The sequence below is a fragment of the Pseudonocardia lutea genome, assembly GCF_042658055.1.
Lineage (GTDB): Bacteria > Actinomycetota > Actinomycetes > Mycobacteriales > Pseudonocardiaceae > Pseudonocardia > Pseudonocardia lutea.
On sequence record NZ_JBHSQK010000076.1, the window covers coordinates 1 to 49058 of the forward strand.

General features: G+C 75.0%; 50 protein-coding genes. 30 read left to right on the forward strand and 20 right to left on the reverse strand.

The genetic code is table 11. The features are described from left to right. Positions 1-355: ATP-dependent helicase C-terminal domain-containing protein (locus tag ACFQH9_RS25195; protein WP_379569635.1), on the forward strand; the 355-nt coding region annotated here is incomplete at its 5' end. Positions 356-359: 4 nt separating this feature from the next. Here the strand turns inward: ACFQH9_RS25195 and ACFQH9_RS25200 are convergent. Next, a complete protein-coding gene (locus ACFQH9_RS25200; protein ID WP_345380439.1) occupies positions 360-614 on the reverse strand; it encodes a DUF3039 domain-containing protein in 255 nt (84 codons plus the stop codon). A gap of 10 nt (positions 615-624) precedes the next feature. Here ACFQH9_RS25200 and ACFQH9_RS25205 point away from each other — a divergent pair, with 10 nt between their 5' ends. Then, positions 625-1551: a pseudouridine-5'-phosphate glycosidase gene (locus tag ACFQH9_RS25205; RefSeq protein WP_379569728.1), complete on the forward strand. Its 927-nt coding sequence runs from the start codon at positions 625-627 to the stop codon at positions 1549-1551. A 29-nt stretch (positions 1552-1580) separates the two neighbouring features. Here ACFQH9_RS25205 and ACFQH9_RS25210 read toward each other — a convergent pair whose 3' ends face one another. The 3 genes from ACFQH9_RS25210 to ACFQH9_RS25220 all read right to left on the reverse strand — a co-directional run bounded on the left by ACFQH9_RS25210 (position 1581) and on the right by ACFQH9_RS25220 (position 3135). After that, on the reverse strand, positions 1581-1919 hold the full coding sequence (locus ACFQH9_RS25210; RefSeq protein ID WP_379569638.1) for a DUF3099 domain-containing protein: 339 nt from the start codon (positions 1917-1919) through the stop codon (positions 1581-1583). Between the two features lie 109 nt (positions 1920-2028). Beyond that, complete coding sequence (locus ACFQH9_RS25215; protein WP_379569640.1) at positions 2029-2460, reverse strand: ArsR/SmtB family transcription factor; 432 nt, start codon at positions 2458-2460, stop codon at positions 2029-2031. 90 nt (positions 2461-2550) lie between these two features. Next, complete coding sequence (locus ACFQH9_RS25220) at positions 2551-3135, reverse strand: HhH-GPD-type base excision DNA repair protein (RefSeq protein ID WP_379569642.1); 585 nt, start codon at positions 3133-3135, stop codon at positions 2551-2553. 53 nt (positions 3136-3188) lie between these two features. Between ACFQH9_RS25220 and ACFQH9_RS25225 the strand changes: the two genes are divergently transcribed. Both ACFQH9_RS25225 and dtd read left to right on the forward strand, forming a co-directional pair. Next, positions 3189-4745, forward strand: a complete 1557-nt coding sequence (locus ACFQH9_RS25225) for a DUF7782 domain-containing protein (RefSeq protein WP_379569644.1) — start codon at positions 3189-3191, stop codon at positions 4743-4745. Then, entirely contained in the window at positions 4742-5167 is a 426-nt protein-coding gene (gene dtd / locus ACFQH9_RS25230; protein WP_379569646.1) for a D-aminoacyl-tRNA deacylase, read from the forward strand. The genes ACFQH9_RS25225 and dtd overlap by 4 nt, the downstream gene beginning before the upstream one ends. An 8-nt stretch (positions 5168-5175) precedes the next feature. Here the strand turns inward: dtd and ACFQH9_RS25235 are convergent, their stop codons facing one another. The 3 genes from ACFQH9_RS25235 to ACFQH9_RS25245 all read right to left on the reverse strand — a co-directional run bounded on the left by ACFQH9_RS25235 (position 5176) and on the right by ACFQH9_RS25245 (position 7939). Then, positions 5176-5484, reverse strand: coding sequence for a hypothetical protein (locus ACFQH9_RS25235; RefSeq protein ID WP_379569648.1), 309 nt, complete (start codon positions 5482-5484; stop codon positions 5176-5178). A 158-nt stretch (positions 5485-5642) separates the two neighbouring features. Further along, complete coding sequence (locus ACFQH9_RS25240) at positions 5643-6077, reverse strand: helix-turn-helix domain-containing protein (protein WP_379569650.1); 435 nt, start codon at positions 6075-6077, stop codon at positions 5643-5645. Between the two features lie 56 nt (positions 6078-6133). After that, on the reverse strand, positions 6134-7939 hold the full coding sequence (locus ACFQH9_RS25245; RefSeq protein ID WP_379569652.1) for a PHA/PHB synthase family protein: 1806 nt from the start codon (positions 7937-7939) through the stop codon (positions 6134-6136). A gap of 262 nt (positions 7940-8201) precedes the next feature. On the opposite strand from ACFQH9_RS25245, the gene ACFQH9_RS25250 reads away from it, so the two are divergent. From ACFQH9_RS25250 to ACFQH9_RS25260, 3 genes are all read left to right on the forward strand, one after another. Further along, the gene (locus ACFQH9_RS25250) at positions 8202-9467 is read left to right on the forward strand and encodes a DUF3141 domain-containing protein (protein ID WP_379569654.1); all 1266 of its coding nucleotides are present in this window, start codon (positions 8202-8204) and stop codon (positions 9465-9467) included. A gap of 450 nt (positions 9468-9917) precedes the next feature. After that, positions 9918-10904 (forward strand): sigma-70 family RNA polymerase sigma factor, encoded by a 987-nt coding sequence (locus ACFQH9_RS25255; RefSeq protein ID WP_379569730.1) that lies wholly within the window; start codon positions 9918-9920, stop codon positions 10902-10904. 316 nt (positions 10905-11220) lie between these two features. After that, the gene (locus ACFQH9_RS25260; RefSeq protein WP_379569656.1) at positions 11221-11748 is read left to right on the forward strand and encodes a flavin reductase family protein; all 528 of its coding nucleotides are present in this window, start codon (positions 11221-11223) and stop codon (positions 11746-11748) included. Here the strand turns inward: ACFQH9_RS25260 and ACFQH9_RS25265 are convergent. Both ACFQH9_RS25265 and ACFQH9_RS25270 read right to left on the reverse strand, forming a co-directional pair. Continuing rightward, positions 11700-12452, reverse strand: coding sequence for an HAD family hydrolase (locus ACFQH9_RS25265; RefSeq protein ID WP_379569658.1), 753 nt, complete (start codon positions 12450-12452; stop codon positions 11700-11702). The two genes, ACFQH9_RS25260 and ACFQH9_RS25265, sit on opposite strands and share 49 nt — an antisense overlap. A gap of 64 nt (positions 12453-12516) precedes the next feature. Next, positions 12517-13824 carry a PucR family transcriptional regulator gene (locus ACFQH9_RS25270; protein ID WP_379569660.1) on the reverse strand — a complete coding sequence of 436 codons (1308 nt, stop codon included), beginning with the start codon at positions 13822-13824 and terminating at the stop codon, positions 12517-12519. Positions 13825-14052: 228 nt separating this feature from the next. On the opposite strand from ACFQH9_RS25270, the gene ACFQH9_RS25275 reads away from it, so the two are divergent. Genes ACFQH9_RS25275 through ACFQH9_RS25295 form a run of 5 tightly spaced genes read left to right on the forward strand, consistent with a single transcriptional unit; the run spans position 14053 to position 18991 of the window. After that, complete coding sequence (locus tag ACFQH9_RS25275; protein ID WP_379569662.1) at positions 14053-14874, forward strand: ABC transporter ATP-binding protein; 822 nt, start codon at positions 14053-14055, stop codon at positions 14872-14874. Then, a complete protein-coding gene (locus tag ACFQH9_RS25280; RefSeq protein ID WP_379569664.1) occupies positions 14871-15602 on the forward strand; it encodes an ABC transporter ATP-binding protein in 732 nt (243 codons plus the stop codon). The genes ACFQH9_RS25275 and ACFQH9_RS25280 overlap by 4 nt, the downstream gene beginning before the upstream one ends. A 31-nt stretch (positions 15603-15633) precedes the next feature. Then, positions 15634-16512, forward strand: a complete 879-nt coding sequence (locus ACFQH9_RS25285; RefSeq protein WP_379569666.1) for a branched-chain amino acid ABC transporter permease — start codon at positions 15634-15636, stop codon at positions 16510-16512. Next, positions 16512-17651 carry a branched-chain amino acid ABC transporter permease gene (locus tag ACFQH9_RS25290; RefSeq protein ID WP_379569668.1) on the forward strand — a complete coding sequence of 380 codons (1140 nt, stop codon included), beginning with the start codon at positions 16512-16514 and terminating at the stop codon, positions 17649-17651. Before ACFQH9_RS25285 ends, ACFQH9_RS25290 begins: the two co-directional genes overlap by 1 nt. Continuing rightward, positions 17651-18991, forward strand: coding sequence for an ABC transporter substrate-binding protein (locus tag ACFQH9_RS25295; protein WP_379569670.1), 1341 nt, complete (start codon positions 17651-17653; stop codon positions 18989-18991). The genes ACFQH9_RS25290 and ACFQH9_RS25295 overlap by 1 nt, the downstream gene beginning before the upstream one ends. A gap of 70 nt (positions 18992-19061) precedes the next feature. On the opposite strand, the gene ACFQH9_RS25300 is transcribed toward ACFQH9_RS25295, so the two are convergent. From ACFQH9_RS25300 to ACFQH9_RS25315, 4 genes are all read right to left on the reverse strand, one after another. After that, entirely contained in the window at positions 19062-19892 is an 831-nt protein-coding gene (locus tag ACFQH9_RS25300) for a DUF3152 domain-containing protein (RefSeq protein WP_379569672.1), read from the reverse strand. Between the two features lie 79 nt (positions 19893-19971). Beyond that, complete coding sequence (locus ACFQH9_RS25305) at positions 19972-20145, reverse strand: hypothetical protein (protein ID WP_379569674.1); 174 nt, start codon at positions 20143-20145, stop codon at positions 19972-19974. Positions 20146-20224: 79 nt separating this feature from the next. Next, positions 20225-21274 (reverse strand): LLM class flavin-dependent oxidoreductase, encoded by a 1050-nt coding sequence (locus ACFQH9_RS25310; protein WP_379569676.1) that lies wholly within the window; start codon positions 21272-21274, stop codon positions 20225-20227. Between the two features lie 39 nt (positions 21275-21313). Next, positions 21314-22069, reverse strand: coding sequence for a GntR family transcriptional regulator (locus tag ACFQH9_RS25315; protein WP_379569678.1), 756 nt, complete (start codon positions 22067-22069; stop codon positions 21314-21316). 183 nt (positions 22070-22252) lie between these two features. Between ACFQH9_RS25315 and ACFQH9_RS25320 the strand changes: the two genes are divergently transcribed. From ACFQH9_RS25320 to ACFQH9_RS25345, 6 genes are all read left to right on the forward strand, one after another. Beyond that, the gene (locus tag ACFQH9_RS25320; RefSeq protein WP_379569680.1) at positions 22253-23140 is read left to right on the forward strand and encodes a Cgl0159 family (beta/alpha)8-fold protein; all 888 of its coding nucleotides are present in this window, start codon (positions 22253-22255) and stop codon (positions 23138-23140) included. 47 nt (positions 23141-23187) lie between these two features. After that, on the forward strand, positions 23188-24165 hold the full coding sequence (locus ACFQH9_RS25325; protein WP_379569682.1) for a substrate-binding domain-containing protein: 978 nt from the start codon (positions 23188-23190) through the stop codon (positions 24163-24165). Between the two features lie 70 nt (positions 24166-24235). Next, the gene (locus ACFQH9_RS25330; RefSeq protein WP_379569684.1) at positions 24236-25306 is read left to right on the forward strand and encodes an ABC transporter permease; all 1071 of its coding nucleotides are present in this window, start codon (positions 24236-24238) and stop codon (positions 25304-25306) included. A 13-nt stretch (positions 25307-25319) separates the two neighbouring features. Next, complete coding sequence (locus tag ACFQH9_RS25335; RefSeq protein ID WP_379569686.1) at positions 25320-26135, forward strand: ATP-binding cassette domain-containing protein; 816 nt, start codon at positions 25320-25322, stop codon at positions 26133-26135. A 75-nt stretch (positions 26136-26210) separates the two neighbouring features. After that, positions 26211-27248 carry a Gfo/Idh/MocA family protein gene (locus ACFQH9_RS25340; RefSeq protein ID WP_379569688.1) on the forward strand — a complete coding sequence of 346 codons (1038 nt, stop codon included), beginning with the start codon at positions 26211-26213 and terminating at the stop codon, positions 27246-27248. Then, positions 27245-28252, forward strand: coding sequence for a Gfo/Idh/MocA family protein (locus ACFQH9_RS25345; protein ID WP_379569690.1), 1008 nt, complete (start codon positions 27245-27247; stop codon positions 28250-28252). The genes ACFQH9_RS25340 and ACFQH9_RS25345 overlap by 4 nt, the downstream gene beginning before the upstream one ends. 138 nt (positions 28253-28390) lie before the next feature. Here the strand turns inward: ACFQH9_RS25345 and ACFQH9_RS25350 are convergent, their stop codons facing one another. Next, on the reverse strand, positions 28391-29431 hold the full coding sequence (locus ACFQH9_RS25350) for a LacI family DNA-binding transcriptional regulator (RefSeq protein WP_379569692.1): 1041 nt from the start codon (positions 29429-29431) through the stop codon (positions 28391-28393). Positions 29432-29670: 239 nt separating this feature from the next. Here ACFQH9_RS25350 and ACFQH9_RS25355 point away from each other — a divergent pair, with 239 nt between their 5' ends. Genes ACFQH9_RS25355 through ACFQH9_RS25365 form a run of 3 tightly spaced genes read left to right on the forward strand, consistent with a single transcriptional unit; the run spans position 29671 to position 32509 of the window. Beyond that, positions 29671-30843, forward strand: coding sequence for a phytanoyl-CoA dioxygenase family protein (locus tag ACFQH9_RS25355; RefSeq protein WP_379569694.1), 1173 nt, complete (start codon positions 29671-29673; stop codon positions 30841-30843). Continuing rightward, the gene (locus ACFQH9_RS25360; RefSeq protein WP_379569696.1) at positions 30844-31617 is read left to right on the forward strand and encodes an SDR family oxidoreductase; all 774 of its coding nucleotides are present in this window, start codon (positions 30844-30846) and stop codon (positions 31615-31617) included. A gap of 22 nt (positions 31618-31639) precedes the next feature. Next, positions 31640-32509, forward strand: coding sequence for a TIM barrel protein (locus ACFQH9_RS25365; protein WP_379569698.1), 870 nt, complete (start codon positions 31640-31642; stop codon positions 32507-32509). Positions 32510-32531: 22 nt separating this feature from the next. Here the strand turns inward: ACFQH9_RS25365 and ACFQH9_RS25370 are convergent, their stop codons facing one another. Then, on the reverse strand, positions 32532-33734 hold the full coding sequence (locus ACFQH9_RS25370; RefSeq protein ID WP_379569700.1) for an MFS transporter: 1203 nt from the start codon (positions 33732-33734) through the stop codon (positions 32532-32534). 74 nt (positions 33735-33808) lie between these two features. Then, positions 33809-34351 (reverse strand): DUF6069 family protein, encoded by a 543-nt coding sequence (locus ACFQH9_RS25375; protein ID WP_379569702.1) that lies wholly within the window; start codon positions 34349-34351, stop codon positions 33809-33811. A 106-nt stretch (positions 34352-34457) separates the two neighbouring features. On the opposite strand from ACFQH9_RS25375, the gene ACFQH9_RS25380 reads away from it, so the two are divergent. Both ACFQH9_RS25380 and ACFQH9_RS25385 read left to right on the forward strand, forming a co-directional pair. Further along, positions 34458-34871, forward strand: coding sequence for a hypothetical protein (locus ACFQH9_RS25380; RefSeq protein ID WP_379569704.1), 414 nt, complete (start codon positions 34458-34460; stop codon positions 34869-34871). A gap of 151 nt (positions 34872-35022) precedes the next feature. After that, positions 35023-36084, forward strand: a complete 1062-nt coding sequence (locus ACFQH9_RS25385) for a zinc-dependent alcohol dehydrogenase family protein (protein WP_379569706.1) — start codon at positions 35023-35025, stop codon at positions 36082-36084. Between the two features lie 12 nt (positions 36085-36096). Here the strand turns inward: ACFQH9_RS25385 and ACFQH9_RS25390 are convergent, their stop codons facing one another. Next, the gene (locus tag ACFQH9_RS25390) at positions 36097-37137 is read right to left on the reverse strand and encodes an aldo/keto reductase (RefSeq protein ID WP_379569732.1); all 1041 of its coding nucleotides are present in this window, start codon (positions 37135-37137) and stop codon (positions 36097-36099) included. Between the two features lie 112 nt (positions 37138-37249). Between ACFQH9_RS25390 and ACFQH9_RS25395 the strand changes: the two genes are divergently transcribed. From ACFQH9_RS25395 to ACFQH9_RS25415, 5 genes are all read left to right on the forward strand, one after another. Next, on the forward strand, positions 37250-39076 hold the full coding sequence (locus ACFQH9_RS25395) for an NAD(P)-binding domain-containing protein (RefSeq protein ID WP_379569708.1): 1827 nt from the start codon (positions 37250-37252) through the stop codon (positions 39074-39076). A 98-nt stretch (positions 39077-39174) separates the two neighbouring features. After that, positions 39175-40383: an NAD(P)/FAD-dependent oxidoreductase gene (locus ACFQH9_RS25400; RefSeq protein ID WP_379569710.1), complete on the forward strand. Its 1209-nt coding sequence runs from the start codon at positions 39175-39177 to the stop codon at positions 40381-40383. A gap of 104 nt (positions 40384-40487) precedes the next feature. After that, entirely contained in the window at positions 40488-41528 is a 1041-nt protein-coding gene (locus tag ACFQH9_RS25405) for an acyl-CoA dehydrogenase family protein (RefSeq protein WP_379569712.1), read from the forward strand. Further along, on the forward strand, positions 41525-42811 hold the full coding sequence (locus ACFQH9_RS25410; protein WP_379569714.1) for a PIG-L family deacetylase: 1287 nt from the start codon (positions 41525-41527) through the stop codon (positions 42809-42811). Before ACFQH9_RS25405 ends, ACFQH9_RS25410 begins: the two co-directional genes overlap by 4 nt. Then, the gene (locus ACFQH9_RS25415; RefSeq protein WP_379569716.1) at positions 42808-43554 is read left to right on the forward strand and encodes a glycosyltransferase family 2 protein; all 747 of its coding nucleotides are present in this window, start codon (positions 42808-42810) and stop codon (positions 43552-43554) included. The genes ACFQH9_RS25410 and ACFQH9_RS25415 overlap by 4 nt, the downstream gene beginning before the upstream one ends. Before the next feature lie 4 nt (positions 43555-43558). Here ACFQH9_RS25415 and ACFQH9_RS25420 read toward each other — a convergent pair whose 3' ends face one another. Both ACFQH9_RS25420 and ACFQH9_RS25425 read right to left on the reverse strand, forming a co-directional pair. Further along, entirely contained in the window at positions 43559-44014 is a 456-nt protein-coding gene (locus ACFQH9_RS25420) for an STAS domain-containing protein (RefSeq protein ID WP_379569718.1), read from the reverse strand. Beyond that, positions 44011-44697 carry a DNA-formamidopyrimidine glycosylase family protein gene (locus ACFQH9_RS25425; protein WP_379569720.1) on the reverse strand — a complete coding sequence of 229 codons (687 nt, stop codon included), beginning with the start codon at positions 44695-44697 and terminating at the stop codon, positions 44011-44013. The genes ACFQH9_RS25420 and ACFQH9_RS25425 overlap by 4 nt, the downstream gene beginning before the upstream one ends. 134 nt (positions 44698-44831) lie before the next feature. On the opposite strand from ACFQH9_RS25425, the gene ACFQH9_RS25430 reads away from it, so the two are divergent. Further along, positions 44832-45449, forward strand: a complete 618-nt coding sequence (locus ACFQH9_RS25430) for a hypothetical protein (RefSeq protein WP_379569722.1) — start codon at positions 44832-44834, stop codon at positions 45447-45449. On the opposite strand, the gene zwf is transcribed toward ACFQH9_RS25430, so the two are convergent. After that, complete coding sequence (gene zwf, locus ACFQH9_RS25435; RefSeq protein ID WP_379569724.1) at positions 45446-46942, reverse strand: glucose-6-phosphate dehydrogenase; 1497 nt, start codon at positions 46940-46942, stop codon at positions 45446-45448. The genes ACFQH9_RS25430 and zwf overlap by 4 nt on opposite strands. A gap of 81 nt (positions 46943-47023) precedes the next feature. Between zwf and ACFQH9_RS25440 the strand changes: the two genes are divergently transcribed. Beyond that, entirely contained in the window at positions 47024-48292 is a 1269-nt protein-coding gene (locus tag ACFQH9_RS25440; RefSeq protein ID WP_379569726.1) for a saccharopine dehydrogenase family protein, read from the forward strand. Positions 48293-49058 lie beyond the last annotated feature (766 nt).

The window sequence follows — 49058 nt, forward strand, 5'->3', positions numbered from 1 at the left end:
CTGGCCGCGCGCGGGCCGGATCGACGAGCTCGCCCCCGAGCGAATCACGGTGCCGAGCGGCTCACGGATCGCCCTCGACTACTCCGGTGACCGCCCCGTCCTGCCCGTCCGCGTGCAGGAGGCCTTCGGGTGGACCGCCACGCCGCGGGTCGCCGGGGTCCCGGTGCTGCTGCACCTGCTCTCCCCCGCCGGCAGGCCGGCCGCCGTCACCGACGACCTGGACTCCTTCTGGGACACCGGGTACCCGCAGGTGCGCGCGGAGCTGCGCGGCCGCTACCCGAAGCACCACTGGCCGGAGGACCCGCGGTCCGCCACGCCGACGCGGCGGACCGGGCGCAACCGGCCGCAGGAGTAGGGGCTCACTCGCCCCCGTCGCCGCCGGAGGGCAGGCCCTCGTAGATCTTCTTGCAGTCGGGGCACACCGGCGAGCCCGGCTTGGGCGAGCGGGTGACCGGGAACCGCTCCCCGCAGAGCGCCTCCACCATGTTGCCCAGGACCGCGCTCTCGGCGATCTTGGACTTCTTCACGTAGTGGAACATCTTCGGCTCGTCGGAGCCGGTCGAGTCGGTCCCCTGGGGCCGGGTGTCGACGTCGGGCAGCGTCTGGGTCGGCATGTGCTCCATGATGCCCCACGTGCCCGACCTCGTGCTCTCGCCCGCCGTCCGCGCCGCACTCGGGTCCGGGGGTCCCGTCGTCGCCCTGGAGAGCACGCTGCTCGCGCACGGGCTGCCCGCGCCGCGCAACCGCGAGGTGGCCGACGAGGTGGAGGCCGAGGTGCGGGCCGCCGGCGCCGTCCCGGCGACGATCGCGGTGCTCGACGGGCGCCCGCACGTCGGGCTCGGGGCCGCCGAGCTCGACCGGGTGTGCGCCGGCGGGCTGGAGAAGCTCTCGGTGCGGGACCTGGGCGTGGCCGCCGGGCTCGGGCGCTCGGGTGCGACCACGGTGGCCGCCACCGCGCGGCTCGCCGCCCTGGCCGGGATCCAGGTCTTCGCCACCGGCGGGCTCGGGGGCGTGCACCGGGAGGCCCGCGAGACCTGGGACGTCTCCGCCGACCTGCCCGCCCTCGCCGCGACGCCCGTGCTGGTCGTGTGCGCGGGCGTGAAGTCGATCCTCGACGTGGGCGCCACGTTGGAGGTCCTGGAGACCTCGTCGGTGCCGGTGCTCGGCTACGGCACCGACCGCTTCCCCGGCTTCTACCGGCGCGACGCCGGCTTCCCCGTGCCCTGGCGGGTCGACTCGGCCGGCCAGGCCGCGGCGGCCTGGCGGGCGCACGCGGCCCTGGGACCGGGGTCCGGGATGGTGCTCGCCCGGCCGGTGCCCGAGGCCGACGAGCTCGACGCCGCGCTGCACGACCGCCTGCTCGACGAAGGGCTACGGCTCGTGGCGGAGCGCGGGATCACGGGCAAGGACGTGACGCCCGCGTTGCTCGAGCACTTCCACTCCGCCAGCGACGGCGCCAGCCTCGCCACCAACGTGGCCCTGGTCCGGGCCGACGCCCGCCTGGCCGCACGGGTGGCCGTGGAGCTCGCGGAGGAGCCGGCCGGCGGGTGAGCGACGAGCGCCCGCCGGCGGCGACGGCGTCAGTTGTTGCCGCTCTCGATGACCGGGTGTTCCTTGGACTCCAGCTCGCGGCGCTCGCCCTTGTACCGGTCGAACTTCTCCGTCTTCAGTGGCAGGCGGTCGTTGGCGATCAGCACCGCGATCCACGGGAGCGGGATCGAGATGACCAGGAGCGTGACCGCGAGCCACGGGATCTGGTAGAAGACGGCGGCGAGGACCATGCAGGGGATGCGCATCCCCATCATGATCTTGTAGCGTCGCTTCCGGGTGGCGAGCTCCTCCTCGTAGGAGCGCTGCGCGTCCGTGATGAGGACGGGATCGGAGCCCCGCCCCGTCGAGCGACTGGGTTCGGTCGTCACCGGACCACCTCCTTCCCCATCGTGTCACTCGCCTCGACGGTACGCGCGTCGACCCGAGAACGGATTGCGTCCTGCAACACCGCAAGGAGGAAGCGGCCGACGGCCGTGCTCAGCCCGCCCGCCCGGGCTCCGGGCCGCCCTCGGGCTCGTCGTGCACCCCGTGCGCGTGCAGCCGCACCGGCCCGACGGCCTCCTCGGAGACGACCTCGAGCAGCCGCGTGGCCAGGCCGCCGGCGATGCGGTAGCGCACCAGCCTGCCCTCGCGGTGCGCGGTGACCATCCCGTGCGCCCGCAGCAGCCGCAGGGCGTGCGAGACGGCGCTGTCGCTCATCCCGACGGCGACCGCGAGATCGGACACGCACAGGTCGCCGGCGTGCTGCAGCGCCAGCAGGATCGACAGCCGGTTCACCTCGCCGAGCGCGTCGAGGACGGTGGCCGCGTGCTGGACCTGCTCGGTGTCGGCGAGCACGGCGGTCGCGTCGCACACCTGATCCGGGTCGATGACCCGCATCTCGCGGCGGTCGGTCGGGACCTTGTGCACGTCGTCGATGCTACTGCGGGGCGATCACGGCGCGGGCACGTCCCGGGACGCGTCACGCCCGGACGGTGCGCGCTGCTGCCCCGCAGCGGCCTACTTCGCGGCCTGCTTCGCGGCCTTCTTCGCCGCCTTGGCCGCCTGCTTGAACTCGCGGACCCGCTCCAGCGAGCCGGGATCGCGGACGTCGGCCACGGACCGGAACGAGCCCTCCTCGCCGTAGCTCCCGGCGGCCTCGCGCCAGCCCTCGGGCGTGACCCCGCGCTGCTTGCCGAGCAGCGCGACGAAGATCTGCGCCTTCTGGGTGCCGAACCCCGGCAGCGCGGAGAGCCGGCGGAACAGCTCCTTCCCGTCCGTCGCGTCCGCCCAGACGCCGGTGACGTCGCCGTCGTAGCGCTCGACTATCGCCTGGTGCAGCGCCTGCACCCGGCCCGCCATCGACCGGGGGTACCGGTGCAGGGCCGGTTTCTCCGCGAACACCTCGACCAGCTTCTCCGGGTCGTGACCGGCGATCTGCCGGGCGTCCAGGGTGTCCGTGCCGAGGCGCCGGGCCAGCTCGGCGGGCGCGGCGAACGCGCGCTCCATCGGGATCTGCTGGTCGAGCAGCATCCCGGTGAGCAGGGCGAGCGGGTCGCGGTCGAGCAACGCGTCGGCGGCGGCGTCCTGGGAGAGGCTCAGCACGCGCCCACGGTACCGGGTGACCTGCGCGAACCGGCATCGGTGAGGATGGCCCGGTGAACGCCGCCGCCCCCTCCCCCGCGCCCTCTCCCGCGCCCTCTCCCGCACTGTCCGACGCTCTCTGCGCCCGGCTCCGGGACGGGCTGCTCGAGCAGGGCTTCACCACGACCGGCGTGCGCGACCTGCTCGGGGCGGGTGCCCACGCGGCCCTGACCCGCGGCGAGCCGGAGGCGGCGGCCCGCGCCACCCGGGACGCGGGCGGCCTCGGCGCGCTCGTGCGCCTGTTCCTGCTGGGCGGCACCGAACCGGCGCCGCCGCTGCCGGAGATCGACGCGCTCGTCGAGGGCGGGCTGCTCGCCCGCACCCCCGGCGGTGTGCGCGCGGCGATGGACCTGCGCCCCTACGGCGAGGAGGACGACCCCGACGATCCGGCCGGCGAGGCGCTCTGGTACGTGCTCTCCGACCTCGACACCCCGGCCGCCCGCCAGGACCGCGACCACGTCACCGGCGTCGGCGGGGCCTCGCTCACGCTGGCGTCGTCCCTGGTCCGCACGCCGGTGCGGGACACCCTGGACCTCGGGACGGGGTGCGGCGTGCAGGCCCTGCACGCCAGCCGGTTCTCGGGGCGGGTCAGCGCCACCGACGTGGCGCCGCGGGCCCTGGCGACCGCGCGGGCCACGCTCGCGCTGTCCGGGGTGCGCAACGTCGACCTCCTCGAGGGTCCGTGGCTGGAGCCCGTCGCCGACCGGCGGTTCGACGCGATCGTGTCCAACCCGCCGTTCGTGCCCGGCCCCGCGCGCGTCGAGTACGTCTACCGGGACTCCGGCCAGGCCGGGGACGCGGCGCTGGCCGGGCTGCTGCGCGACCTGCCCGCCCGGCTGCGGCCCGGCGGCCGGGCCCAGCTGCTCGGGTCCTGGCTGCACGTGCGCGGCGAGGACTGGCCGGACCGGGTGCGGTCGTGGGTCCCCGAGGGCTGCGACGCATGGATCGTGCAGCGCGAGGTGACCGACCCGGCCCTGCACGTGGGCACCTGGCAGCGCGACGCCGGGCTGGACCTGTCCGCCCCCGCCACCCGCGCGCAGGCGGCCGCCTGGCTGGACTGGCTGGAGGCGGAGTGCGTCGAGGCCGTCGGGTTCGGGTTCCTGCTGCTGCGCACGGTGCCCGACGGGCGGGCCCCCGAGGTCGTCGTCGAGGACCTGCCCGGCGAGCTCGCCGACCCGCTCAACACCGAGATGGCGGGCTGGCTGGAGCGCGTGGACTGGCTGCGGGACCACGCGAGCGACGAGGCGCTGCTCGGCGCCCGGCTCGCGCTCTCGCCGAGCGCGACCCTCGAGCGCTACGCCGTGGCCGGCGACGAGGGCTGGTCCGACGCGGGCGCGGCGGTCGTGCTCGCCGACGGGCCGCAGTGGCGGCACGAGGTCGACGAGCCCGCCGCCGCGCAGCTCGCGGGGTGCTCGGGCGCGCTGCCCCTGGCGGAGCTGTTCGCGCTGCTGTCCTTCGCCCACGACCGGCCGGTCGACGCCCTGGTGCGGGCCGCTCTGCCGGCCGTGCGGGAGTTCGTGCGACACGGCGTGCTGCTGCCCGCCACCGAGCCGGCCGGGACCGCGGCGTGAGGGCCGTGGCCTCCCGGGTCCGCGGCGCCTCGGTCGCCGTCGACGGCCGGACCGTCGGCGCGATCGAGGGCGAGGGCCTGCTCGTGCTGCTGGGTGTGACCCACGCCGACGGCGCCGAGGACGTCGAGCGGATGGCCCGCAAGCTCTGGGAGCTGCGGCTGCTCGACGGCGAGCGGTCGTGCGCCGACGCGGGCGCCCCGCTGCTGGTGGTCAGCCAGTTCACGCTCTACGGCGACACCCGCAAGGGCCGCAGGCCCTCGTGGTCCGCCGCGGCCCGGCCGGAGGTGGCCGAGCCCGTGATCGACGCCGTGGTGGCCGCCCTGCGCGCGCGGGGCGCGCACGTCGAGACGGGGGTGTTCGGCGCCGCGATGGCCGTCGCGTCGGTGAACGACGGCCCCTTCACGGTGCTGGTCGAGACCTGACCCGCGGGTCAGACGCCCGGCGTGGCCTTGCGGGCCGCGGTGGTGCGGGCCTTCGCCGAGACCTTGTCGGCCTGCTCGCCCACGGTCTCGACGACCTGCACGCCCGCCTCGAGCACGCTCTTGGCGAAGTCGCGCTGGCTGGCGAGGACCTTCTCGGCGGCGCCGTAGGAGCTGTCGAGCAGGCTCTGCGCGTCCGCCGCGGAGGGGCGGAACGAGGTGAGCGAGCCGACCGCGTCGGTCCAGGCGTCGAACGCGGAGCTGACGGCCTCCTGGCCACGCTTCGCGAAGTCGGTGAGCTTCTCGCTGGTGCCGGCCATTCCGGCCTCCTTCCTCGGCCCCGGTCGGGGCCGGAGTGTCGGTGGCGCACGCCGGTTCGGCGGCGCGCTACCTAAACTACGCACCCCCGTTAAGTATGTCAATCAGCGCTGGTGGTGGGCCCGGTCACGGCCCCGCTTGCGGCCCCACCGCCCCGCCGTCAGGACTCCAGGAAGCTCCGGTAGACCCCGAGCAGCGCCGTCTTCTGCTCCTCGCTCAGGCGCGTCTCGGCGCGCACGGCCTCCTCGACCGAGCACGGCCCGGTCGCGGGTTCCTCCGCGGCCGGGTCGGTGCGGCCGTTCGTCCCGGCGGCGGCCCCCGCGCTCCACCCCGCCTGCTGCAGCAGCTGCTCGGCGTTGAGGTGCAGCGCGTCGGCGATGGAGTGCAGGACCTTGAGCGAGGGCTGGTGCAGCCCGCGCTCCACCTGGCTGAGGTACGCGTTGGAGACGCGGGTCATGGAGGCCATCTCGCGCAGCGAGAGCTTGGCCATCTGGCGCTGGGCACGGATGAACCCGCCCAGCGCGTTGACCTGGTCGGACCAGCCCCCGTTCCGCGCCCGGTCCTCCGCCGGACCGGCACCGCCACCCGTCGTCATGCCCCCAGTCTTCCCGATCCGGGGCCGCGGTGTCGCGGCCCCGGGCGGTCGGGGGTTCAGCTCCGCAGCACGTAGGTGCCCGGGGCGTCGCCGAGCGGCGGGTGGGCGTCCGACCCCAGCGGCGGCGGCGCGACCTTGTCGCCGCCGTGCTCCTCGGCCCAGTTCGCCCAGTCCTCCCACCAGCTCGCCCGCTGCTCGGTGGCGTCGTCGCGCCAGTCCTGGGCGCTCTCCGGCAGCTCGGACGTCTCGGTGAACCAGTGCCGCGACTTCGGCGAGGGCGGGTTGACCACGCCGGCGATGTGGCCGGAGTTCGACAGCACGAACCGCACGGTGCCGCCGAGCCGGCGCGCACCCAGGTACACCGACTCCCACGGCGCGATGTGGTCCCGCTCCGCGGTGATGACGTAGGCGTCCTGGCGGACGTTCTGCAGGTCCAGCCGCTCCCCGGCGAGCTCGAGCTTGCCCTCGGCCAGCTCGTTGCGGATGTAGCAGGTGCGCAGGTACTCGGCCTGCATCTCGGCGGGCATCCGGGTGGAGTCGGCGTTCCAGGTGAGCATGTCGAACGGCTCGGGGTCGCGGCCCTGCAGCCAGTTGGCCTCGACGTAGCGCCACAGCAGGTCGGTGGCGCGGAGCAGGTCGAAGGTCATCTTCATGCTCGACGCCGGCAGGTACCCGTCCTTGCGCATGGTGCGCTCGAGCCGGGCCACGGTCGCCTCGTCGGTGAACACGCCGAGGATCCCCGGCCCGGTGAAGTCCAGCAGGGTGTTCATCAGGGTGAGGCTGTTGACCCGGTCGTCGCCGCGGGCCGCGAGCCAGGCCAGCATCGAGGCCGCGATCGTCCCGCCGAGGCACAGCCCGGCCACGTTGACCTTGGGCGCGCCGGTGATCTCCTGGACGACGTCGAGCGCGGTCAGCGGGCCCTCGAGCAGGTAGTCGCTCACCGTGAGGTCCCGCAGCGTCGAGTCCGGGTCCCGGTAGCTGATCATGAACACGGTGTGCCCGTGCTGCACCGCCCACTCCACGAGGCTGCGCCCCGGGGCGAGGTCCATGATGTAGAACTTGTTGATCCACGGCGGGCTCATGAGCAGCGGGATCTCGTGGACCTGCGGGGTCTGCGGGGCGTACTGGATCAGCTCGATCAGGCGGTTGCGGTAGACCACCTTGCCGGGGGTGGTGGCGAGGTGCTCGCCCACCACGAACTCGCCAGGCGTGTTCTGCCGGGGCAGGCCGCGGTTCTGCACGAGGTCGCGCAGGGCGTTGCGGGCCCCGCGGACCAGGCTGCGCCCGCCGGTCTCGAAGGCCTTCTGCACCATGCCCGGGCTGCCGGCCGGCCAGTTCGGCGGCGCCGCGGCCTCGATGAGCTGGGCGACCAGGAAGTCGATCTTCCGGCGGGTGACCGGCTCGAGCTCGAGGCCCGCGGCCAGCTCGCGCAGCCGGTTCGCGAACAGGGTGTACTCCTGCCGGCAGAGCCAGTACCAGGCGTTCTCCTCCCAGACCGGGTCCTTGTAGCGCGGGTCGCGCTCGGCGACCGCGGCCGGCCCCTCGGTCGTCGCCCCGAACGCCCGCAGTGCGGAGACGGCACCCGCGCGCGACGCGTCGAGGCCCCAACCCAGACCGACCTTCGCGGCCGTGCCCGGATGGGTCACCACCGCCTTGGCGGCGCCGGCGAGCGCGGGCACGAAGCCGATCGGGTCCACGCGCGCGGCGACGGTCCGCGGGTCGAGCCTCTCCTTCACCGCGTCGGCGACCGACCCGACCACCCGGCGCGCACGCTCCTCGGCGCGGGCCCGGTCGGAGGGCGCGTCCTCGCCGGCCGCCCCCGCGGTCGGCGGGACTGCTGCGAGTGTGTTCCTGGACGTCATCGGCCGTGGCCTCCCCCATGTGCGACGTGTGCCCGCCCCGGGCCGATCGGGCTCTCCGGCGGGCGGTCGCACCATGGTGGGGGGTACTCGACGGTAAGTGCGGACGGAGGATCCACGTCACTCCGTAAGCCCCGTCACCTGCGCTTGGCATAGCAAGCACTACCGCCGGGTAGGTCTCCTGTTGCTCGGGATACCCACCAAGAATTACCGTCGAGTAGCACACGACACAACGGTCGAGCATCACCGGCGATGGGAGACGACCATGACCACCGCGCTGTCCGGCGACACCGGCGAGAGCACGCTCGAGCGGAACGCCACGGAGGAGCTCGCGGGCACCCCGGTCGGCGGCCCCGCCGCCGACCACCCCTACCGCTTCCTCCTGCGCTACGGCACCGCGACGACCGGGCGCACCCTCGCCGAGGCCGGCCGGGCCGCCGGCGCCGCCTGGTGGTCGCTCGCCCGCCGCCCGTGGGCCGCGCCCACGCGCACGGCGTCGTGGGTGACCACCGTGCTCGACCGGGCCGAGCCGCGCTGGCACCTCCCGCACCGGATCACCCTCGAGACGGACTTCGCGGTGCTGCGCGACTTCACCGCGGACGAGCACCGCGCCGATCCGGTCGTCCCCACGCTGGTGCTGCCGCCGCAGGCCGGGCACAGCTCGACCGTCGTCGACTTCGCCCCGGGACAGAGCCAGCTGACCGCGCTGCGCGGGTCCGGCCTGACCCGGCTGTACTCGCTGGACTGGCGCCCGGCGACGTCCGCGACCAAGCGGGTCACCATCACCGACTACCTCGACGTGATCGACCGTTCGATCCGCCGGATGGGCGGGCGGGCCAACCTCGTCGGCGACTGCCAGGGCGGCTGGCTCGCGACCATCTACGCGACGCTGCACCCCGAGCGGGTGCACACGCTGACGCTCGCCGGCGCCCCGATCGACTTCCACGCGGGCGAGTCGGTCATCACGGCGTCCACACAGGCGCTCGCCGGCCGGTTCGGCCTCGCGCCCTACCGTGCCCTGGTCGCGGCCAACGGCGGGAACATGGCCGGCGCCGCGGTGCTGGCCAACTTCGTGATGATCCAGCCGCAGGCGGAGGTCGGCCGCCAGCTGCGGCTGCTGGCCGACGTCGACGACCCGGCGCACGTCGAGCGGTACCGGGTGTTCGAGGACTGGTTCAAGCACACCCAGGACATCCCGGGGGCGTTCTACCTCTGGCTGGTGGAGCACCTGTTCTGGCGCAACCGGTTGGTGCGCGGCGAGCTCGAGGTCGACGGCCGCCCGGCCCGGCTGGACGCGATCTCCTGCCCGCTGTTCCTGCTCGCGGGTGCCACGGATCACATCACGCCGCCGGCGCAGCTGTTCGCGATCGCCGACCACGTCTCCACGCCCGCGGAGCTGATCACGAAGCGGGTGGCCGCCGGGGGCCACCTGGGCCTGTTCACCGGGCGAAACGCCCTGCACCGCGACTGGCCGGCGCTCATGGCGGAGGTCCGGGCGCACTCCACGAGCGGCATCACCGGCGTCGCCTGACGGGCGGACACGTTCCCGGCTCCCGTCACCCGCACGGCGGATGCGCGGAGCCGGGAACGTTTATCCGCACCTGTGCGTTCAACCCTGTAGAACCCCGGCGGAGGGCCTGCCCCACTGGCGAACCGCCCGGGTCGCGTTAGGGGAGGAACGTCCATGACAGTGGCACCGACGGTGGATCCCGCACTGGAGCCTGCACACGCCGGATCCGCACGCCGGAGCACCGGTAGCGACACCGCGCCCGCGCCCACCCGGCGCCGCACGCCGGCTCGCGTTCCCGGACAGCGTACCTCGTCCTCGCGCTCCGGCGCCGCGAAGAAGTCGGCCCGCGGGCGGAGCACGTCCGCGACGGGCACGCCCGCGACCGCGGCGGCCCCCGAGGCGCCGGAGGAGATCACCGACGAGACGGTGACCGAGGCGACCGACGAGGCGACCGACGAGGCGACCGACGAGGTGACCGAGGAGTCGCAGGAGACCGGCCGGCCGGAGCTGACCGCCGAGGATCTCGACGCGCAGAGCCCGGCGGCCGACCTGGTCCGGGTGTACCTGAACGGGATCGGCAAGACCGCTCTGCTCACCGCGGCGGAGGAGGTCGACCTCGCCAAGCGGATCGAGGCCGGCGTCTTCGCGTCGCACGTGCTCGACACCGCACGCGCCGAGGGCCGCGAGCTCGACCCGGCCCACGCCCGGGACCTGCGGGCCGTGGTGCGCGACGGCGAGCGGGCCCGCAACCATCTGCTCGAGGCCAACCTGCGCCTGGTCGTCTCGCTGGCCAAGCGCTACACGGGCCGCGGCATGCCGCTGCTCGACCTCATCCAGGAGGGCAACCTGGGCCTGATCCGCGCGGTGGAGAAGTTCGACTACGCGAAGGGCTTCAAGTTCTCGACCTACGCCACGTGGTGGATCCGGCAGGCGATCACCCGCGGCATGGCCGACCAGGCCCGCACCATCCGGCTGCCCGTGCACCTGGTGGAGCAGGTCAACAAGCTGGCCCGGATCAAGCGGGACATGCACCAGCGCCTGGGCCGCGAGGCCACCCACGAGGAGCTGGCCGCGGAGTCCGGCCTGCCCGAGGACAAGATCGCGGACCTGCTCGACCACGCGCGGGACCCGGTGAGCCTCGACATGCCGGTCGGCAGCGACGAGGAGGCCCCGCTCGGGGACTTCATCGAGGACGACATGGCGGCCGACGCCGAGAACACCGTGATCTCGCACCTGCTGCACGACGACCTGCGCCGCGTGCTCGGCACGCTCGAGGAGCGCGAGCAGGCGGTCATCCGGATGCGCTACGGCCTCGACGACGGCCAGCCGCGCACGCTCGACCAGATCGGCCGCCGCTTCGGGCTCTCCCGTGAGCGGGTGCGCCAGATCGAGCGCGAGGTCATGGCGAAGCTGCGGGTCGGCGAGCGGGCGGACCGCCTGCGCGCCTACGCCAGCTGAGCAGCTGCCGCCGGCCGGCACCGACCGGCGCCGGTCGACAGCGATCGACATCACCGCGGCCCCGCACCCACCCGGGTGCGGGGCCGCGGCGTTCTCGTGTGCGACGCGGGGCCGACGCCGCCCCACCGGGCTCCCCACGAGACGGGGGCGCCGTCGGCCGGCGATCATTCTCGGGCCGGCCCCCCGCGGCGCCGTGCCGACAGGCGGGCCCGATCGGTGGATCTCCCGGCCCGGCGGTCCGGCTGTGTCCGGCGTGTGGCCCAGCGCCCTCCCGCGAGGCATGGAGATCCGGGCGTCCGCTGCCTAGGCTCGGGACATGCCGAGTACGACGGAGACTCCCCAGCCGGTGACCCCCGAGGCCATGCGGGACGTCCTGGGTCACTTCGTGTCGGGCGTCGTCGTGATCACCGCGCAGGGACCGGACGGGCCGCTGGGCTTCACCTGCCAGTCGTTCGCCTCGCTGTCCCTGGACCCGCCGCTGATCTCCTTCTCCCCCGCGCGCACCTCCTCCACGTGGCCCCGGATCCGGGAGGTGGGCTCCTTCTGCGTGAACGTGCTCGCCGAGGACCACCAGGAGTACAGCAACGGGTTCGCCCGCTCCGGCACGGACAAGTTCGCCGGCGTGACCTGGCAGCCCGCCCCCTCCGGTTCCCCCGTGCTCGAGGGCGTGAGCGCGTGGATCGACTGCACGTTGTGGAACGAGTACGACGGCGGCGACCACACCATCGTCCTCGGCCAGGTCGCCGACCTCGGCGCCGACCCGACCCGGCTGCCCCTGCTGTTCTACCGGGGCAACTACGGGCTGACCCCGCCGGTGGTCAACGGGTCCGAGGAGACCAGCTGACCGTCGGCCGGCTCCCCCGGCCGCGCGACCACCGGCGGCTGGGGCAGGCCCAGCCGCGCCGGGACCTCCACGACCGACTCCAGCACGTCGTGGGCCCCGGCCGCACGGAGCCGGGCGGGCGTGTGCGCCCCGCTCTGCACCCCCAGCGCCAGCCCGGCACCCGAGCGCGCCGCCGCGGCCATCCCGGCGGTCGAGTCCGCCACGACCACACACTCCGCGGGTTCGGCGTCGGCCGCCCTCGCCGCGGCCAGGACCAGGTCGGGCTCCGGCCAGCCGCGCCCGCCGACGTCGGCCGGCGCGAGCAGCAGGTCGGCCACCAGGCCCGCGCGGGCGACCAGCACGTCCCGCGTCCCGGCGCCGACCCCGCCCGCCAGCGCGACCGTGGTCCCGGCCTCGCGCAGCGCGGCGATGGCCGCTGCCGCCCCCGGCACCTCCCGCACCCGGCCCTGTTCCGCCGCGGCACGCAGGTGGGCCTCGTAGGCGTCGGCCGCGAGCCGTGCCCGGCGCAGGTCGCCGTCGAGCAGGTCCGCGAAGACCCGGAGCACCGGCCGGTCCGTGGTGGCCCGGGCCTGCCGGTGCAGCGCCGGGAACCGCGGGCCGGCCACCGGCACGCCGACCGCCGTCAGGCCGCGGCGCACCGCGTCGAGGACCAGGCCGCCGTCGGCGATCGTGGTGCCGACGAGGTCGAGGACGGCCAGGCGCATCGGTGCACTCCATCGCGCCCGGATGAGCGGCGGGCGGCCGGCGGGCGGCGCCCGGGTGAACGGCTCACCGCCTGCGGGTGTCCCCGTCCTGGTCGGGCCCGCCCGTCGCGCCCGGCCCGCCGTCGGTGTCCGACCCGCTCCCGGCGGTGCGCGCCGCCATCACGCCCAGGCTGAGCAGCAGCCGGTCGCGCGGCTCGGAGATCCGCCGCCCCGTCACCGCCTCGATCCGGCGCATCCGGTAGATCACGGTGTTGCGGTGGCAGAACAGCGCCTGCGCCGCGTGCGTGGGCGAGCCGCCGTGCTCCAGCAGCGCCTCGAGCGTCTCGAGCAGCACGGCGCGGTCCGCCTCGGGCAGGGCCGGGAGCCCGCCGAGCCCGGCGTCGAGGACCCGCGGCAGCAGCTCGGGGCTGTCCGCGAGCAGGGCCTCGGGCAGCCGGTCGTCGAGCACCGCGAGCCCCGGGGCGGTCAGCGTGCGCAGCGCCGTGCGGGCCATCCGGTACGCGGCGTCGGCCGCTCCGAGGTCCGCGACCGCCGCCGACAGCCCCACCCGGCCCACCACCTGCGGCTCCAGGATCCGGGGCACCTCCTCCGCCCGGCGCGGTGAGGGCGCGAGGAGCCCGACCAGCTCGTCCTCGCGCAGCATCCAGAACGAGGCGATCCGGTGCGCCGCCAGCGTCTCGTGCGGGTCCCGCAACGGGTCCCGGCCGGCGCGCTCGATCCCGCCGACCACGCACAGCACGGGGCCGCCGGACGGCAGGCCGAGGACCGCCGCCGCGTCCCGCGCGAAGCCGGGATCGCGGCCCCGCCCGGCCAGCAGCGCGTCGAGCGTGGCGCGCCGGCGACCGAGGTCCTGGCCCCGCATCCGCTGCTCCTCGTGCCGGTAGGCGTCGACGAGGGCGGCGGAACTGCCGTCGTTGGTGCGCAGGACGTACCCGGCCGCGTCGAGCAGCCCGGCGTCGTAGGCGCCGCCGAACCGTGTCCGGGAGGCGGTGCGCAGCGCCTCCCACAGGATTCGGCAGCCGAGCCGGTAGGCGTGCAGCACGGCCTCGAGCGGGACGCCCTGCCGGGCCCGCCGACGCCCGGTCTCGCGCGTGGTGTCCCCCGGGTCGACCCCGTCGGGCACCACGTCGGCCAGCACCTCGATGCCGCGCAGCAGGTTCACCCGGCAGGCCTGGCGCAGCTCGTCGACCAGGTCCAGCTCGAGGTAGGAGCGTTCGCGCCGCAGCACGCTCAGGGCGAGCCGGTCGGCCAGGGCGTCGAGCTCGTCGAAGAGCGCGGCGCCCAGCACCCGCAATGCCTCGTCGGCGGCCGCGTCCAGCTCGCGGTCCGGCCTGCGGCCCGGGGCGCGCCGCTCCTCGTCGACGGGACGCACCCGGCCACTGTGCAGCAGGTCACAACGGATCGTCCACCCATTCGGGCGTTCCGCCCAGGATCCGGACCGGATTCCTGGGCGCCGCGCCCATGGCCTTCGCTGGACGCTGCGCCCAATCTGTTCCCCGTCCGGGTGATCTCGCTCACCACCGGGGACCGATCCCCGCCGCCGCCGCACGCCGTCCACGCACCCCGCCGACACCGCCGTCGCAGCCCGGGAGGCCGCCCCGTGACCGCACCGCCCGCCGATCCCGCCCCGGCTCCCGGCTCCCCCGCCACCGGCGGTGACGTCCTCTTCGCCGTCGACGAGGTCGCGGTGCGGTTCGGTGGCCTGGTCGCCCTCGACCGGGTCTCGCTCGCCGTGCCGCCGCGCGGCGTGCACGGCGTGATCGGCCCGAACGGCGCGGGCAAGACCACGCTGTTCAACGTCTGCTGCGGCTTCGTCCGCCCCGACTCCGGGAGCCTGCGCTGGCACGGCACGCCCGAGCGCCGGCTGCGCCCGCACCAGCTGGCGCGCATGGGGATCGCCCGGACGCTGCAGGGCGTCGGGCTCTTCCGCGGGCTCACCGTCGCCGAGAACGTCATGGTCGGGGCCGACCGGCACCGCCGCGCCGGGTTCCTGTCCGGGCTGCTGGCCCTGCGCCGCTCCGACCGGGACGAGCGGGCGCTGCGCGAGCGCGCCCTCGCCGCGCTCGACGAGCTGGGCGCGGCGCACCACGCCGACCAGCTGCCCGGGAGCCTGCCGTACCCGGTGCAGAAGCGGGTCGCGCTGGCCCGGGCGCTGGTCGCCGAGCCCGAGCTGCTGCTGCTCGACGAGCCGGCGAGCGGCCTGGGCGGCGACGAGATGGACGAGCTGGGCGCGCTGCTGCGCGGCCTGGCGGACCGGATGGCCGTCGTGCTGGTCGAGCACCACATGGACCTGGTGATGAGCGTGTGCGACCGGATCACCGTGCTGGACTTCGGGAAGGTGGTCGCGGAGGGCCCGCCCGACGCCGTGCGGCGGGACCCGGCGGTCGTGGCGGCCTACCTGGGCGAGGAGGCCCACCGGTGAGCGCGCCCGCCACCACCGCGGCCCTGCGGGTGAGCGGACTGACCGCGGGCTACGGCCCGGTCACGGCGCTCGACGGCGTCGACGTCACGGCCGAACCGGGGCGGATCACCGCCGTGCTCGGCGCCAACGGTGCGGGCAAGACCACGCTGCTGCGCACCGTCTCCGGCCTGGTCCCCGCGCGGTCCGGGAGCGTGCACGCCGGCGAGGTGGACCTGACCGGCGCCCCGCCGGAGCGCATCGCCCGGGCCGGGATCGCGCACGTCCCCGAGGGCCGCGGGGTGATCACCGAGCTGACCGTGGACGAGAACCTGCGGCTCGGCGCGCTGCTCGGGAAGGCCCGCGGGCGCACCGACACCGCGATCGACGACGTGTACGCGATGTTCCCTCCGCTGGCCGAGCGCCGCCGCCGGGACGCGCACACCCTGTCCGGCGGCGAGCGCCAGATGCTGGTGATCGGCCGGGCCCTGGCCTGCGGCCCGGACGTCCTGCTGCTCGACGAGCCCTCGCTGGGCCTGGCCCCGCGCGTGGTCTCCCAGATCTTCGAGCTGCTCCGCGAGCGGGTCGAGGGGTCCCGCCTCGCGGTCCTGCTCGTCGAGCAGAACGCCCGCAGCGCCCTGTCCGTGGCCGACGTCGGCGTGGTGCTGAACCTCGGCCGCGTCGTCGCGAGCGCCCCGGCCCGCGAGCTCGCCGCCGACGACGCCCTCCGGCACGCCTACCTGGGCTTCTGAGCCCGCGATCGCCGACGACGGGAGGAGACCCGTGCTGCAGTTCGTGAACACCCTGCTCACCGGCCTCGGCCAGGGCGCGGTGTACGCCGCGTTCGCGCTGGCCCTGGTGCTGATCTGGCGGGCCACCCGGGTGGTGAACTTCGCCCAGGGCGCGATGGCCGCCTTCACCACCTACCTGGCCCTGCTGGTCGTCGAGGCGACCGGGAGCTGGTGGGTCGGGCTGCTGACCGCGCTGGCCTCCGGTGTGGTGCTCGGCGCGGGCGTCGAGCGGGTGGTGGTGCGCCGGGTCGGGCCGCACAACGAGCTGGGCGCGGTGATCGTGACCCTCGGCCTGTTCGTGGCCCTGCAGGCGCTCGCGTCGATCCTCTTCGGCGCCCAGTTCCGCTCCTTCCCGGCGCCGGCCGGGCTCGAGGGCTTCCCGATCGGGGACGTGACGATCGCGCTCACCCCCAGCATGCTCATCACGATCGGCGCGGTGGCCGTGGTGCTGCTGGGCCTGGTCGCCCTGTTCCGCTTCACCGACGTCGGGCTGCGGATGCGTGCCTCGGCGTTCGACGGCGAGGTGGCCCGGCTGCTCGGCGTGCCGGTCGGCCGGATGCTCACCCTCGGCTGGGCGCTGGCGGCGCTGGTCGGCTCGCTGGCGGGCGTGCTGATCGCGAGCGGCAGCCTCGTCTGGCCCGCCTACATGGACACCGTGATCGTCAACGGGTTCGTGGCCGCGGTGCTCGGCGGGCTCGACTCCCCGGGCGGCGCCGTGGTCGGCGGGCTGGCCATGGGCGTGATCCTGGCGCTCGTCACCGGCTACGTCGGCAGCGACCTGGTGCCGCTGGCCGCGCTGGCCGTGCTGGTGGCGGTGCTGCTCGTCCGGCCGCAGGGCCTGTTCGCCCGCACCGCGGCGCGGAGGGTCTGATGGCCGCGCCGGTGCGCCCCACCGAGCAGGCGGGCACCGCGTCCCGCTCCGGCCGGGACCCGGGGCGCTGGGCGGGCCTCGCGGCGCGGTTCCGGCCGCGGGCCACGTTCGCCCGGCACGCCGTGCTCGCGCTGCTGGCCCTGGTGGTCGTGGTGCTGGTGCTGGAGCTGACCGGACCGTTCCGGAACTCCCAGTTCGCGACCATGTCGTACTACGCGATCGCCGCCGCGGGCCTGACCGTGCTGACCGGGCTCAACGGGCAGATCTCGCTGGGGCACGGCGCGCTCATGGCCGTCGGCGCCTACACGGCGGGGCTGCTGCTGCCCGCCGGGATCCCGCTGCTGGTGGTGCTGGTGATCGCGGCCGGGATCACCGCGGTGGTCGGCGTGGTCGTCGGTGCGGCGGCCGCCCGGCTCAAGGGTCCCTACCTGGCCGGCGCCACCTTGGCCTTCGCGGTGGCGCTGCCCGGCCTCGCCATCCACTTCCACGACGCCCTCGGCGGCGAGCAGGGCCTGCCCATCCCCTCGCCGCGGCCGCCGGACTGGTTCGCCGACGCCGTGTACTTCCTGTCCGCCAACGAGACCAGCAGCGCGAAGTACCTCGCCTACGTGGGCTGGGTGATCGCGATCGTGGCGTTCCTGCTGCTGGCCAACCTGGCGGCGTGCCGGGTCGGCCGGATCTGGCGGGCCGTGCGCGACGACGAGGTGGCCGCCGAGCTGGCCGGCATCCGGCTGAGCCGGGTGCGGGTGCTGGCGTTCACGGTCAGCGCGGCGTGCGCCGGGCTCGCCGGCGGCGTGCTCGGCGTCGTGGTCCGCCTCGCGGCCCCGACCGGCTTCACCATCGTGCTGTCGATCTCGCTGCTCACGGCGGTGGTCGTCGGCGGGCTCGGCAGCCTGCTCGGCGCCGTGCTGGGCAGCGCGCTGCTGGTGTTCCTGCCGCCCGCGGTGACCAACCTGGGCACCTCGGCCGGGCTCACGGACGTGCAGGCCGCGCAGCTCGCGCCCTTCGTCTACGGCGCGGTGCTCATCCTCGTCATCCTGCTCGCGCCCGGAGGCGTGGTGGGGACCGTGCGGGCCCGGTGGCGCGCACGCACGACCGCTCCGGCCGGTGCGCCGGAGGAGAGGACAAGGAGGTCCTGATGCGCAGGTCAAGGCGGGTACGGGCGCTGGCGGCCCTCGCCCTCGGCGCCGTCCTGGCGCTCGCGGGGTGCGGGGCGGGCGGCCGGCCCGACTCCGGCTCGGGCGGCTCCACGGAGGGCGGGGGATCGACCGTCGGCATCACCGCCGACACGGTCAAGGTGGGCTCGCACTTCCCGCTCACCGGGGTCGCGGCGCCGGGCTACAGCGAGATCCCCACCGGGACCAAGGCCTACTTCGACTGGGTCAACGCGAACGGCGGCGTCAACGGCCGGAAGATCGACTACGTCTTCCGGGACGACGCCTACAACCCCACCCAGACCAGCCAGGTCGTCAACGAGCTGGTGCTGCAGGACCAGGTCTTCGCCGTCCTCGGCGGGCTGGGCACGCCGACGCACGGCGCGGTGCTGGACTTCCTCAACGCCGAGGGCGTGCCGGACCTCTTCGTGTCCTCGGGCTCGCTGCTGTGGGACCAGCCGCAGAAGTACCCGATGACCTTCGGCTGGCAGCCGGACTACGAGGTCGAGGCGAAGATCCTCGCCGACCACGTCGCGAAGACCTTCCCGCAGGCCCGGGTCGGCCTGTTCCTGCAGAACGACGACGTCGGCCAGGACGCCGAGCGGGGCATCCGCCGGTACCTGGACCGCCAGATCGTGTCGGTGCAGCGCTACACCCCGGGCAACACCGACATCGGCCCGCAGATGTCGGCGCTGCAGGCCGCGAACGCCGACCTCGTGATCGGGTTCAACGTGCCCTCCTACACCGCGTTGACCCAGCTGCAGGGGCAGAAGCTGAACTACAAGCCGCAGTGGGTCTACAGCAACATCGGCGCCGACCCGGTGCTGGTCGGCTCGCTGCTGGGCCGGTTCTCCCAGGGCCAGGTCACCGACAGCTCGCTGCTGAACGGGATCATCACCGACGAGTACCTGCCCCGGGCGGACAACGCGGCCGACCCGTGGACCGCCCAGTTCGACGCGATCTGGAAGGCGCACGGGGACGGCGGTCCGCTGACCAACTTCCGGATCTTCGGGATGTCCCAGGGCTACGCGTTCGTCCAGGCGCTGCTGGCGGCCGGGCCGAACCCGACCCGGCAGGGGCTGGTCGAGGCGATCGAGAAGGGCGGCACGCAGTTCCAGGGCCCGTGGGCCGCGCCCTACCGGTTCACGCCGGACAAGCACAGCGGCATGTCCGGGGTGAAGGTCGTGCAGGTGACCGGGCAGAGCACCAAGGCGCTCACGCCGGTCCGCACGACCACCAACGGCGACGCGCCCATCACGGACGCGACGAACGGCGAGACCCCGGTGCCGCCGAACGGGATCCCGACCGCGCCCGGAGGGACGTGACGGCCGGGGCGGCCGTGCGCTGACGGCGGGGGTGCGGCGCGGGCCGGCCGGGGTCGCCCCGGCCGGCCCGTCACGGATGGGGCCAGCTGTTCTGCGTGCAGCCCTGCAGGCCGAGGGTCTGCTGCTGCATGACCGGAGCGGGCAGGCCGGGGCCCGGGCAGGTCTCGTGCGCGTGCCCCAGCGCGTGCCCGACCTCGTGGTTGACCAGGTACTGCCGGTAGCCCGTCGGGTTGCCGGCGTACTCCGGGGTCGCCTCGACCCAGCGCCGGAAGTTCAGCACCACCATCTCCTGGTTGCGGCAGGACACCTCGCCGGCGGTGTCCAGCGGCGCGCACAGCCGGTTCGTGGTGCCCGGGGTGGCGAGCACCAGGTGGATCGCGGACTCGCCGTCCGTGCGGGCGAAGGACAGCGCGCCCCCGGCCCCCCAGCCCCGCGGGTCGTTCAGGGTGGTCATCACGAAGCTCGCGAACTCCTCGGCGTCGACCGGCAGGCCGGCCTCGACCGCCACGCTCAGCGTGCGGGCCGGGCCCGGCCCCGGCGCGGGCGTCGAGCCGGGCACCACGGCCAGGTTCCCGGCGCCGTCGGGGGGCACCTCCCGCCGGGTCAGGCCGGCCAGGACGTCCTCCGCCGCGAGGGCCGGGGTGGTCGGGACGGTGCTCGGGGCGGGAGCCGACGAGGGGTCCGGCAGCGGGGTGCTCCGGGCTGCCAGGGCGGCCGGCGGCGCCGCCGTCGCCGGTGCCGGTGGCGCCGCGGTGCGGTCCGCGGGATCGGGGGCCAGCTGGTCCACGCCCGGCCGGGCACAGGCGACGAGCAGACAGAGCGGGAGGCACAGGCCGGCGACCACCCGTCCGATCCGCACGCGGCGGCGGGCCGGGGCCGGCGCCACCTGGAGTGAGGGCACGGCGGGGAGCCTGCCACCCGGCGGACGGCGCCGCACCCAGCGTCGGGCGGTCACCGGGATCGGCGCCGCTCAGACCCCGTCAGGCGGCGTCGCGGACGCCCTCGTACTCGGACATGATCCGCAGCGCCTCGTCCGGGTAGTCGGCCGCCAGCCGCTCCACCAGGTCCTCGCGGCCCTCCTCGACGGCGGAGTTCACCGCCGACACGTACTCGTCGTGCAGCAGCCGCAGCTGCGCGCGCACCTGCTCGCTCATCGTCTCTCCTCGCACTTCTTGAACGTTCCAGTACTCACAACGGGCCGCGCGGCGCGGGTGTTTCAGGATCCGCTGCAGCTCACATCGTCAGTTCTGACGATGCGGCGGCGGTCGCGGGCGCCCACCCGATCGCTGGCGCGACGTGCCGCGTGATCGTCTCGAGGATCCGCGCGTTGTACTCCACGCCCAGCTGGTTCGGCACCGTGAACAGCACCGTGTCTGCCTCGCGGACGGCCTCGTCGGCCGCGAGCTCGGCGGCGATCGCGTCGGGTTCGCCGACGTAGGTCCGCCCGAAGCGGGCGCGCACGCCCTCGAGCAGGCCGACCTGGTCGCCCTCACCCCGCGTCCCGAAGTACCGGCGGTCCAGCTCGCTGGTCACGGGCAGAACGCTGCGCGACACCGAGATCCGCGGCCTGCGCCCGTGCTCGTGCTCGGCCCAGGCCGCGCGGTAGGCGCGGATCTGCTCGGCCTGCAGCCGGTCGAACGGCTCGCCGGTGTCCTCGGACAGCAGCGTCGAGCTCTGCAGGTTCATCCCCTGCTCCGCGGCCCAGACCGCGGTGCCCCGCGTGCCCGAGCCCCACCAGATGCGCTCGCGCAGACCGGGCGCCTGCGGCTGGATCGCCAGCCCCGCCCGCACGCCGGCCCGCTGCGGGTCGGTCGTCGCCACCGCCGCCCCGTCGATCGCCGCGAGGAACAGCTCCGTCTTCGCGCGGGCGAGGTCCGCCGCGGTCCGGCCGTCACCCGGCCGGTAGCCGAAGGACTCCGCGCCGTTCAGCGCGATCTCGGGCGACCCCCGGCTGACGCCGAGCTGCAGCCGCCCGCCGGCGATCAGGTCCGTGGCCGCGGCCTCCTCCGCCATGTACAGCGGGTTCTCGTACCGCATGTCGATCACGCCGGTCCCGATCTCGATGCGGCGCGTGCGCGCGGCGATCGCGGACAGCAGCGGGAAGGGCGAGGCCAGCTGCCGCTCGAAGTGGTGGACCCGGACGTAGGCGCCGTCGACGCCGAGCTCCTCGGCCGCCTCGGCCAGCTCGATCGTCTGGTGCAGGGCGTCGGCGGCCGATCGCGTCCGTGACCCCGGCGCGTCCTGCCAGTGCCCGAAGGACAGGAACCCGATCTTCTTCGTCATGCCTCCGGCAACGCTGGTTGCGCGTTCAACCTTCCCGCGTCAGCTCGTGAGGTTGAGCTCGAAGGAGTACCGGCTGGCGCGGTAGAGGTGCGAGCCGTACTCGACGGCCTTGCCCCCGGCGTCCCAGGCGGTGCGGGTCATGGTGAGCAGCGGGGCACCGCGGGCCTCGTCGAGGATCCGTGCCTCCGCCGCGCTCGCCGTCCGTGCGCCGACGGTCTGGTTCGCCATGCGCGGCACGTGCCCGGCCGCGCGCAGCAGGTCGTAGAGGCCGTTGCGCTCCAGGTCCTCCCGGCGCGGCCGCAGCACGTCGACCGGCACGGCGTTGTGCATCAGCGCCAGCGGCTCGTCGCCGGCGTAGCGCAGCCGCTCGATCCAGGTGACCTCGGACCCGAAGGGGATCCCGAGCGCCTCGGCGATCTGGTCGGGGGCCGGCCGGACCTCGAACTCCCGGATCTCCGTGCGCGGCGCCTGCCCGCTCTTGAGCAGGTCGTCGTACAGGCTGGACAGCTCGACGGGGCGGCGGACCTTGGGGTGCACGACCTGGGTGCCGACGCCGCGCTTGCGCACGAGCATCCCGCGTTCGACCAGGTAGGAGATGGCGCGGCGCATGGTCGGGCGGGAGACCCCGAGCCGGTCGGCGAGCTCGACCTCGTTCTCCAGCCGGGAGCCGACGGGGATGTCGCCCTCCTCGATCTGCTGCTGCAGCCGGGTCGCGACCTGGTAGTAGAGCGGTACGGGGCTCGTCCGGTCGAGGGTGACGTCCGGGACCAACGCTCCGCTCGCCTGTCGGTCCACGCGCCACCGCTCCTCTCCATGTCCTGACAAAATATGTCAGGACAAACCATTGACGTACAGCGCTGACGAGCGTACACCTAACGCGGTGTTCGGAGTCACAACGAATCCGATCATCCGCCCGGCAACGGTTGCCGGGTGCCGGCCGGTGGAGGGGACGCGTGGCGATGCCGCTCGTGAGTCTCGGTGCGTGAGGCCGTGCTGACGGACCTCGTGCGCACCCGCGCGCACCGTCCCGACGCCGTGGCCGAGGCCGCCGCCGCGCGCCGCAGGCCCGCCTCCCCCTTCGGCGAGCACGGCCGGCTCATGATGGTCGCCGCGGACCACCCCGCCCGGGGTGCGCTGGCCGCGGGCACGCGCCCGATGGCGATGGCCGACCGCGCCGACCTGCTCGACCGGCTGGCGCTCGCGTTGTCCCGGCCCGGGGTCAACGGCGTCCTCGGCACGCCGGACGTGCTGGAGGACCTGCTCCTGCTCGGCGTCCTCGACGACAAGGTGGTCGTCGGCTCGATGAACCGCGGGGGCCTCGCCGGCACCGCCTTCGAGCTCGACGACCGGTTCACCGCCTACGACCCCGCGAGCCTCGCCGCCGCCGGGTTCGAGGGCGGCAAGATGCTCCTGCGGATCGACGCCGACGACGCGGCCAGCGTCGCCACGCTCGAGTCCTGCGGGCGTGCGGTGTCCGGCCTCGCCGGGCACCGGCTGATGGCCATGGTCGAGCCGTTCTGGTCCCGCCGCGTCGACGGACGGGTCCGCAACGAGCTCACCGTGGAGGCGATGACCCGGGCGATGACCGTCGCCGCGGGTCTGGGCACCACCTCGGCCTACACCTGGCTGAAGGTGCCGATCCTCGGGGACGGCGGGGCGGACATGGCGCGGGCGATGGCCGCGACCACCCTCCCGGCGCTGATCCTCGGCGGGGAGGTGGCCGCCGACCAGGAGGCCACCTTCGCCACGTGGAGCAAGGCGCTCGCCCTGCCCACGGTGCAGGGGCTGGTCGTCGGCCGGTCCCTGTTGTATCCACCGGATGACGACGTCTCGGGGGCCGTCGACGCCGCGGTCCGGTTGCTGTAGAAGCACCGCACCACACACTCACCGTTGAGAGTTCGGGAAGGACAAGGATGTTCCGATCAGGCAAGCGGGTCGTGGCCCTCGTGGCGGCCCTCGCCGGAGCGGCGCTCGTCGCGGCCGGTTGCAGCAGCCAGGGCGGTGCGCAGCAGACCAACACGAACGCCACGGCGCAGCGCTTCACGATCGCGATGATCACGCACGAGCAGCCGGGCGACTCGTTCTGGGACAAGATCCGGGCGGGCGCGCAGCAGGCGGCCAGCGAGCTCAACGTCGACCTGAAGTACTCGAACAACCAGGACGCCGGCCAGCAGGCCACGCTGGTCCAGAACGCGATCGACTCGAAGGTCAACGGCATCGCCGTGACCCTCGCCTACGCCGACCAGGTCGGGCCGGCCGCGCAGAAGGCCGTGCAGGCGGGCATCCCGACCGTGGCCTTCAACTCGGGCATCAACGAGTACCAGAAGTACGACATCCCGATGTACTTCGGTTCCGACGAGGACCTGGCCGGCCAGTCCGCCGGCCAGCGCATCGCCCAGGCCGGCGGCGGCAAGGCCCTCTGCGTGGTCCAGGAGCAGGGCTCGGTGGCGCTGGAGGCCCGCTGCGCCGGCGTGAAGAAGAGCTTCCCGAGCACGGAGAACCTGCAGGTCAACGGCGCCGACCTGCCGTCGGTCCAGCAGACCATCGGGGCGAAGCTGCAGCAGGACCCGTCGATCACCGACGTCGTCACACTGGGTGCCCCGATCGCGCTCGCCGCGCTGCAGGCCAAGACGGACGCGGGCAGCCAGGCCAAGGTCGTGACCTTCGACCTCAACGCCGACGTGGCCAAGGCCATCCAGAGCGGCCAGATCCAGTTCTCCATCGACCAGCAGCCCTACGTCCAGGGCTACATGGCCGTGCAGTCGCTGTGGCTCAACCTGACCAACGGCAACGACCTCGGCGGCGGCAAGCCGGTCCTGACCGGCCCCTCCTTCGTGGACAACACCAACATCAGCAAGATCGCCGAGTACGCGGCGAAGAACACCCGCTGATCCGATCCGCCCGGGGGGGCCGCCGCCCGGCGCCCCCCGCGGGCGGGACCCGAACCAGGAGCGTCCAGCGATGAGCTCACCAGTCGCGACCCCGCCGTCGCCCCCGTCCACGCCCTCCACCGGCGCCGAGCCCGTGCGCGTGCAGCGTTCCCTCGGCGCGCGCATCCTCTCGCGGCCGGAGGTCGGCTCCCTCGCCGCGGCGATCGCGATCTTCGTGTTCTTCTTCGCGATCGCCCCGCCCTTCCGCACCGCCGAGGCCCTCTCCACCGTCCTCTACTCCGCGTCCACCATCGGCATCGTCGCCCTCGGCGTGGCGCTGCTGATGATCGGCGGCGAGTTCGACCTGTCCTCCGGCGTCCAGGTCACCACGGCCGCTCTGGCCTCGTCGATGATCAGCTACCAGTTCTCGCTGAACGCCTGGGTGGGCGTTCTCGTGTCGCTGATCATCGCCCTGGCGATCGGCTTCCTCAACGGCTGGCTGCTGATCAAGACGAAGCTGCCCAGCTTCCTGATCACCCTCTCGACCTTCTTCATGCTGCAGGGCATCAACCTCGGCGTCACCAAGCTGCTGACCGGCGCCGTGGCCACCGAGAACATCTCCGACCTCGACGGCTTCGCCTCCGCCAAGGCGATCTTCGCGTCGGACGTCGACCTCGGCTTCGTCAACGTCAAGGTCTCGGTGTTCTGGTGGATCCTGTTCACCCTGGTCGCCACCTGGATCCTGCTGCGTACGAAGACCGGTAACTGGATCTTCGCCGTCGGCGGGAACCAGGACTCCGCCCGTGCGGTCGGTGTCCCGGTCGCCCGGGTCAAGATCGGCCTGTTCATGGGCGTGGCCTTCTGCGCCTGGTTCCTGGGCCAGCACCTGCTGTTCAACTTCTCCACCGTGCAGGCCGGCCTCGGCGTGGGCAACGAGCTGATCTACATCGTCGCCGCGGTCGTCGGCGGCGCGCTGCTCACCGGCGGCTACGGCTCGGCCATCGGCGCCGCGATCGGCGCGTTCATCTTCGGCATGACCACCCAGGGCATCGTCTACGCCGGCTGGGACCCCAACTGGTTCAAGACCTTCCTGGGCGTCATGCTGCTGCTCGCCGTCCTGCTCAACCTGTACGTCAAGAACTCCGCCTCGCGGCGCAAGTAGGGATGTGACCCCGATGACCGACACCATCGCCGAACACGCCGCCCGTGACCTCGAGGTCGGCACCCCCCTCGTCGAGATGGAGGGCGTCGGCAAGAGCTACGGCGCGATCCGCGCGCTCGAGGGCGTCAACCTGACCGTCAACGCCGGCGAGGTCACCTGCGTCCTGGGCGACAACGGCGCCGGCAAGTCCACCCTCATCAAGATCATCTCCGGGCTGCACCCGCACACCGAGGGCACCGTCAAGGTCGACGGCAAGGAGGTGCACTTCGGCAGCCCGCGCGAGTCGCTGGACCACGGCATCGCGACCGTCTACCAGGACCTCGCCGTGGTCGGGCTGATGGAGGTGTGGCGCAACTTCTTCCTCGGCTCGGAGCTGCGCAAGGGCCGGTTCCCGGGCGCCCCGCTCGACATCGCGGCGATGCGCGAGATCGCCGACTCCGAGCTGAAGAAGATGGGCATCTTCGTCAAGGACATCAACCAGCCCATCGGCACCCTGTCCGGCGGCCAGCGCCAGTGCGTGGCGATCGCCCGCGCCGTGTACTTCGGCGCCCGGGTGCTGATCCTCGACGAGCCCACCGCCGCACTGGGCGTCAAGCAGTCCGGCGTGGTGCTCAAGTACACCGCCGCCGCCCGCGACGCCGGCCTGGGCGTCGTGTTCATCACCCACAACCCGCACCACGCCTACATGGTCGGCGACCACTTCATCATCCTGAAGCTGGGCCGCCGGGTGCTGGACAAGAAGCGCTCCGAGGTCTCCCTCGAGGAGCTGACCGCCGAGATGGCCGGCGGCCAGGAGCTCGCCGAGCTCGCCCACGAGCTCAAGCGCTGACCCGCGCGTCCGCGGCCGGCCCCCGGGTGGGGACCGGCCGCACGCGCGTGCCCACCCCCGCCCCGGAAGGACCTCATGAGCACGCTCCGCATCGGCCTCGCAGGCCTCGGCCGCATGGGCCGCATCCACGCCGAGAACCTCGCCGGGCGGTGCTCCGCCGCGCGCCTCGGCGTGGTCTTCGACGCCGACCCCGGCGTCGCCCGGGAGGCGGGCGAGCGCTACGGCGTGCCGTGGACGGCGAGCTACGAGGACCTCCTCGCCCACCCCGCGGCCGAGGCCGTCGCCATCGCGACGCCGACCGGCGCGCACGCCCCGATGACCGTGACCGCCGCCCGCGCGGGCCGGGACGTGTTCTGCGAGAAGCCGATCGCGCTGGACCGGGCGACGACGGTCGGGACGGTCGAGGAGGTGCGCCGGGCCGGCGTGTTGTTCCAGGTCGGCTTCCACCGGCGCTTCGACCCGGACTGGGCCGCCGTGGCGGAGCGGATCCGGGCGGGCGAGCTGGGCGAGGTCGCGCTCTTCCGCAGCTCGCTGCGGGACATGGCCTCGCCGCCGGCGTCGTTCCTCGCCGGGTCCGGCGGGTTCTTCCGCGACGTCACGGTGCACGACCTCGACGTCGCCCGCTGGCTCGTCGGCGAGGTCGTCGAGGTGACCGCGCACGGCGCCGCGGTCTCCGATCCCGAGGGCTTCGCCGCCGTCGGCGACGTCGACACCGCCGTCGTGGTGCTGCGGTTCGCCTCGGGCGCGCTCGGTGTGATCGACAACAGCCGCGCCTCCGGCTACGGCTACGAGTGCTCCACCGAGGTGATGGGCAGCCTGGCCACCGCACGCATCGACAACCCGTACCGCCGCGGGTACGAGTGGCGCACACCGGGCCTGACCAGCCGCGACCTCGTCGCGGACTTCCAGGAGCGCTACCCGCTCGCGTACGCCGCGGAGCTCGACGCCTTCGCCCGCGCCGTGCTCGACCGCACTCCGGTGCGCGTGTCGGGCGAGGACGCCCTCGCCGCGTTCGACCTCGCCGAGGCGGCGGACGAGTCGTGGCGCACCGGCCGGACCGTCGCCGTCCGGTACACCGGCACGGGCTACGAGCGCGCGGGGGTGCGCGCGTGAGCGGACTGCGGATCGGGCTGCTCGGCGCGTCCCGGATCGCCGACGAGGCCCTCGCCCGGCCCGCGGCCCGGACGGAGGACCGGCTCGTCGCCGTCGCGGCGCGCGACCGGGGGCGGGCGGAGAACTTCGCGCGCCGGTTCGGCGTGGAGCGGGTCGTCGAGGACTACGCGGCGCTGCTCGCCGACCCCGAGGTCGACGTCGTCTACAACGCGCTGCCGAACGCCCTGCACGCGCCGTGGAACCTCGCGACGATCGCCGCGGGCAAGGCGTTGCTCGCCGAGAAGCCCTTCGCCGGCACCGCGGCCGAGTGCCGTGAGGTGCGCGACGCCGCCACGGCCGCGGGCGTGCCGGTGTTCGTCGGGTACCACTACTTCCACCACCCGCTCTACCGGCGGCTGGCGGACGTGGTGGCGTCCGGCGGGATCGGCGAGGTCACGGCCGTCGAGACGCGGATGCGGATGCCCGCTCCCCCGCCGGACGACGTCCGGTGGTCCCTCGCCCTCGCCGGCGGCGCCCTCATGGACCTGGGCTGCTACGCCGTGCACACGGTGCTGATGCTCGCGCCGTCGTTGGGTGGCACGCCGTCGCTGCAGGACGCGCGGGCGGGCGAGCGCTCGCCGGGCGTCGACGAGTGGGCCGACGCGACCTACCGCTTCCCCGGCGGCGCCGAGGGCCGGATCCACTGCCACATCGCCGCGCCGGGCTGGGAGATGTCGCACCGGGTCGTCGGGACCCGCGGCGAGGTGCTGGCGCCGATGTACGCCCTGCCGCACCGCGACGACCGGCTGATCGTGCGGACCGGGACCGACGAGCGGGTCGAGCGGCTGGGCACCACGCCGACCTACGACTTCCAGCTCGCCGCGCTCCGGGCCTCCCTGACCGGCACCGCGCCCCTCCCCCGCGGCGCCGACATGGGGTTCAGCGTGGAGATCGCGGAGCTGCTCGACGCGATCTACCTCGCCGCCGGCCTCCCCCTGCGCCCCGCCGCGGTGCCTGCGCACTGAACGGCACCCGTCGCGCATCATGGAACGATCATGCGCTGGATCCGGGCTGGAGATCGAGCCATGGAACCACAATGCGGCCGCTGCTGACCCTGCTGACCCTGCTGACCCTGCTGACCCTGCTGACCCTGCGCAGCCGGCTCAGGAGGGGCGCGGCGGCGCGGTGGTGCGGCGGACCGTGAGGTAGGGCTCGAGCACCTGTTCGGGCCCCGCCCCGGCGCGGTCGCCGTCCAGCCGGGCGACCACCGCCTCCACCGCACGCCCGGCCAGCCCGGCGGTGTCCTGCCCGACCGTGGTCAGGCCGACGTGCGCCATGCGCGCCAGCGGGTCGTCGTCGTAGCCGACCACCGAGACCCGGCCCGGGACGTCGATCCCGTTGCGGGCCAGGGCGTCGAGCAGGCCGACGGCGACGCGGTCGTTGAACGCGACGACGGCGGTCGGCGGCTCGCCACCCGCGAGCAGGGCCTCGGCGGCGCGGATCCCGATGATCTCGGTGCCCGAGGGCGTGCCGTGGCCGGGCAGCACCCACGGCTCCAGACCCCGGGTGGCCATGGCGCGCAGGTAGCCCTCGCGGCGGTCCTGCGCGACCGTGCCCGGCCCGCCGTCGACGTAGGCGATCGCCGTGTGACCCAGTCCGTGCAGGTGGTCGACGGCCAGCGCGGTGCCGGCCTCGTCGGCGGTGCGGACGACGTCCGGCCGCGCCCGGTCGGCGGCGGGCGGCGGGTCGAGGCGCCGGCACAGCAGCACCAGCGGGACGGTGGCCGCGAGCTCGCTGAGCCGGGCGGCGGGCGCGTCCGGCCCGATCAGGACCAGCGCCTCGCAGCGGGAGTCGAGCAGCGTCTCGACCGCGCGGTCCTCGCCGCGGCTGCGGGTGATGGTGGAGAGCACGAGGTCGTAGCCGCGGGCCTCGGCGGCGTCCTGCAGGTGCTCGGCGACGTCGGCGTGGAACGGGCTGCGGACGTCGATCAGCAGCCCGATCAACCGGCTGCGGCGGCGGGCGAGCAGGCTGGCGGCACGGTCGGGCCGGTAGCCCAGCCGCTGCGCCGCCTCGAGCACCCGGGCGCGGGTCTCGGAGCTCGGGCCGGGCGCGCCGCGCAGCACGAGGGAGACCGAGGCGGGCGAGACGCCGACCGCCGCGGCGACGTCGTCGAGCCGGACCCGGCGACCGCCGTTGCCCGCCATCCCACCTCCTCGCAGGACCGCGCCCCGCCGCGGTCCGCAGTATGGAACCACAACGCGCCCGGGCCGGGTCTCCACGCGCATCGTGGTTCCACGACGCGAGGGACCGTCCGGACGGCGAGCCGCCGGAGGGCCTTGACACCACCCCGCCGCGGACTGGACCATTCTCGTGTTTGAAGCGCTTTAAAACACCAGCGCGCCCGGCGGGGCCTCACCCGCTTCACGATCCCGGAGGACCTTCGATGACGAGCTCCGTCCGCCCGCACGCCCCCGCGTGGCTCGACCCCGCCGAGGCCCGGCTCGACGACCTGCGCGCGGTCGTCGAGCAGGGCACCGATCCGGCCGCGTTCCCCCGCGCCGAGGTCGTCTCCGGCGTCACGGTCTACGACGGCGAGCGACTGCGCCGCGAAGCCGCGGCGGACCGCCGCGCCGTCCAGGCCGAGCTGGTGCGAGCCCTGCTCGAGGGCCCCGGGATCGTCGTGATCACCGGCGCCTACCCGGACCGCGGGGTCGTCGACCGGGCCACCGCCGCGTTCTTCGCCCTCATCGAGGAGCAGAAGGCCGCGGGCACGGCCGTCGGCGACCACTTCGCCAGGCCCGGCAGCAACGACCGGATCTGGAACGCCCTGGAGAAGCTGGCGGTCGCCGATCCGGACACCTTCGCCGCCTACTACGCCAACGACGTCCTCGCCCTGGTCTCCGAGGCCTGGCTCGGCCCGGCCTACCAGGTCACCTCCCAGGTCAACGTCGTGAACCCGGGCGGCCCCGCGCAGAGCCCGCACCGCGACTACCACCTCGGCTTCATGACCCCGGCCGGCGCGGCCCGCTACCCCGCCCACCAGCACGCGCTCACCCCCGCGCTGACGCTGCAGGGTGCCGTGGCGCACTGCGACATGCCGGTCGAGACGGGCCCGACGCTCTACCTGCCGCACTCGCAGAAGTACGCGCACGGCTACCTGGTGGCCGAGCACGAGGAGTTCCGGGCGTACTTCGCCGAGCACCACGTGCAGCTGCCGCTCGCGACCGGCGACGCGGCGTTCTTCAACCCGGCGCTGCTGCACGGCGCCGGCACCAACCGCTCAGCCGACGTCCGGCGGATCGCCAACCTGCTGCAGGTCTCGTCGGCCTTCGGGCGGGCCATGGAGTACGTGGACCGGGCCCGGGTGTGCCGCGCGGTGCTGCCGGCGCTGCGCCGGATGCGGGCCGCGGGCGCCGCCGAGGCCCGGATCCGGCAGGTCATCGCGGCCGCGGCCGAGGGCTACGCGTTCCCGACGGACCTGGACCGCGACCCGCCGGTCGACGGGCTCGCCCCGGCCTCGCAGGCCGACCTGCTCACCGAGGCGGTCCTGCTCGGCCACGACGACGACACCTTCGCCGCGACGCTCGCGGCCCACTCGGCGAAGCGAGGCTGCTAGATGCTGCTGGAGGGCAAGGTCGTACTGGTGAGCGGCGGCACGACCGGGGTCGGCGCCGCCGTCGCCCGCGCCGCCGCCCCGGCCGGCGCGTCGGTCGCGGTCACGGGCCGCCGCCGGGAGCCGGGCGAGAAGGTGGCCGCGGAGCTGCGCGAGCTGGGCGCGGCCGCCCTCTACCGGCCCTGCGACGTCGCCGACCCGGCCCAGGTCCGCGCCGCGGTCGACTCCGTGGTCGCCGAGTTCGGCCGCGTCGACGGGCTGGTCAACGCCGCCGGCCTCACCGACCGCGGCAGCCTGCTCGACACCACGCCCGAGCTGTTCGACCGCCAGATCGCGATCAACCTCAAGGGCCCGTTCTTCGCGATGCAGGCCGTCGTGCAGGACATGCTGCGCCGCGGGGCCCCCGGCTCGATCGTCAACATCGGGTCGGAGGCGGCCAACGGCGGCGCCCCCGTCCTCGCCCCGTACGTCGCGGCCAAGGCGGGTCTCGCCGGCCTGACGAAGAACGCCGCCCACGCCCATCGCTTCGACCGGATCCGGATCAACCAGCTGAACATCGGCTGGACGGACACCGAGGGCGAGGACCTCACCCAGCGCCGGTTCCACGCGGCCGGCGACGACTGGCGCGAGCGCGCCGCCGAGCGGCTGCCCGCCGGCCGCCTCGCCGACCCGGACGAGATCGCCGAGATGGTCGTCCTCCTGCTCTCCGACCGCAGCGGCGTGGTGACCGGGTCCGTCCTGGACTGGGACCAGGCCGTCGTCGGCGCCCACGACTGACCCCCGACCCGAGAGGCACACCATGTCCGCACCCAAGATCGCCGGCGCCCCCATCTCCTGGGGCGTGTGCGAGGTCCCGGGCTGGGGGTACCAGCTCACGCCCGAGCGCGTGCTCGCCGAGATGGCCGAGGTGGGGCTCGTCGCCACCGAGTTCGGCCCGGACGGCTTCCTGCCCGACGACCCCTCCGCCAAGGCCGCGACCCTCGCCGCGCACCACCTCACCGCGGTCGGCGGGTTCACCCCCACCCTGCTGCACCTGCCCGACCACGACCCGGTGCCCGAGGTCGAGGCGCTGCTGCCGAGCTACGCGGCGGCCGAGGCCGGCACCCTCGTGCTCTCCGCCGACACCGGGCTGACCGGCTACGACTCCCGCCCGGAGCTCGACGACGCCGGCTGGAAGACCCTCCTGCTCAACCTCGACCGGATCACCGCGGTCGCCGCCGCGGCCGGCATCGAGACGGTGCTGCACCCGCACGTCGGGACCATGGTCGAGACCGGCGACGACGTCCGGCGGGTGCTCGAGGGGTCGTCGATCTCGCTGTGCCTGGACACCGGGCACCTGCTGATCGGCGGCACCGACCCGGCCGAGCTGACCCGCCAGGCCCCGGAGCGGGTGGCGCACACCCACTTCAAGGACGTCGACCTCGGGCTGGCCCGCCAGGTGCAGGACGGGCGCCGGACCTACACCGACGCCGTCCGGGAGGGCATGTACCGCCCGCTCGGCACCGGCGACGTCGACTTCGGCTCGATCGTCGCGAGCCTGCGCGGGCGGGACTACCGGGGCTGGTACGTGCTGGAACAGGACACGATCCTCACCGAGGTGCCCACCGGGGTCGGCCCGGCGGGCGACGTGCACACCAGCGTGGAGGCCCTGCGCGGCCTGCTCGCCTGACGGCCCGCGCGTCCGGCGCCCCTCAGCGGGCAGGGGTGCCGGGCGAGGCCCGGGTCCCGACGGCGAGCAGGGCGGCGGCCCCGCCGACCGCCGCGAGCAGCACGAACAGCTCGGGGTAGCCGCCGAGCGGACCGGCCAGCGCGGCGCCCGCCCACGGGGAGATCGCGGTGGCCGTCATCGCCGGGGCCGAGAGGAGACCGCTCAACCGCCCGTAGTGCGCCGCGCCCCACCGGTCGCTCACCGCGGTCGCCTGCAGCAGGGTGAAGATCCCGCGCACGGCCCCGGTCAGCATCGCGAGCGCGACGAGCAGCGGGACGGGGCCCGGCAGCACGCCGAGGACCAGCGTGGTCGCGCCGAGCGCGGCCAGCACCAGCACCGTCCGGGCCCGCGCGGGCAGTGCCGTGAGCCGGCCGTAGCCCAGTCGGCCGAGCACCTGCCCGACGCCGCCGAGGCCCAGCGCCCACGCCGCCGTGCCGGTGGAGAGCCCGCGCTCGAGCAGCAGCGGCACCTGGTTGACCACGACGGCGAACGCGGTGAAGGCGCCGAGCCCGATCGCGAGCGTGACCAGCACGAAGGGACGGCTGCGCGCGATGGGTCCGGGATCGGCGTGCGCCCCGTCCCCCGGTGCGGGGGCGTCGGGCCACGGCCCGCGCAGCCCGAGCAGGTGCGCCGGCACGGTCACCACCAGCAGCACCCCGGCCAGGACGAGGTAGGTGTGCCGCCAGCCCAGGTGCCCGAGCAGGGTCGCGGTGAGCGGGGCGAACACGGTGCTGGCCAGCCCGGCGAGCAGCGTCAGCACCGTGAGCGCGGTGACCCGCCGCGGACCCCACCAGCGGGTGAGGGCGGCGAAGGCCGGCGGGTAGAGGGTGCCGGCCATGGCGACGCCGGCCAGCAGCCAGGCGCCGAGGAAGGCCGGGTAGGAGGGCGCGAGCGCGATCCCGGCCACCGCGGGCACCCCGGTCGCGGAGGCCGCCGTCATGAGCCAGCGCGGTCCCCACCGGTCGAGGGCGCGGCCCACCGGGATCCCGACCAGGGCCGAGGTGACCAGGCCGGCCGAGAACGCCCCGGTGACCGCGCCGGTCGACCAGCCGGTGTCCCGGGAGAGCGTCGGCGCCAGGACCGGGAAGGCGTAGTAGAGGACGCCCCAGCTCGTCACCTCGGTCACGCACAGCACGGCGAGCACCCGGCGCAGTCCCCCGCGCCCGAGCTCCGCCCTCCCGTTCACGTCCGCCACCCTGCCCCGTGCGCCGCCGGCCCGCCGGCTCCGCGCCGGAGGCGGTCGGCGCCGTCAGCGCCGCGTCAGCGGATCCTGCGCGCCGAGGCCCCGGCGCCCGCCACCAGACTGCTGATCACCAGGCCGATCACGAGGTGGATCACGGCGTTGGCCACCCGCTCGCCGATCGGCGCGGAGCCGAGCAGCGGGAGCAGGGCCGCGACCACGGTCACCAGGCCGACGATCCACGACAGGTAGGTCATCGGCCGCGGCGTCGACAGGAGCAGCAGGTGCGCGAGGCCCGTCGCGGCCAGGGCGGCCACCGCGGACAGGACGCAGAGCAGGATCGTCCGCGAGTCGCCGAGCGCGCCCGAGCTGGCCGGGCCGTTGAAGGCGATCCGCAGGACCGCCCGCACGATGAGCGTGCCGACCAACGCGATCAGCGCCGCGACGATCGCCGTGGCCACGCCCGCCGCCCACAGCCGGCCCGCGTCCACCGAGGGCCGCGGCTCGCGCGGCGGCTCGTACTCCTGCGCGTACTGCGGCTCCTCGGACCCCGGGATCCGCCGGGTCTCGTCCCCGCGGTCCCAGGTGCCGTACCCGCCGCCCGATCCGTAACCGCCGGCCATCCCGTTCCCCTCGCCGCGCCACACGTGGTCGGGGTGAGTGTGTCGACGGCTCGCTCGGCGGCCAAGCCGCCACGGCGCCACGACCGGGTGGGCCTACCCTGGGCCCGTGCCCGCCACCCCGCCCGGACCCGCGCACCCCGGCGACGCCCTGCAGCCGCCGAAGCTCCTGCTCGGGATGGTCGCCGCGGCAGCCGTGGCGCACGGCGGGCTGGCCGTGGTCGGCGGGGCGGTGTGGGCACAGGTGCTGTCGGGGGTCCTCTGCCTGGCCGGACTGGTCGCCGTCGCCCTCCTGGTGGCACGGCCGGTGCCGCACGTCGTGCTGGGCACCGCCGTGCTCGGGATGCTCGGGGTCGCGAGCTTCCTCGGCGTCCTCGGCGCCGCCCTCGCCACCGGCGGGCACCCCGTGTCCGGCTGGGTGGGCCCGTGGGGCGTCGCCGCGGTGATCGCGGACTCCTCCGTGGTGCGGATCGCCGCGGCCGTGCTGCGCCGGTCGGAGAGCGCGACCCGGCGCCGGACCTGACGCGGTACGCGCCCGGCAGCCCCGTCGCCCCGCCCGTCCCCACCACGACCTGCCCTCGGACCTGCCCTCGGACCTGCCCTCGGACCTGCCCTCGGCAGGCCCTGGCCCCGCCCGCGCCGCCCGTCCGGTCCGACACGGTTACGTTCACGGCATGCCACGCATGATCCGCTTCCACGAGCTCGGCGGCCCCGAGGTGCTGCGCATCGAGGACCTGCCCGTCCGCGCACCCGGCCCCGGCGAGGTCCGCCTCCGGGTCGACGCGGTCGGCCTGAACCGGGCCGAGGTCAACTTCCGCCGCGGCACCTACCTGGAGGACCCGCGGCTGCCGGCGGGGCTGGGCACGGAGGCGGCCGGCGAGATCCTCGAGGTCGGGCCGGGGGTCGACGGCTGGGCCGTGGGCGAGGCGGTCAGCGTCGTCCCCGCCTTCTCGCAGAACGACTACCCGGTCTACGGCGAGGAGGCCGTGGTCCCGGCCGCGGCGCTGGTGCGTCGGCCGGAGGGGATGGACGCGGTCACGGGCGCGGCGGTCTGGATGCCGTACGTGACGGTGTACGGGATGGTCGCCGAGATCCTGCGGGTGCGGCCGGGCGACCGGGTCGTGGTCACCGCGGCGGCGAACAGCATCGGCGTCGCGGCGCTGCAGGTGCTGCGGTACCTCGGGGCGGTGCCGGTGGCGACCGTCCCGGCACCCGGGCCGGAGGCCGCGCTGCGCGAGGCGGGGGCGGCGGAGGTCGTCGTCACGGGACCGTACGAGGGCGACGGCCGGGTGGTGCCGGGTGGCGGTTCGCTGGCCGGGGCCCTGCGTGCGGCGTTCGTGCGGGCCGACCCCGGCGGTGCGGTGCGCGATCCCGGCGGCGACCCCGGCGCCGACCTGGTGCTCGACGCCGTCGGCGGCCCGCAGGTCGACCAGCTCGTCAGGGCCTGCGCACCCGGGGCGAGCGTGGTCGTCCACGGCGGGTTGTCCGGACTGCCCACTCCCCTGCCCGGCGGCGGGTACGCGGCGGTGTGGCTGCGGCGCTACCGGGTCTTCGAGGTCACCGGCGACCCGGCGGCGCTGCGCCGGGCGATCGCGTTCGTGCGGGCGGGGCTGGCGGGCGGGGCGCTGCGGCCGGTGATCGACCGCATCTTCGACTTCGACGACGTCGCGGCCGCCCACACCTATCTCGACTCCCCGGACCGCGCCCCCGGCAAGCCCGTCCTCCGCGTGCGCTGAGGGACCGCGGCGTCAGGCCCAGGGGCGGTGGGCGCGGGCGGCCCAGTACTGCTCGGCGGGCTCGGCGAGGTCGAGCAGCTCGTCCTCCACCTCGGCCGGGATCTCGAGCCCGGTGGCGGCGACGTTGCTCGCCAGCTGCGCGGGGTCGACCGCGCCGGAGAGCACGATCCCCGCCCACGGCTCGGCCAGCACCGCCGCGATCGCGAGCCGGTCGACGCTGGTGCCGAGCTCGTCGGCCAGGGAGGCGATCCGGTCGTCCCGGGAGGCCGTGGCGCCGCCCGGGGCCAGCCGCCCGTTCGCCAGGGCCTCCTTGACGATCACCTTGGCGCCGGCGTCCGCGGCCTCGGCCAGGGCCGGCCCCACGGACGGCTCCAGGACGTTCCAGGTGCTCTGGAACGAGGTGAACAGCGGCTCGCCGTCGACGTCCACCTCCAGCGCGCGCCGCACGGCCTCGGCCTGCCGCGGACCGGAGGTGGAGATCCCGACCCGGATCCCGTGCTCCCGCAGGTCGGCCATCGCGCGGTGCAGCTCGGCGTCGTCGAGCGCGCCGGTGTCCAGCGTCGCCGAGTGCACGTGGTAGACCGCGAGCCGGCCCCCGAGCAGCGCCAGCGACTCCGCGGACTGCTCCGCGAAGGCCTCGACGGAGTGGTCCTTGACCTCGTGGACCCGGGAGCCGGAGCTCGCGGAGTCGACCACCGGCCCGGAGACGGAGCTCGCGGGGTCGACCACCGGCACCCCGTCGAGCCGCCACTCGCCGACGTACCGGTACCCCCACTTCGACCCGATCTCGACGTCCCCGGTGCCGGGCCGCGCGGCAAGCCAGCCCGCGAGGAACTCCTCGGCCCGCCCGTAGGAGCGGGCGGCGTCGACGTACCGGATCCCCGCCGCGTACGCCGCGTCGAGCACCGCCCACGTGCGCTCGCGCAGGGCCTCGACGTCCCGCGCGTCGCCGAGGTCGCGATCGCGTCCGGCGGTGATGTACGCGGGCCTGCCGACCGCGGCCAGCCCGATCCCGATGCGGCGTACGGAGCTCACGACCCCACGCTGCCACATCCCGCGGCCGACCAGGGTTGCAACGGCGCTGCAACCCTTGATCCCCGCGCCACGGGCGGCTTGGCTGGAGTGGCACGCACCACAGGTACGGGAGACGGACAGGGAGGTCCGCATGACCCAGACCCTCGAACCGGCCACCCCCACGGCGGCCCGCGAGCGGGTCGACGCGTGGCTCGCCGACTTCGAGGCCGCGCTCGCGGCCCGGGACGCCGAGCGGGCGGCCGGCCTCTTCGCGACGACGTCGTTCTGGCGCGACCTGGTCGCGTTCACCTGGAACATCAGGACCGTCGAGAACCGCGACGGCGTCGCGGACCTGCTGCGGTCCACCATGGAGTCGACGGACGCCCGCAACTTCCACGCCACCGAGGAGCCCACCGAGGCCGACGGCGTCGTCGACGCCTGGATCGGCTTCGAGACGGCGGTCGGCCGCGGCCGCGGGCACCTGCGGCTCACGGACGAGGGCGCCTGGACCTTCCTCACCACCCTCTACGAGCTCAAGGGGCACGAGGAGCCGCAGGGCGAGCGGCGGCCGATGGGCGCCGAGCACGGCGTCAACCGGGAGCGGGTCACGTGGTCCGAGGCCCGCCGTGCCGAGCAGGAGGACATGGGCCGCACCCGCCAGCCCTACGTCGTGGTGGTCGGCGGCGGGCAGGGCGGCATCGCGCTCGGCGCGCGGCTGCGCCAGCTCGGGGTGCCGCACGTCGTCCTCGACCGCCACCCGCGGCCCGGCGACCAGTGGCGCAGCCGGTACAAGTCGCTCTGCCTGCACGACCCGGTCTGGTACGACCACCTGCCCTACCTGGACTTCCCGAAGAACTGGCCGGTCTTCTCGCCCAAGGACAAGATCGCCGACTGGCTCGAGATGTACACGAAGGTCATGGAGGTCAACTACTGGTCCTCCACGACCTGCCGCTCCGCCTCGTACGACGAGGAGAAGAAGGAGTGGACCGTCGTCGTCGACCGGGACGGCGAGGAGATCACCCTCTACCCGAAGCAGCTCGTGCTCGCCACCGGGATGTCCGGCAAGCCGAACGTGCCGCAGCTCCCCGGGCAGGACGTCTTCAAGGGCGAGCAGCACCACAGCTCCCGGCACCCGGGCCCGGACGCCTACAAGGACAAGAAGGTCGTGGTCATCGGGTCGAACAACTCGGCCTTCGACATCTGCGGCGCGCTGTGGGAGGTGGGCGCGGACGTGACGATGGTCCAGCGCTCCTCGACCCACATCGTCAAGTCCGACTCGCTGATGGACCTGGGCCTCGGCGACCTGTACTCCGAGCGCGCGCTCGCCGCCGGGGTGACCACGCAGAAGGCCGACATGACCTTCGCGTCCATCCCGTACCGGATCATGCACACCTTCCAGCAGCCGGTGTACGCGGCGATCAAGGAGCGGGACCAGGACTTCTACGAGCGGCTGGAGGCCTCCGGCTTCCGCCACGACTGGGGCGACGACGACTCCGGCCTGTTCATGAAGTACCTGCGCCGCGGCTCGGGCTACTACATCGACGTCGGCGCGGCGGACCTGGTCGCGAACGGCGACGTGAGGCTCGTGCAGGGCCAGGTCGTCGAGCTGACCGAGCACACCGTGAAGCTCGACGACGGCGCGGGGAACATCTCGGAGCTCGAGGCGGACCTCGTCGTCTACGCAACCGGGTACGGCTCGATGAACGGCTGGGCAGCCGAGCTGATCAGCCAGGAGGTCGCCGACAAGGTCGGGAAGGTGTGGGGACTGGGCTCCGACACCACCAAGGACCCGGGCCCGTGGGAGGGCGAGCAGCGCAACATGTGGAAGCCCACCCAGCAGGAGGGGCTGTGGTTCCACGGCGGCAACCTGCACCAGAGCCGCCACTACTCGCTCTACCTCGCGCTGCAGCTCAAGGCCCGGCTCGAGGGGATCCCGACCCCGGTGTACGGCCTGCAGGAGGTGCACCACCTGCGCTGACCGTGAGGATGGCGTAGCCGCGGGAGCCCGGCGGCGGACGCGTCGACCACGTGCCCGGCCACGTGAGTCGATCTCCGCCGTCGGGTAAGCCCCGTCACATGCATGTCGAACTCCTCGTCGTGGGCGGCGGACCGGCCGCCCTCGCCGCCGCCACCAGCTACCGCGACCACGGGGGCCGCGGCGCCGTCGTGCTCGTCTCGGACGACAGCGCCCCGCCGTACTTCCGGCCGCCGCTGTCGAAGGGCTACCTGCGCGGCGAGTCCGAGGCGGGCGACACCGAGCTGACCCCCGCCACCACCTACACCAACCGCGGGATCACCCTGCTGCTGCGGCAGGGCGTGACGACGCTGTCCGCGGGTGATCGGGCCGCGCAGCTGTCCGGCGGCGCCCGCATCACGTTCAAGGCGTGCGTGCTGGCCACCGGTTCCGCCCCGAAGCCGCTCCCGGTGCCCGGCGCCGACGCGCCCGCCGTGGCCATGCTCCGCTCGCTCGCCAGCGCCGAGCAGCTCCGCGCGGCCGCCCGCACCGCCCGCAGCGCCGTCGTCGTCGGGTCCGGTTTCATCGGCTGCGAGGCGGCCGCGTCCCTGGCCCGGCGCGGCCTCGACGTCACGGTCGTGAGCGCCGAGGACCTGCCGCAGGAGAAGCGGCTCGGTGCCGACGCGGGCCGCCGGATCGCGGGCTGGCTCGCCGAGGACGGGGTCACGCTGATCGGCGGCGTGCAGGTCGAGGCGATCGAGCCGCTCGGCGACCCCGACCAGCGGCCCCGCCGGGTGCGGGTGTCCGGGCGGGACCCGCTGGAGGCGGACCTGGTGCTGGTGGCGGGCGGGATCGACCCGAACGTCACCCTGGCCCGCGCCGCCGGGCTGCGGGTCGAGCAGGACCGGGTGGTCGTCGACGAGCACATGCGCGCCTCCGTCCCGGGCCTGTACGCCGCCGGCGACGTCGCCTACGCGCGCAACGCCACCGCGGGCCGTCACCTCGTGGTGGAGCACTGGGGCGAGGCGGAGGCGATGGGCACGGTCGCGGGCGGGGTCGCCGCCGGCGCCGACCTGCGCTGGGACGCCGTACCCGGCTTCTGGACCGAGATCGGCGACCGCACCCTCAAGTACGCCGCCTGGGGCGACGGCTACGACCGCGCCCGCCTGGTCGACCACGGCGGCGGCGCCTTCACCGTCTGGTACGCCGACGAGCAGGGCCGCGCGGTCGGGGTGGCCACCCACGAGGCGGACGAGGACTACGAGCGTGGCAGCGAGCTCGTCGCGGCCGGGAAACCGATCCCGGACGTGGCGACGGTCACTGAGGAGTAGCGAGCGGACGGCCCTCCGGGTACCTCTCCGTCGATCGTTCTGCGGTTCGACAGGGAGCCCGGCGTCGCACGCGACGCACCGTGGGATCCCCCACGGAGGTGCGCGTGTCACTGCTGCTGTCCGCCGGACCCGGCAGGCCGGCGCCCGCACCGGACGCGACCCGCCCCGCCGACCGGCTGACCGCCCTGCTCCGCGAGGGCGGGCTGGAGCTGCCGGGGCCCGGCCAGGGCGCGACCGCCGTGCGCTGGGCGCGGTTGGCCGCGTGGGGCCGGGAGAGCCTCCCGCTCGCCCGGCTCGCCGAGGGCCACACGGACGCCGTCGCGATCCTGCGGGAGGCGGGCGCCGAGCCCGAGCCCGGCGCCCGGTACGGGGTGTGGGCGGCCCGCTCGGGTGGCACCGGTGCCGAGCTGACCGGTGCACCCGGGGCGTGGGTCCTGCACGGCCGGGTCCGGTTCTGCTCGGGCGCTCCGGACCTGGACCGCGCGCTGGTCGTCGCCGCCGCCCCGGGCGGCAGCCGGATCGTCGACCTCGACCTGTCCCGCGCCGGGGTCGTCCGGCACCCCGGGTCCTGGCGGGCCGCGGGCATGCGGGACAGCGACACCCTCGACGTCGACCTCGAGGATCTCGCGGTGACCGACCTGGTCGGCGAACCGGGTTTCTACACCGCCCGGCCGGGGTTCTGGTGGGGCGGCGCCGGGGTCGCCGCGGTCTGGCTCGGCGGTGCCGCCGGGATCGTGGACGCGCTACGGGAACGGTTGCGGGAGAGGGCCGACCCGCATCAACTTGCCCGGCTCGGCGAGCTGCACACCGGGCTGGAGGCGGTCGACGCCCTGCTCGCCCGCACCGCCGAGGCCGTCGACGCCGACCCCAGGTCCACGCACCGCACGGCGGCCTGGACGGTCCGCGCCGCCGCCGAGCAGCTCTGCCGCACGGTGCTCGACCTCGCCCCGCGGGTCGCCGGGGTGGCCGCGCTGGCCGCGGGGCTGGCCGACCGGCTCGCGGACCTGGGCCTGTACGTGCGCCAGCACCACGGCGAACGCGATCTCGCGGCGCTGGGCGAGGCCGTGCTGAGTGAGACCACGGCGGGTCTCGGGATCGCGGGTGCGATCGCCTCGGGCGCGGCCACCGGAAAGGGCCGGCGATGACCGCCACCGTCCCCGGCTGGGTCGAGGCCCTCGCCACGCACTCCCCGCCGGCGATGGACCCGGTCGTCGGGCACCTGGTCGTGGTGGCCGCCCACCCGGACGACGAGACCCTCGCCGCAGCCGGGTTCCTGCGCGCGGTGCACGCCGCGGGCGGGACCGTGGAGCTCGTGGTCGCGACGGACGGCGAGGCGGCGTTCCCCGACGCCCCGCCGGCCGACCGCGCGGCGCTGGGCCGCACCCGCCGGGCCGAGCTGCACGCCGCCCTCGAGGCCCTCGGCCTGCCGGGCACCCGCGTCACCTGGCTCGGCCTGCCCGACTCCGGGCTCGCCCACCACGAGGACGAGCTGACCGGCGCGCTGGCCCCGCTGCTGCGGTCCGCGGACGTCTGCCTGGCCCCGTGGACCGGGGACCCGCACCCCGACCACGCCACGGCCGGGCGGGCCGCCGAGCGGGCGGCACCGGTGCGGGCCCACCGGTTCGCCTATCCCATCTGGATGTGGCCCTGGCTGCGGCCCGACGATCCGGCCGTCCCGTGGGCGACCGCCTGCGAGCACCGGCTCGACGAGGCCGCCCGGCACGCCAAGGCCGCCGCGATCGGGCGGTTCGTCTCGCAGCTCGCCCCGGCACCGGACGGCGGCCCGCCGATCCTGCCACCGGAGGTCCTGGCCCACTTCGGCACGGGCCGCGAGCTGTTCTTCCGGGTCCCGCGCCCGGACAGCGCCCCGGCCGCGCGGTTCGCCGACCTCTACGCCGACGGCGCGGACCCGTGGGACACCCGGACCAGCTGGTACGAGGAGCGCAAACGGGCCGTGGTCGCGGCCTGCCTGCCGCGCCGGCACTACGCGCACGCCGCCGAGCCGGGGTGCGGACTCGGCGGGCTGACCCGGGTGCTGGCCGGGCGCTGCACCGCCGTCACGGCCTCCGACTACACCCCGGCCGCCGTGGCCGCGACGCGCGAGACGACCGCCGGGCTCCCCGGCGTCACGGTGCTGGAGGCGGCCCTGCCGGACCCGCACACGGTGCCGACGGGCGTCGATCTCGTGGTGCTCAGCGAGGTCCTCTACTACCTCTCCCCCGCCGCCGTCGACGCGGTCGCCGACCGGGTCGCGCAGGCGCTGGTGCCGGGCGGCGACGTCGTGCTCGCGCACTGGCGCGGGTGGCCGGCCGAGGCGCCGCAGGACGCGGCGGCCACCCACCGCAGGCTCCTCGACGATCCGCGGTTCGTCCGCCTCGTCGAGCACGTGGACGAGGAGTTCCTGCTGCACGTCCTGCGTCGTCCGTGAGCGGGCCGGAGCCGACCGGGAGCGCGCCGGGCGGCGGCCCGGACGACGATCCGGACGACGGCGGTGCGCCGTTCCAGGCGGTCGCGGTCGTGGTCCCCGCCCGCGACGAGGCCGAACGGATCGACGCCTGCCTGCGCTCGGTCCGCGTGGCGCTGGCCGGATCCGGGCTGCCCGGCGCGGTGTGCGTGGTGGCGGACCGGTGCGTCGACGGGACCGAGGCCGTCGCCGCCCGGCACGCCGAGGTCGTCCGGAACACCGCGGCGCGCACGATCGGCGAGCTGCGCACGCTCGGCGCGCGGCGCCTGCTGACCCGGCTGCCGGCCCGGACCTGGCTGCTCAGCACGGACGCGGACACCGTCGTGCCGCCGAGCTGGGTCGCCGACCACCTGCGGCACGCCCCGGCCAGCGCCGCCGCCGTCGCCGGGGTCGTGGACCTCGACGACCCGGAGGCCCTGCCGCCGGACGTCCTGTGCCGCTACACCGACCTCGTCCGCGCCGGCACCGGCGCAGACCGGCACACGCACGCCTACGCGGCCAACCTGGGCGTCCGGGCCGAGGCGTTCCTGCAGGTCGGCGGCTTCCCGGCGGTCCCGTCCGGCGAGGAGCACGCACTGCTCGCCCGGTTGCGGGCCGCGGGCCGCCGGGTGGTCTGCCCCGTCGACGTCCGGGCCCGGACGAGCGCGCGCACCCGGGGGCGTGCGGTGGGCGGGTTGGCGGACCTGCTGCGCGGGCTGGGCGCGTGACCCGTCAGGGGCTCTCGAGCTCCACGAGGGACCCGACGAGGTGCAGCTGGGAGTCCACCCCGGTCACCTGCATCGGCCGCAGCACCACCCGGCTGCCGCCGGTGACGACGGAGACCCGCGACCCGACGTCCTCGGCCGCGCGCTGCGTGCGGACCAGGGCGGCCAGGCCGCGGGAGGCGAGGAAGCGGACCCCGGTCAGGTCCACGACGAGGTACTTCGCCGTGCGGACCAGGTCGATCGCGGCGTTCTGGAAGGCGGCGGCCTCGGCGGCGTCGATCTCGCCGCGGACGGCCAGCACCCGGAGGTGCTCACCCGCACGGCAGAGGTGGAGCTCGATGCCGCTGCCGGGCTCGTCGAGGCGCTCCCAGTCGCCGGCCGCGCCGCACCAGGCCGCGACCTCGGGCAGGCCCGGCACGGCGCCGGGGTCGGCGCGCTCGGCACTGTCGGGAGCGGGGCTCACGGGATCTCGTCCTCTCGGCGGTGGGAGCAGGCTTCTCGACTCCGGACCAGTGTGCTCACGACCGTACCCTCCCGCGGCCGGCTCGGCTCGGCGGCCGACCCGCCGGCTTCCTCGCGCTGGCAGCCGGGACACCACCACGTCTCCCGGCCGTGCGGGGTGCGCCCGGCGGGCCGGAAGGCGACGGGGGTGCCGCAGCGGTAGCAGGGCCGCCGGGCCCGGCCGTAGACCCAGTGCGGGCGGCGCGGGTCGCCCGTCGTGACCTGGCGCGGGTTGGTGGCGACGGCCTCGCGCAGGCGGGCACGGGGGTCCGAGCCGAGGTGCCCGACGACGCGGTCCTCGTCCCGGGTCCGCACCAGGTCGAGCACGGGCAGCACGATCCCGGCCAGCGTGCGGTCGTCGTCGAGCCGGAGCAGCACACGGGCCTGCACCGACCGCGGCAGCCGCTTCCCCGGGCCCAGCACTGACCACGAGCCGCTCATCCGCAGGTGCGAGTGCAGCGTCAGCCCGGCCGAGGTCCGCATCACCAGGTGCTTGCCGCACGGGCGCCAGGCCTCGATGCGTTGCCCCGAGAGGTCGGCGAGCGCCAGGCGGGGGTGCCGGAACGTGCCCGCGCGGACCGTGCGGCCCGCCGTCGCCGCGTGCAGCCGGGCGGCCAGCCGCGCGATGGAGTCGCCCTCCGCCACACCCGCACGCTACGCGCCGCGACCGGGTCGCCCCGTCGGCCGGGTGACTCACTTTGCTCCATCCGGCCGGTGCGCCGGCGGGCCCATGCTGTGATCGTCGGCGGACGTCGACACCGAAGTGGACGGGAGCACCGATGCTGCACGCGGCGGACTGCCTGATCGAGGCCGAACGGGTGCTGAACCAGGTGCTGGACGGGGTGGCGCCCGACCAGTGGCGCATCCGCGTCCCGCCGCTGCCGACGGCGCCCGATCCCGCGCGGCCGACCCCGCTCGACGCGCTGGTCCGCCACCACGTGCGGGCCAACGCCGAGCTGCCGGACCTCCTGGCGGGGCGGGCGGCCGACCACGCCGACCTCGCCGCCCTCACGGACCTCACCGATCTGGAGCACCGGCAGGACCTGCCCGCGCTGGCCCGCGAGGTCTCGGACAAGGCCTGCGCCGCCGCCGCGGCCGTCACGGACCCGGCGGCGCCGACCGGCAGCGACGGGCCGCCCGCGGAGGAGCTGCTGTGGCGGCGGGCGGTGGGTGCCGCCCTCATGGCGCACGAGGTGTCCGTCCACCGCGGCTCGGTGAACCCGCTGACCGAGCACCTGGCCCGGGCACTGTGGGAGCGCACCGAGCCGGAGGCGGCGCGCTGGCGGGAGCTGGGCTGGTTCGGCGAGCCGCTGACCCCCGTGCCCGTGGACGTGTCCTGGCGCGACCGGTTCCTCATGCTCGCCGGCCGCGACCCGCACCCGCTCTGGGACCGTTAGCGGCGCTCGCGCCAGGCCCGCTCGAACGGCAACCGCCAGGCGTTGGGCGCGATGAGCTGATGGATCGCGTTGGGCCCCCAGGACCCCGGCGGGTAGTTCTTCACCGGCGGCGGGTCCTCCAGCAGCGGCATGGACCGCTCCCACAGCGACTCGATGCCCTCGGCGGTGGTGAACAGGGTGTGGTCGCCCCGCATCGCGTCGAGGATCAGGCGCTCGTAGGCCTCGAGCACGTCGCCGGCGGACTCGGTCTCCTGCGTGGAGAACTGCATCGACAGCTTCTCCAGCCGGAAGCCCGGGCCGGGGCGCTTGCCGTAGAAGGACAGCGAGACCTTGGAGGAGTCGGCGAGGTCGAAGGTCAGGTGGTCCGGGCCCTGGGTGCCGACGCCGGAGCCGACCGGGAACATCGTCCGCGGCGCCTCCTTGAACGCGATCGAGATGATCCGCTGGCCCTCGGCCATCTTCTTGCCGGTGCGCAGGTAGAACGGCACACCCGCCCAGCGCCAGTTGTCCAGGCCGACCTTGAGCGCGATGAAGGTCTCGGTGTCCGAGTCCCGGGCGACGCCCTCCTCCTCGCGGTAGCCGCTGTACTGGCCGCGCACGACGTCCCACGGGTGGACCGGCAGCAGCGAGCGGAAGACCTTGTTCTTCTCCTCGCTGATCGCCCGCGGCTCCAGCGCGGTCGGCGGCTCCATCGCCACGAACGCCATCACCTGCATCAGGTGCGTGACGACCATGTCCTTGTAGGCGCCGGTGGACTCGTAGAAGTTGGCGCGCTGGTCCAGCCCGAGCGTCTCGGGGATGTCGATCTGGACGTGGTCGATGAAGTTGCGGTTCCAGATCGGCTCGAACAAGCCGTTGGCGAAGCGGAACGCGAGGATGTTCTGCGCCGCCTCCTTGCCCAGGAAGTGGTCGATCCGGAAGATCTGCGACTCGTCGAAGACCTTGTGCACGTAGTCGTTGAGCTCGATGGCGCTGGCCAGGTCGTGCCCGAAGGGTTTCTCCATGACGACCCGCGAGCGGTCGACGAGACCCGCGTCCCGCAGCATCGCGATCACCGCCTGGGCGGCCTTCGGCGGCACGGACAGGTAGTGCAGCCGGTGCACGTCGTCGCCCAGCTTGGCCTCGGCCTCCTTCACCGCCGCGGTGAGCCCCTCCGGCCCGGCGCCCTGCGGGACGTAGGTCAGCTTGTCGGCGAAGCCGGTCCACCCGTCGTCGCTCGGCTTGTGGGTGCCGAAGCTCTGCACGGCGTGGTGGGCGAGCTCGCGGAACTCGTCCGTGGACATGTCCTCCATCGCCGTGCCGACGATGCGGACCTCCGGGGCCAGCGAGGACTCGCACAGGTAGGCGAGGCCGGGCAGCAGCTTGCGCTTGGCCAGGTCGCCGGTGGCGCCGAACAGTACGATGACGTGCGGTTTCAGGGGCTCCTGGTCGCGGCGGAAGGGGCGCGAGCCCGGTCCGGGGTAGGCGATCGTCTGAGGGCGGGACTCGGGCACGCGGGGGCTCCTCGGGAGACGGACCGGTGGGCACGCGACGTCGGGGCCGACCCTAGCCCTTCCCGGGCGTGCCGTCCCGTCGTGATCACCGTGACCGTCGTCCCGCGCGCGGGGCCGCGGGGCGCCCGGCACGATGCCGGCATGGGCACGCAGCGCGAGCATGATCTGGTCGTCTTCGGTGCCACGGGGTTCGTGGGGGCCCTGCTGGCCGGCTACCTCGCGGAGGCGGCGCCGGAGGGCGTGCGCATCGCGCTCGCCGGGCGGTCGCGGGAGAAGCTGGAGCGGACGCGGGCGGGGCTGCCCGAGCGGGCCCACGACTGGCCGCTCGTCACCGCCGACTCGGCCGACCCGGCCTCGCTGGCGGCGCTGGCGGGCTCCGCCCGCGTCGTCGCGACGACGGTGGGCCCGTACGCGAAGTACGGGTTGCCGCTGGTCGAGGCGTGCGCCCGGGCCGGCACGCACTACTGCGACCTGACCGGCGAGATGCTGTTCGTACGCGAGGCGATCGACCGGTACGAGGCCGTGGCCCGCGCGACGGGCGCGCGGATCGTGCACTCCTGCGGCTACGACTCCATCCCCTCGGACCTCGGCACCCTGCTGCTCCGCGAGGCCGCGGGCGCCGACCTCGACCGGGTCCGTGCGGTCGCGACCGCACGCGGCGGGTTCAGCGGCGGGACCCTGGCCTCCCTGCTCGGGCACGTGGAGAGCGTGGCGAGCGACCCCGGGGCGCGGCGCATCGCGTTGCGCCCGCACTCGCTCAGCCCGGATCCGGCCGCCGAGCCGGCGCCCGTCCAGCCGCGCGACGCCGGTGCGCCCCGCCGGGAGCCGGACGGGTCGTGGACCGCCGCGTTCGTCATGGCCCCCTTCAACACGCGGATCGTGCGGCGCAGCAACGCCCTGCAGGAGTGGGGCTACGGCCGCGGCCTGCGCTACGAGGAGCGGATGGCGGCGGGGCGGGGCCTCGCCGGGGCGGCGGCGGCCGTGGCGATCACCGGGGCGATGGGCGCCGTGGTCGGCGTGGCCGCGTTCCCGCCCACGCGCGCGTTGCTGGAACGGGTGCTGCCGAAGCCGGGGACGGGGCCCGGCGAGCAGGCCCGCGCCAAGGGCTTCTTCCGGCACGTGCTGACGGGCACCACGGTCGACGGCCGGACGGTCACCGCCACGGTCGCGGGCTCCGGGGACCCGGGCTACGCCGCCACCGCCGTGATGCTCGGGGAGAGCGCGCTCTGCCTCGCCCTCGACGACCTCCCCGACCGCAGCGGTTCCCTCACCCCCGCCACCGCGATGGGCCACACCCTGATCGAGCGCCTCCGCAAGGCGGGCCACACCTACGAGGCCACGACGCGGTAGCGAGATCCCGGCAGGGGCAGGGCCCGCGGGGGTGGCAACGGCGGCCGGCGGCGAGGGCCCGGCGGGATGGCGAGGGCCCGGCGGGGTGGCGAGGGCTCGCGGGATAGCGCTCGTCCCGCGGCACACCCGGCGCGGCGCGCACACCCGTTCTGGCCGGGCCTCACACCCGTCGGGTGCGTGACACACCCCGTCGACGGCCTGTACCGCGACGAACCGGGTGTGCGGGCACCGGTCCGCCCGGTCGAAGGACCGGCAGGTCGGCCGGCGCCCGCGAGCGGTTCGTCGCCCGGCGCCCGCGAGCGGGTTCGTCGCCCGGCGCCCGCGAGCGGTTCGTCGCCCGGCGCCTCTCTCCCACAGAAGCGCCGCACCGGTCCGCCCGGTCGTCGAGGACGGGCATGTCGGCGGGGTCCGCGAGGGCTCGTCGCCCCGCCTCGCACACCCGTCGAAGCGCCGCACCGGCCGTCGACCGGGTGTGCCGCCGACCTCCCGGCTGTGCCGGCGGACCCGAGTGGAGGTGGGGAGCGACGACGGGTGTGCCGGTGCTCCTCCGAGCTCCGGGAGCCTCCGATGCATCCGGGGTCCGCAGACCTGCTCCTCGACTCAGCACCGGCAGCGACCCGCGGGGGGCTCGGGCGCCCGCAGCCCGACTCGCCGAAGAACACAGTCCGACTCGCGGTGCCAGAACCCCCGACTCGCGGGACCGGAACCCCCGACTCGCGGGGACCGGAAGTTGTGTCCCAGGGCGTGGTGTAGGTCGTCGGTCCAG

Excerpts from the sequence above, each read along its gene's own strand:
- ACFQH9_RS25200 (WP_345380439.1), bottom strand. The coding sequence starts at position 614 with ATGCCGACCCAGACGCTGCCCGACGTCGACACCCGGCCCCAGGGGACC.
- ACFQH9_RS25205 (WP_379569728.1), top strand. The coding sequence starts at position 625 with ATGCCCCACGTGCCCGACCTCGTGCTCTCGCCCGCCGTCCGCGCCGCA.
- ACFQH9_RS25235 (WP_379569648.1), bottom strand. The coding sequence starts at position 5,484 with ATGGCCGGCACCAGCGAGAAGCTCACCGACTTCGCGAAGCGTGGCCAG.
- ACFQH9_RS25240 (WP_379569650.1), bottom strand. The coding sequence starts at position 6,077 with ATGACGACGGGTGGCGGTGCCGGTCCGGCGGAGGACCGGGCGCGGAAC.
- ACFQH9_RS25245 (WP_379569652.1), bottom strand. The coding sequence starts at position 7,939 with ATGACGTCCAGGAACACACTCGCAGCAGTCCCGCCGACCGCGGGGGCG.
- ACFQH9_RS25250 (WP_379569654.1), top strand. The coding sequence starts at position 8,202 with ATGACCACCGCGCTGTCCGGCGACACCGGCGAGAGCACGCTCGAGCGG.
- ACFQH9_RS25260 (WP_379569656.1), top strand. The coding sequence starts at position 11,221 with ATGCCGAGTACGACGGAGACTCCCCAGCCGGTGACCCCCGAGGCCATG.
- ACFQH9_RS25265 (WP_379569658.1), bottom strand. The coding sequence starts at position 12,452 with ATGCGCCTGGCCGTCCTCGACCTCGTCGGCACCACGATCGCCGACGGC.
- ACFQH9_RS25290 (WP_379569668.1), top strand. The coding sequence starts at position 16,512 with ATGGCCGCGCCGGTGCGCCCCACCGAGCAGGCGGGCACCGCGTCCCGC.
- ACFQH9_RS25295 (WP_379569670.1), top strand. The coding sequence starts at position 17,651 with ATGCGCAGGTCAAGGCGGGTACGGGCGCTGGCGGCCCTCGCCCTCGGC.
- ACFQH9_RS25305 (WP_379569674.1), bottom strand. The coding sequence starts at position 20,145 with ATGAGCGAGCAGGTGCGCGCGCAGCTGCGGCTGCTGCACGACGAGTAC.
- ACFQH9_RS25310 (WP_379569676.1), bottom strand. The coding sequence starts at position 21,274 with ATGACGAAGAAGATCGGGTTCCTGTCCTTCGGGCACTGGCAGGACGCG.
- ACFQH9_RS25325 (WP_379569682.1), top strand. The coding sequence starts at position 23,188 with ATGTTCCGATCAGGCAAGCGGGTCGTGGCCCTCGTGGCGGCCCTCGCC.
- ACFQH9_RS25330 (WP_379569684.1), top strand. The coding sequence starts at position 24,236 with ATGAGCTCACCAGTCGCGACCCCGCCGTCGCCCCCGTCCACGCCCTCC.
- ACFQH9_RS25335 (WP_379569686.1), top strand. The coding sequence starts at position 25,320 with ATGACCGACACCATCGCCGAACACGCCGCCCGTGACCTCGAGGTCGGC.
- ACFQH9_RS25340 (WP_379569688.1), top strand. The coding sequence starts at position 26,211 with ATGAGCACGCTCCGCATCGGCCTCGCAGGCCTCGGCCGCATGGGCCGC.
- ACFQH9_RS25350 (WP_379569692.1), bottom strand. The coding sequence starts at position 29,431 with ATGGCGGGCAACGGCGGTCGCCGGGTCCGGCTCGACGACGTCGCCGCG.
- ACFQH9_RS25355 (WP_379569694.1), top strand. The coding sequence starts at position 29,671 with ATGACGAGCTCCGTCCGCCCGCACGCCCCCGCGTGGCTCGACCCCGCC.
- ACFQH9_RS25360 (WP_379569696.1), top strand. The coding sequence starts at position 30,844 with ATGCTGCTGGAGGGCAAGGTCGTACTGGTGAGCGGCGGCACGACCGGG.
- ACFQH9_RS25365 (WP_379569698.1), top strand. The coding sequence starts at position 31,640 with ATGTCCGCACCCAAGATCGCCGGCGCCCCCATCTCCTGGGGCGTGTGC.
- ACFQH9_RS25375 (WP_379569702.1), bottom strand. The coding sequence starts at position 34,351 with ATGGCCGGCGGTTACGGATCGGGCGGCGGGTACGGCACCTGGGACCGC.
- ACFQH9_RS25385 (WP_379569706.1), top strand. The coding sequence starts at position 35,023 with ATGCCACGCATGATCCGCTTCCACGAGCTCGGCGGCCCCGAGGTGCTG.
- ACFQH9_RS25390 (WP_379569732.1), bottom strand. The coding sequence starts at position 37,137 with ATGTGGCAGCGTGGGGTCGTGAGCTCCGTACGCCGCATCGGGATCGGG.
- ACFQH9_RS25395 (WP_379569708.1), top strand. The coding sequence starts at position 37,250 with ATGACCCAGACCCTCGAACCGGCCACCCCCACGGCGGCCCGCGAGCGG.
- ACFQH9_RS25400 (WP_379569710.1), top strand. The coding sequence starts at position 39,175 with ATGCATGTCGAACTCCTCGTCGTGGGCGGCGGACCGGCCGCCCTCGCC.
- ACFQH9_RS25410 (WP_379569714.1), top strand. The coding sequence starts at position 41,525 with ATGACCGCCACCGTCCCCGGCTGGGTCGAGGCCCTCGCCACGCACTCC.
- ACFQH9_RS25430 (WP_379569722.1), top strand. The coding sequence starts at position 44,832 with ATGCTGCACGCGGCGGACTGCCTGATCGAGGCCGAACGGGTGCTGAAC.